The organism is Nostoc sp. MG11 (assembly GCF_014904695.1).
Classification (GTDB): Bacteria; Cyanobacteriota; Cyanobacteriia; order Cyanobacteriales; family Nostocaceae; genus Komarekiella.
On the sequence record NZ_JACXXN010000012.1, the window covers coordinates 57672 to 115342 of the forward strand.

Here is a 57671-nt window from a genome sequence, read left to right on the forward strand (position 1 = left end):
TGCTTCTAAAGCTGGTTGTAATATAATTGTGGGCAATGAATGCAGTAAGGTGGCAATGCGGTTAATGATAGCTTCCCGTTCAGCTTTCTGGCGGGCTTGAGTCAGGAGGGTACTTTGAGCGATCGCAACCGACAATTGATCAACTACCATTTGTACTGCTTCGAGTTCATATTCTGAAATAAATCGAGTTTCAGAATTATGAGATACCAGCAGTCCCCAGAGTTCATTTTGATAAAGAATAGGCGCTACTACACTGGACTTTACCCCCATAGCTGTCAAATATTCAATATGGCAGGCATCTACAGGGCGGTAATGTATGTCCTCTAATATAGTTTCTCCATTTTCCAAGTCACGCAGGTGACTTTGACCAATCTCCCCAGTATCCACATTCACAACAGAACGTACCCATGACTTGATAAACAGTTCACGAGCGGATAGTGGAATGTCATCAGCGGGAAAATTTAGCCCTAGTAGCGACGGTAATCGATTATTGTAAATTGACTCAGCAATGACCTGACCACTACCATCTGCATGAAACTTGTAAATCATCACTCGGTCAGTTCCAAGAAGCGATCGCACCTCCGCCGTTGTCACCGTAATAATGTCTTCTAACTCTAAGGTTCGTCGGATACGGTTTGTAATACGGTTTAGTAAACTTTCTTCATAACGACTTACTTGTAAGTCTTTTTCATCGTTTAAGGTCATTGTTTATAGTAAAATAAATTAACAATTTGCCAATAAACATAATTAAATCTAAAGACATTTTTAAATTTAATTAATCAACTTGTCTTCAGTAAAACTACTGGCAATACACCATCACATAATTTATTTACTCAAAATTCATAAAAACAGTAATTTTCTTAGTGAATTACGTAGGTCTATAGCAGATAAAATTAACTATTTACACCAAATCTCTGCGTTGATGTTGATTTTATTTAGACTAATCAATTTACTGCATTTTTACGCCAAGTGTTACTGAATAATTACTAAATAAATAAGATGCTTACCCTCAACTAATTTTAAAATTTGGATAATATCTACTTAAGGTCATCAATTTAAAAAAACACAATACAAATAATTGAAAGTAAAGAGTACAGACACAATATTCATTGCATCTGTACAAGTTAAAATAAGAACTTTTTGCTTTTTAGTGTTGGCTTTTTGTCCAGACGCTACCGCGTAAGCAGAATTAAACTCTTACATTGTCAGTAAAGCGAATTTTCAGATAGTCTTCTTCCATCTTTGCTCCTGATGGTTGGAGTGCTGCTAAGGCTTGCGGTAATACTAAGTTACGCCGATGGTTGCCAATAGTAATGTTTAATTCATCTCCAGTTTTATTCAGTTGAATCTGGTCTTTGGGAATACCAGGTAAGTAGAGTTCCAAACTGTATTGGTTTTGCTCTTGCACGACTCTAATAGTCGTTTCTTTGTAATAAACCTGAGTTGGATCTTCATCCTTATACAGAGTTTCCTTTAACCGTTCTAATGCTGGCAATCCACACAATTCCTCAGAGAATAGCGGAACTTCTTTTACAGGCAAAGGATGAAAATTATCATGGATTTCCTGACGGTATTGCTGTTGATTCTCTTTCCAACGTTGGAAAAAAGGGTCTTGTACTTCGCTAGGAATGATGCGATTAGCTACTACTAAATCTGTAGCAACGTTGTACAAACTTAAATAAGCATGAGCGCGGAGAGACTCTTTAATCACCATCTTTTCTGGATTCGTGATGAGACGCACTGAAGTTTGAGTATTGTCTGTTAATACTTTTTCTAGAGCTTCAATTTGTTCATAAAACTCGTAAGGTGCATCCATCACCTCTTTGTCTGGAAGAGAAAAACCAGCGATTGGCCTAAAAAAAGGTTCAACTAGAGGTCTAAGTGCTACTGAAATGTTTTGAAATGGTTTGTAAAAACGACGCATATACCAGCCACCAATTTCTGGTAAACTTAGTAGTCGTAATGCTGTACCAGTAGGGGCTGAGTCAATAATCAAGACATCAAACTCGCCTTCATCGTAATGACGTTTCATTCTTACCAAGCCAAAAATCTCATCCATGCCTGGTAAAATTGCCAATTCTTCCGCCTGCACCCCTTCTAAACCCCTTGCCTGTAAAACTTGGGTGATATAGCGCTTCACAGAACCCCAGTTTCCTTCTAGTTCTAGCAACGCATCCAATTCCGCACCCCACAAATTTGGGCGAATCTCTCGCGGCGCATGGCCCATTTCCAGGTCAAAACTGTCTGCCAAAGAGTGAGCGGGGTCTGTACTCAGAACTAGGGTGCGATAACCTAGTTCCGCGCAACGGAGTCCAGTCGCAGCAGCAACGGAGGTTTTACCCACGCCGCCTTTGCCAGTCATCAAAATTACACGCATGGATGATTCTGTCCTGACTGAGAATTTTTTACATTTATTTACATTATCAACTGTTTAAGAAAAATAAATGCCTCTTTCTTACGTCTAGGCGTAAATAGTTCCAATAATTAAACCTTGTTGCTATACTGACCGCTATTGATATAATTGCGATCGCACGTTGAGATTAAGATTATTAGGCATCATAATTTATGGGTTGAATTGAGCGATCGCAAAACCCAGTATTTATAAGTTGAGTTCAACCATATTTCAATTATCGACTGTTTAAGGAAAAGAAATGCTGTTTTACTACGTCTAAGCGCGAACAATTCCAATAATCAATATGAGAAACAATTAAACTAGCAGAATTAAGACGTAATTCACTCCAGCCAGGGATAGAAATTCGTGGTTTCCAAGGGAGGGGAGTATTCCAGCTAAGTGTCCAGTCAGTTTTTATTATGTCTCCATCTTTTTTTATATCGTCTAAGTCCATTTTGGGATTTAAAAAAAACGTCTCGATGAATTTAATCATCCATTTGTAACGTTTAACACCATGAAATTTATTCAGCGGGTCTTGGAAATAAACGTCTTGAGCGTAAATACTGTAAGTTTGATTAACTGGAAATCTTTGATAGTCTTCTTTGAGGATTTCAATGATATCCATAATGAATAGACTTATTTTTAAATTGATGTAAATTATTTAAACAGGGTTTGATATAAATTAATATGATGAATTCAAATCAACCCTCATTCCATAAGCGTTCTAGCTGACGCCGCCAAGCACCTAAGACTTCTGCTTGCGCCTCTGGGGTTTGCTCTACTTCACCCAGTAAACCTTCTGCGTAAAAGCGTTCCAGGTTTTGCATAGTAGCTTGAAGAGATTGTCCTTGCTGTTTTGCTGCTTGGACAATTTGCCGGATGCGGCTTTCGACAAGTCGATTAAAGACATCATTTAACCCAGTCTGATGCAAAGACATAAGTCTGTTAATTGCATTAAAAAAATCTGCACTTACTAAGGTTTCATTGTTGTGATGAAATACTCCCCAAACTACGCCCTCATACAAAGCGTAGCGTACTTCTTGAGTGGCATCAAAGTTAGCTTCTAGTAACTGTCCTAAAAAAGGTTGGGCTTCTTGTGCAGGCACAATCGGTAGTAAAACTCGCAGCCAAGTATTATCTTCGGAAAGCAACACCAACAGCCGAAAATTAGGAGTATCTACTTGCCATGATCCTAGTGCGATCGCAGCAACCGCTTCTGTGCTAAATAATTCTGTTAAGGTAGACGCAATTTCTTCATGTGTCATAGTTTTTCCGTGGCTTCAGCCTCTAGCGTACTGCTCTGAGGTTCATTAGGTACATCAGTTTATCTATTAGATACCTAAAATGGGATTGCACTTAACCCTTCAATTATTGTGTTTTTTTATAAATCAAAAAAACTGATCCAATTGGTCCAGAGTTTTCTACATATATTTTCTGATTGTAATACAATCCTGGAGACATACCTCCATCAAATAATATCCCTTCTTGAATCTTACCTAAACAGTTATTGCGGGCAATTCCTTCTAGAACATCATCAAATCTATCTGGTAGCAACTCTTGATTAACTTGAGATATCTCAATAGCTGAATTAGCTTTTGCGTCATTCACCAATAGAATTACATACCCTTTATTAGTGATAGCTGCCATAGAGCGATTAGTCGCATTTTTACAAGCAAATTCTCCCAAGTCCTGACAAATATCTTTAAACTTACCCTGACGGTAGAATCTGCCATTACCTCCCACCAAATTATAATTAAGAATATTATTTTTTCTTCTGCCAGCCTGGATGGTAGCCTGTCGCTGCTTAGGTGTACCTCCTGATATACCAAAGGAAGAACGCTTATTTTTAAAAGCTCCCGAATACTCAATACCGCGAGAAATATTTAAACCTTGTGGCCGATCATCAGTATCTATATAGTCAGCATTAATCGCGGCAATAGGTAGCTGTCTGTTTAATTTGGCATTTGTCTCAGCGATGAGTTCACGAAACTGTTTTGGTATATATTCTTGACGCAGTTTTCCCTTGGCATCTTTAGCATATATCTGATGAGATAGGCCAACATTAACTTTGAAATCTAATTTCTCTGATTTAGGATTAAAAATAATTACATGGTTGATGCCTCTTTCATATTTTTCACCCCGATTATTAGTTTTGAAAAATTCAATACTGAATTTGTTATCTTTACCAAGACAAGTTTTAGATGCTTTGGGTATTGAATTTGCTGAAATCTCTGTACAACCTGAGAATAAGCTTGCTGCAATTATCGAGATAAGTAACAAAATTAATTTTTTCGTAGACATATAATGTAAAAACCCGCTATAGGATTACTATAGCGGGGAAAATTTTAGATTTCAGCTTGGTCTTCATTTAAGAAGTAATTAAGGGAGCCATTCTAGAACAGCTTCTTCTTTGGTGTTGGTATTCCGAGATGGTGTCTCACGATTAAACTTCATGTGAATTGATCGGGTTTGTTCACCATCAGCAGCCACAGCCAAAATCGGATAGTCAATTAAACCATCTTGGAAGGACATCTGGAAGCGGAATGTACCATCTGGATTCAGCTTAATCGGACGACCGCCAATCGTTACGGTAGCATCAGGTTCAGTTGCACCATAGACAATCAGTTCAGCATCGGCAATTAGCCAAAACTGGCGCGGACGTACTGGCACAGCGGAAGCCGAGAAGCCAACACCCGACATTCCTACGCCAGACATGGTTAAACCAGACACGGTAGGAACTGCCCACATACCCACACCAGATGGGAAAACGTAGGAACTGATAGCTTGTTCGGGACGCGCGGAACCTGGTACTTGCTGCATGGAACCGAATATAGAACCAGCAACTCGTTGTGCTTCGGCGGACTCAGCCAAGCCAAAGATTTGGTCATAGATAGGATTGCCATTGGCATTTGCATTGCCATTAGCGCTTGTTGCCGCTATCTTCTTGGCAGGGGGAACTAGTTCGTACTGAGTCTGTCCACGCAAATCTTCTTCAAAGTTCACAGTGATAAAGACATCCTCAATCCAATCGGAAGGATAGACGGGAGGAATGTGTACTTTTGTAGAACGGGCTAATACTAACCAGCGACCATCGGCAGCACGGTAGCCGACATCGATTACATAATCGCGATCGCTCACTGGAACAGGTAGATACCATTCTCTTGCTAATTCATCAGCAGGATATTCTTGAATGCTGTGAGGGCTTTGGTACTCGATATTGATGTCGGTGACATCATAAATCCGTAGTGCCAGTTGTTGCCCTCCTTGGCGGCGCAGCTCCTCTTTATGTTCATTAGGAACATCCCAGTAAGTGTAAGCCCACTGAGGATCGCGGGGTAAAAGCACAATGCGGCTGTCACCGTAACCTGCTGGCAGATCCGCAATTCCTTCGTCAACATCAGCGAGGGAGCCACCAGTACGATCTTCTTGACCTAATTCAAATTTTGCTGCTTCCACGGTTTCCTGTGCCTCCAGTGAGCGAGATGGGGTAAGCGAAATTTTGCTGCGCTGGACTTCTTGAATTGATGCCAGCAGTTGTGATTTCCGCATTCGGCTATAGCGAGAGATGCTATATTCGCTGGCAACTCTACGTAGTTGCCGTAATGTCATTTCTTCTAACGGTGGGCGTTCTTTTGCCATTTGTTTGGCCTCCAGTAGTTTAAGCGGTAAATGATTTCCCCTGGTTAAAGAATGCTGTATAAAATGTCATCCACTCCAGATGAATTTCTTATTCCTGACTCCTGGTTTTGCCCAGTTTTTAAGTTTTTTAGTCTGTTTTTAAATTGAGAGTGACTCACTTTCAATTCCTAATTTATGCCATAGTCAGCATTTCTTTGGGATCGGAGGAGTTGTTTCTATAAGTATATATAACCAGTAACCCTCTGTAGGGATCAAGGGGTCTCAAGACGTTTTTTTGTTCGTTTCACGAATTTATCAGTTCTTTCGGGATCAAAATGTTATGGTTTTATGACATTTTGATCATTGACGCTGGTTCAGATCTCGGATAATGTCAAGCTTTCATAACATCTTTGTGGAGTTTTTGGAGATGGGGGATGAAATGCCCGCCAGTTATACTAAAGGCGAACATTCAATGACAGGTAACAGAGATGAGAGGTGCGATCGCGCAATTAGCTGAGTAAGGTTCTTCTATTACTGTTCTATTACTGTACTGTTCTATTACTGTATTGATGTTCGTCTATGCAAAGTCGGAGGGTCGGTTTCTAAGCATCTGAACTTTCCAAGACAGTGTTTAGATTTTTGTAAAAGGTTTATTTAAGAAAGTACGACTTAACTTCTTGCTCTATTTGCTCACTAATAATCTCAGTTCCTATACCAGGTTTATCCAGATTAACTCTAATAAAATTTGTCTTGTCTGCCTCTGTAAATTTTTTATTGTTATCAGAATCTTTGAGAGTTTTTAAAATAATTGCGTTTTGGCTGGGAATAACAACCCAATTGATGATTTGGGTGTTATTTGGAGTAATTTGCTGGAGATTCTTACCTGACAAATCAGAAAGATAGCCAATAATGCCATCTTCGTTGTTTAGTTTATTATCTGCGTTTGTATCTTGGTCAAGGATTTTATACAACCACAATCTGGTGGGTGGTCTGCCTGTTGCTTTTACTTCCAATAAATCGAAGGAAGTTATGATTGCTTTTTTATTTAACAGAAGATGAGTTTCAGCATCTTGTTTATGATAGAAGATGATATTAAACAAATTGCTATTTCTTTCAGAGTAACCTGAAGAATTCAAATAATTATCCCTTTCTTTATTTATATCTTTTAGACTAACTGGAATCATCAAATAATCTGATTGTTCTTTAATAATTAATTCGCCATAGACAATATTTTGTTGTGGTTTAGATTTGTCAGTGGCCTTCGCTTGCTCTGTTTTTCTGCTAACAGTTGGTTCACAGGCAAAAGAAAGGATAGCTATGATAGTAGCTGTAGTAATTCTCTTGAAAAAGCTATAATTTTTCATTAAACTCTCCACCAGGAAATGTTGCTGTCCTATTGTATTCCCTGCTGGAAAATTGCCCAAGAGTTTTATTTAGATTTAGAACGTAAAAAATAATAAAAAACATCCTAAAAAGCCAAAAACCTAGTCAGGATTGACCAGGTTTTCTCGGATTTAGAATTTTCAAGTGATTAAACTTTGTAAGCAATCGAGAGTTAACAACTAAGGTGGACATTAAACTCACAAATCCAGCATTCTTGCGTTTTTCCGCTTTGGGATTTGGCTTTGCCTTTTAAATTAGGCTTTTGGCCACTTGCACATCATTGATATGCTGAGATTTGCTTGGGTTGCTGACGGGAGACACCAGGTCATTTACCCATTTAGTTTGGTTTTTCCTTGTTTGGTGTCCTACTATTTAAGTTATCACTTAGTTGGTGAGTTGCAACCCTAAGTTTACTAAAGTTGACGTTTTGTTGGATTTTGCAATATGGATGTCACATACTGTGCAAAACAACAAGTCAATTTACCAATTCCACATGATTGGACTATCATCAAAATGGTCTGTAACGATGCGTCCAATGGCATCAATTTCTGTCAGTTCAGCAGTAGAAAGTTTAACCTCAGCGGCTAGTGCGTTTGCTGTTGCTTGTTCGGGATAACGCGCCCCAGCGATGGCATTTGCTTGAGGTTGGGCAATTAACCACGCTAATGCCAACTGGGCCAAGGTACAATTATGACGGTCAGCTATAGGACGCAGTTTTTCTAAAGCTTGTTGGGCACGTTCAAAGTTTTCGCCTTGAAATAGCTTATTTTTAGCACGGTTATCTGCTGGGTCAAATTTGTGACCAGACTCAAATTTGCCTGTCAGCAATCCCTGGGCTAAAGGCGAATAAGCCAGGATAGAAATATTGTTTTCTATACAATAAGGCATTGCATCCTTTTCTATCTGTCTCCAAAACAAAGAATAGGGTGGTTGTAAACTATCAATACGTCGATACTTTGAGGCTTCTGCCAATTGGACGCGAGAAAAATTAGAAACACCAATTGCTCGAATTTTACCTTGATCTTTGAGTAGAGTTAGAGCGCCCATAGTTTCCTCAATAGGTACTATTTCACTATTGAAAGCGCCGGAGGGCCAATGAATTTGGTAAAGGTCGATGTAATCGGTTTTGAGGTTTGTTAGGGAGCGCTCACAAGCTGCAATTACTTGATCATACTTTAGATGGTTAGCGAAAACTTTTGTGGCATATTCCACGCGATCGCGCACATCAGATCATCAGATAAAGCTTCGGCTATAATGCGCTCAGAATGCCCTTCACCATAAACTTCAGCAGTATCAATTGTGGTGATCCCAGCCTCATAAGCTGCTCGGATAGTTTTAATTGAGTCAGCATCCTCAATTCCCACCCACATTTTTTTACCAGCTTGCCAAGTTCCCATCAGAATGGGTGTGATTTGCACATCTGATTTACCTAGCGATCGCTTTTCCATGCTTAAATTCTGAGTTGATAATTCCTTCTTCATCTTACGCAGCTCAAGTAGACAGATGTAAATGAAGACATTACCTCAGCTATGGTTCTACAGTCACGGGTGTTCCTAAATCCACCTGATGGAATAATTCCTGAATATCCTGGTTGTACATCCGAATACAACCATGTGAGACGGCTTTGCCCACTGAATCAGGATTAGGAGTACCATGAAAGCCAACCCAATTGTTACCATCTGTCCAAAATCCAATCCAGTAGTTACCAAGAGGATTTTGAGCGTGTCCTCCAGGTATGGCTTTTTCGGTGAAAGGGTTTATCCAAGCAGGTTTTTTCAACATATTAAGTACTTGGAAATTACCTGTTGGAGTTTCCCAGCCTTGGCGTCCTACTGCTATTGGATAACTTTTCATTTGGGTTTTTCCTCGATAGAGGGTTACTTGGCGATCGCTAAGACTAATCTTGAGATGAAGAGGTAAATTATTTGAATTATTAGCAATTAATTTTTTGGATGAAGTGTAGGAAGTAACTGTTAGTTCAGAAACTAATGGTATTGCTGGATAAGAATTTAATACAAATATACAAGTGAAAGTAACTAATTTGAATGATTGCTTTAACATTTGGATATGGCTGTATTTCAGTGGTAGAAACATTTGTGAGTTTCTCCTCATCGATATTTCCTGAGTTAAAAGCTTGAAGACTCTTAAATTGATCAGCAATTTATTGTTAGCCCAACTATTGTTCTACTTCTGAACACAATTAACGATGTGAATCAGAAGTTTAAAACTTGCATATAGACATTTATCTTAAAATTTAACTTTGTTGATTTTTCGTTTCGTCTGTCTAGAGTATAGTTGATTTCATAATTTTGTAATGTTTAATACAGCTTTCATCTAGACTAATTTATTTTTTAAAATACTTACATATTTTTTTAATAAAATTGTTATAGTATGAATTTAATCATTTTATTTTTGATTAAATAATAGAAAAGTAGCAGAATTATTTATAGAGATAATTAAACTAAGAATATTGCTAATTTCCTATCATTAAGTAGCAATAGTGTGGGCGATAGTCAACACACCAGATGTTAACCTATGATTAAAACACTGCTAAGTGAATACCTATGCAAGCAACCACTATCCACGCTCTCAAAGAATGGGCAGTTGCCGTAAATGCCCTAGAAAGTGGCAAAACAATTATGTTGCTCCGTAAAGGTGGTATCCATGAACGGAGTGGACGTTTCCAAGTTGCTCATGAGCAGATTTTGCTTTACCCTACTTATGAACATCAACAAGCTTTCATGCTCAAAGCTGAGTATGCTAATTTTGTCTATCCAGTAACATCAGGTTGGCATCCAGAAACAATTCGCATCGGTAGTTGGGCTGAAATTACTGATATTTTGCCAGTCAGTAACGAGTCTATTGTTGACGCTTTACTCCCTTTCCATATTTGGAACGAGCATTTTATTAGCGATCGCCTCAAATGGAAACCACGTCAACCTCTATATATTCTCCTCCTGCGGGCTTACAAACTACCCCAAGAGCAAGAAATTCCTTATCGCTCTGAGTACGGTGGCTGCAAATCATGGATTGATTTAGAGCAATCGATTCAGATAGAAGGTGCAAAACCTGTCTTGTCTGACTTTGCATACACCCAATTAGTAGAGACAATTCGCGGGATTGTCGGCGACAAGTTGTATGCTCCATCCCTCTAACGCCAAGTGCAGATTTTGGATTTGACGCAACTGCATAAGTAACTTCTAGAATCTGCACTAATGTAACCAGAACAACAAATATTTGGATTGCAAACCTCAGCTTAAATAGTAGTTGTTGATACATACAATTGCAAAAACCGCGGATAACATTAGAGGAATCTTGACCTAGGTAAAAGGTAAAGACTGTTTATCTTTGTGTCCTACTATCAACTGCCTTTATGGGGTTGACATGTTAAGTAATTATCCTTATTTAGATAGTGCTTAATCTTGCTTACCTAAGACTTCAGGTAAAAAAGTCCCCCACAAGGGTGAGGTTAGCCTTGACAAAAGTCTGGCATTATGCCTTATCAGAGAAAAGCAAAGGAGTTTGCAATGCATCGACAAATGTGCTGGTTATCTAAGTTTGGCAGCGATGGAGAGAAAATCTTGCATTTGCAGATAGCACCCAATCAACCTTGGCGTCCCTACACAGCTTTTGGGCAATTTGCAGTACCAGATTATCAAATACCAGGCGGTTCTAAAGGCTGGGCAACTTACCAAAAACTTCTCAAAGCTGGCTGGACATTAGTACATAGCGCACGGGCAAATGAATTTGGTAGCAGCTTCGCAGAGTCAACAGTTCAAAATCAGTAGTTAGGAGTTAAGGGGTCAAAGGTCAAAAGTCAGTATTTATTCCCCTTGTGCTCCTCTGCCCCTCTGCTCCCCTCCTCCTCACCACCCTCTGGGGGAGCCTTCACCACGGGGATCAGCCGCTCCTTCTAAAGTTCCATCTGTTGTTACAGCGATCGCATTAACATTACCCCAAGGAGGAGTTTCCTTGATATTATGTCCTCGACGGCGTAAGTCTTGCAGAGTTAGAGCATCCAAACTCCAGGATTCTGAGCGCAACCCATCTGGAAGCCATTGATGATGTATGCGTGGGACAGAAATCGCAGCACCGACATTCATATTGTATTCCAGCACATTCAGGATAACTTGCAAGACTTGGGTGATGATGGTGCTACCTCCAGGTGTACCGACTGCCATGCGGAGGCGTCCATTTTCTGTGACAATTGTGGGAGTCATGCTGGATAAGGGAGTTTTGCGAGGTGCAATGCTGTTGGCATCGTTGCCAACCAAACCAAAAGCGTTAGGCACTCCTGGTGCAGCTGCAAAATCATCCATCTCGTTGTTGAGAACAATCCCGGTTCCTGGTGTCACCACACCAGCTCCAAATCCCAAGTTAATCGTGAAAGTCAAACTCACGGCATTACGTTGTTCGTCCACAACGGTAAGGTGACTGGTTTGAGTAGATTCAGAAGATTTTGAATTGGGAATTGTATTGAGTCCTGGCTTGATCTCGGTCGAGGGTCTAGCCAGTTTCATATTAATTTCTTGACGGCGTTTTTTGGCGTATGCTGGACTGAGCAGTTCTTGTACAGGGATTTTGACAAAATCTGGATCGCCTAAATATTGCGAGCGATCGCTGTAAGCAATTTTCATCGCTTCTACCATCAAATGTAGAGCATCGGGATGATGCCAACCTAAAGATTTTAAATCAGTGTCACCAATAATATTTAATATCTGCAATAGGTGAATGCCTCCTGATGATGGTGGTGGCATTGAACAAATTTTAGCTTTGCGGAAATTCCCACAAACGGGAGTCCGCCAGATTGGTTTATAGGCTTTAAGGTCTTCTAGAGTAATTAAACCACCGTTTTTTGCCATATCGGAAGCGATCGCCTGAGCAATATTTCCGGTATAAAAGCTTTGGGGATTTTGGGCAATTGTTACTAATGTGCGTCCTAAGTCACGCTGCACTAGCTTCTCCCCTGGTTGATATAATTCGTCGTTGCGAGTGAAAATTTCTCGCGCCGCTGGATTGTTGAGAATTGCCTGCTTGCGATTGTTATATTCTGGGATCGAACGCCAAGTAACTTCAGGACTGAGGATAAAGCCATCCTTAGCCAGAGCGATCGCAGGTTTTACTACCTCTTGCCAAGACAGTTTACCATAGCGACGATGGACTTCATAAAGTCCGGCTACGGTTCCCGGTGTCGCCACCGCTAAATAACCATTTACACTTGCATTCGGACGCACCTTACCTTGTGCATCCAGATACATATTTCTTGTAGCTTTCAGGGGTGCGCGTTCCCGAAAATCTAAGGCTTTCATTTCGCCAGTTTTCTCTGAATGCATCAACAAAAAGCCACCGCCGCCGATTCCCGCCGAAAAAGGCTCAACTACAGAAATAGCAAAGGTTGTGGCTACAGCCGCATCAATTGCATTTCCACCCTTACGTAACATCGAAATTCCTGCTTCACTGGCTAAGGGATGAGCCGAAACCACCATTCCTTTTTTGGTGCGTAGGGGTAAAGTCAAGCCTGCTGATGCGACTTGACTATAAATAAGAACGCTAAAAGAAAAAAAAGCGATCGCCCCTTGTATGGAGTTAGTAACTAAGGCGATCGTAGATGGATGTAAACGTCTAATTTGAGCAGACGTAAAATTTTTCGACAATTCTAATTACCTTCAGCCAAATTTAGCTAACTCAGGTTAAACAATTGACAGCGCACCTAAATTACCGCTGTAACCAGTAATTTCAATGATGGCGTCAGTTTTAGCGTCAAATCCATTGGTAGAATCATTAATAGCTAAGAACGTCCGCAGACTAGAATAATAACCCGCAGGTTCACCCACACTGAATGTCGCTGCTTTATTAGCCACAAAAGTAGTTGTGTTCAAGAAGTCTTGGATTCTAGCCTCAGTCAGACTACTAATAGCACCAAATTGTTCAACATCTAAGGCATTTACGGCACGAGGTGCATCGATGATATCTACACCAATCTTGAGGTCTTTAATTACATCAAAATTAGACAGCAATGAATCACTCAAAGACTCAAACACAAAGGTATCACTACGATTACCGCCAGTTAATATGTCTCCACCAGCACCGCCGATGAGGGTATCACTACCGTAACCGCCATTGAGTTGGTCATTGCCGTCGAATCCTAAGAGTTGATCATCACCTTTGCCACCAAAAAGTTGGTCATAGCCATCAAATCCCACTAAATCATCATTACCGTCGCCACCATAAATTGTGTCATTGCCAGCTAATCCCAAGAGTTCATCTTTACCGTCGCCACCAGAGATTTTATCATTGCCAGCATCACCAATTACTTCATCGTTACCACTGCCACTGTTAAGGGTCAAACCCTCTACTGCATTATCATCAATGGTTTTGGATACGAGTTTACCTTTGTCACCATAGATATAACTAACAAGCGTATCAGTGACACCATCATTATTATCGTCAATCTCCTCAGATATCAGCTTGCCACTAGTATCGTAGTTGTAGGTAGTAACTGAGACAAGAATACCGTCTACAATTCCAGCGTCAACAGTCTTAGTTGCCAGATTACCCAAGGCATTGTAACTGTACGTGGTGAGGGTGTCACTGAGTCCATCAATTCTGCTGTCGAACTCTTCAGATATTAGCTTATCGCTGGAATTGTAGCTGTAGGTAGTTAGTGTATCGATGATGCCGTCATTACCTGCGTCAAAGTTCTTGGTTGTCAGTTTACCGCTGGTATTGTAACTGTAGGTAGTGACTGCATCAATAATCCCATCTTGATTGTTGTCAGTCTGATCAGATATTCGCTTGCCTTCGGCATTGTAGCTGTAGGTAGTCAATGCATCAGCTGTGCCGTCGCCGTCAGTATCTTCAGTTGTAGTTATGCGATCGTAGATAGTGTTAACAACATAATCAATTTTGCCGTCACTATTAGAGTCTCTGCTTTCAGATGTCAGGTTGCCCTCAGCATCGTAAGTATAGGTGGTTAGAGAGTCAATTTTGCCGTCGCCATTAGAATCAGTGCTTTCGGATGTGCGATCGCCTTCTGTATTGTAGGTATAGGTGGTTAGAGAGTCAGTTTTGCCGTCGCCATTTTCGTCTCTGCTTTCAGATGTCAGGTTGCTATCGGCATTGTAGGTAGAAGTAAAGACAGAATCAAATTTGCCGTCGCCATTAGAGTCAGTGCTAGAAGATGTCAGGTTGCCTTTAGCATCGTAAGTATAAGTGCTAACATAGTCAACTTTGCCGTCACCATCGTTGTCTTGACTATAGCTTTCAGATGTGCGGTTGCCTTCTGCATCGTAAGTATAGGTACTAACATTTTTACCAATAGCAGCAGAGAAGTTGCGTGAAACGTATTCACTGCTAGAGGATATCAAATTGCCGTCAGCATCATAGCTATAAGTAGAGACAGTCTCAGTTGTAAAGCTGCCATTGTCTACATCGACTATGGAGTTGATAGATGTCAGATTGCCTTCGGTATCATAGCTATAGTTAGACACAGTTACGTCAAAGCCATACCTGTAAGTTTCTTCGGATTTTCGGGTTGCCAATCTGCCGTTGACATCGTAGGCATAGGTGAAGAAAGTAAGACCCCCGGCGTCGGTAAAGGAGCTAGATGTTAGACTACCGTTGGCATCGTAGGTGGCAGTAGAGGCAGCACCAGGGTTGGGGCTATCGAGCAATCTACTGTTTGCATCGTAGGTATAGGAAATTATAGAATCAACCGCGCCCTCGCGATCGTAGTCCTCGCTTACAGATGTTAGGTTGCTTTTAACATCATAGGTATAAGTGGTGACTTGTTTGCCGCTAAAAATTGAGTCGGAGCTTACATTTATCAGATTGCCCTTGGCATCATAAGTATAATTTGACACGTAGTCAACTGTGCCGTCACTATTAGAGTTCTTATATAACGTCAAGTTGCCTTTGGCATCATAGGTGTAAGTGTAGATTTTGTCAGCAATACCATCACCATCATTATCTTCGTTTACGGATATCGGCTTGCCTTTGGCATCATAAGAACGAGTAGTGACATTGTTAGCCGTACCGTCACTATCATAATCGCTACTGCTGAGTATGAGGTCATAGGTGATAACTGAGTCTGCTATTCCATCACTATTGCTATCAATCCTTTCAGAGATGAGGTTGCCAAAGGCATCGTAAGTATAAGTTGTAGTAGAAGCCATTAATTTATCTCCGTAGTATAGATACCACTACTGATTCTAACGAGTGATAAATTACTCTGTTGACGAATTAATATATGGCAATAAATTGAGCCGTTGATGTAACTAATTATGCTCTACAAGGCATTGAGAAAATAAAATTTTTAATCACATCTATCTTAAGAAATATATTTTGTAATGAGACAAACTAATTTTATTACTGCCAATAGATGTATAAAATATAGGATTATTATATGTGACCGCAGAGATATAGATCATGAAAGCGATCGCTTCTCTACCCAACTTCTATAAAAACAATTTATAAACTTTAACAATGCATATCAATTTCAAAATTGCAAATAGGATTTAATGCTTATTAATTATTAGTTTGCCTGTATTTAACTATATGTAAACATATAATAGCCTGCTTTTAACAGGCTTTTTTGTAAATTACAGAATCTAATTCCGTGTTTTTTCAATTAGATGACATAGACGTTTAACAAGTCTAATGACCTTCAGTCGAACTAACTTAACTCAGTTTAAACAATTGACAGCACACCTAAATTACCATCTAAAGAAGTCTCTACATTACTTGTCCAACCAGTAATTTCAATGATGGCATCAGTGGTAGCGTTAAATCCATTTGTTGAATCGTTGAGAGCCAAGAACCTCCGCTGACTAGTACTTGTACTCATACTCACACTAAATGTTGCCGCCTGATTGGCTACAAAAGTAGTTGTGTTCAATAAACCTTGAATTTTCGCTTCAGTCAGAGCATTAATAGTACCAAATTGGATAATATTCGCAGCGCTTACAGCTAATGGTGCATCGATAGTATCTACACCAATCTTGAAGTCTTTAATCACATCAAAATTGGACAGCAACGAATCACTCAGTGACTCAAACACAAACGTATCACGACCATTACCACCAATTAGGATATCTGCACCAGCACCGCTAATGAGTGTATCATTACCACTGTCACCCGATAGTTTATCATTACCGTCAAATCCTGAGAGTTGGTCATCACCGTTGCCACCGTAAAGTATGTCATCACCATCAAATCCCACCACATCATCACTACCGTTACCACCAGAGATGTAGTCAGATCCCGCTAATCCTAAAAGTTCATCGTTACCGTTGCCACCAGAAATTTTGTCATTGCCAGCATCCCCAATCAGTTCATCATTACCATTGCCACCGTTGAGAAGCAAATCCGGCACTGGATTGTCATTATTAACAATCTTCGCGACAAGTTGACTCTTGCGAACTTGAGCGTACTCATAACGCGCAGTTATTACGGGGTATACATCTATATCATAGATATAACTGACAACAGTATCAGTAACGCCATCATTATTGTTGTCTGTCTGCTCAGATATCAGCTTGCCGTCAGCATCGTAGTTGTAGGTAGTGAATGCGTCAATGATGCCGTCGTTACCATTATCAAAGTTTTTGGTTGTCAGATTACCTTTAGCATCGTAGCTGTAAGTGGTAAGTGCGTCAGTGACGCCATCATTATTATTGTCAGTCTGCTCAGATATCAGCTTGTCACTGGTATTGTAGTTGTAGATAGTGAGTACATCAACAATGCCATCGTTGCTGGCGTCAAAGTTCTTGGTTATTAGCTTGCCAGTAGCATCATAGCTGTAAGTGGTGAGTGCATCAGTGATGCCATCATTATTATTGTCAGTTTGCTCAGATATCAGCCTGCCGTTAGCGCCATAACTGTAAGTGGTAAATCCATCAGTAAAGCTATCATTATTGTTGTCATCACTTTTGCTTATTCGACCATAGATAGCGGTATTTTCAGGCACGCCGAAGACACCAATAGCGGATGTTAAATTACCGTAGGCATCGTAGGTATAAGTGGCGCTATAAGTATCGCTACCATTAAAAGTATTGTTGACATCGTAGTTAGAGATTAGAGATATTAATCGACCGTAGGCATCATAGGCATAGGTGTAAATAACGTCAGGTTTGCCATCGCCATTGTTGTCAAAGCCTGCGTATGTCCGGTTGCCGTTGGCATCATAGGTGTAGTTGGCAAAAACTTCAGTTTTGCCGTCGTTATCGTCGTCATAGCTTTCGGATAATCGGTTGCCGTAAGCATCATAGGTAAAAGTATGAACTAGATCAAGCTTGCCGTCGCCATTATAGTCTTCGGTATATAATGTCTGGTTCCCGTTGACATCATAAGTATAAGTGGTTACACTGTCAGCTTTGCCGTCGCCATTGGTGTCAACTCTTGCGGATGTGCGGTTGCCGTCGGCGTCATAAGTATAAGTAGTGAAGCTTCCTTGATCAAGATTACCCGCGGCATCGTAGTATTTAGTATTTTTGGAGGTTTGATTACCGTCGGCATCGTAGGTATAGATGGTGATATTATCACCTCTGCCATCTTCATAGTCATTAAATTCAGATATCAAATTGCCGTTGACATCGTAAGTATAAGAAGTAGTATTTTCCTCAAAATTGCTACCGTCTTTGTAAACATTACTTCTGGATATCAGTCTACCATTAGCATCATAAGCACAAGTGGTCTTATAATCACCATTGCCACTGAGCCTTGATGTTAGTTGGCTATTAGCATTGTAAATAGCTGTGTAGACTAAATCATCAGCTACGCCGTCGTCATCGTTGTCTGTACTTTCGGATGTGCGATTGCCGTTGGCATCGTAAGTATAAATAGTAGTGGCATACCCACTCTTACTTTCTGATGTGAGGTTGCCGTCGGTATCATAAGTATAAGTGATTCGTTCAGGCGTGCTGTTGCGATCATAAACGGATGTTAGATTGTTGTTGGCATCGTAGATAGCAGTATAAAATACATCATCAGCTATACCGTCGTTATCATTGTCATAGCCTGCGGATATCCGGTTTTCTTTAGCATCGTAGGTATAAACATTAATAGGGTAAAGGTCAAAGGTACTATATATGACGTTATAGTTGATAACAGAATCGGTTATCCCATCACTATTGTCGTCAATCTTCTCGGAGATGAGGTTGCCGAAGTCATCGTAAGTATAAGTTGTAGTTGATGCCATTAGTTGTATTAAGTGTATTAGAGATAGTTGTTGATTGTACCAAGTGTTAAATTACTCTGTTTAACAATTAATCTATTGCAACAAATTAAAGTGATTAATATAACCAAGTGTCATGAAGTAAAGTCATTTTCATACTCAGGTTAAATTGATTTGCTCTACCTTGAGGATAGTTTTGTGAGCAATACAAAAATATCAAATTCACCCTAAAGATAGATGCACAAGATGTGGTAATATATTCTACTGTGGGGTTTAAATGATGAAAGCGATCGCTTCTCTACCCAACTTCAGGTAATTTATAATTTTATTTCTAGATAGAAAATACAGATATGAAAGCGATCGCTTCCCTACACAACTTCCATGCAGCGATGAATAAGCTCTAAGTAAGTTATATCCATTCCCACCTTTATACTTTTATAGGTGAGGTTTAATCACCTTAAAACTTACCTGCCATTTGGCGTTTATTTTCTCGAAAAGCCTTAAATGTAATAGGACAATCTGGAGTATGAAAAACTTTGTTTTCGCTCAAAGCTACCCAGAGAACCCATTTCTTAGGATTTATGCCTAAACATACATAAGAGTATTTTCTATTTTCAATACACCAATGATAATTAATATCTTGAAGAAATTCAGTTTTTAATTGCTCAAACATCACTTCCCAATCTGGGCAAGTATTTTGAAGCTTATATTTAACCCAATCTTTCACTTCAGAAGAATTTAACCACTCAGACAATTCATCAACTGTTGGGTGGAGGTTGCCATAGTGAGAATCTAAAAAATTTCTGATTTTTGATTTCAGCATTGGTTTTTAATAAATAATTCAATTCGCTAACAGTGAAGAAATCAATACAAGAGAATTTCTAATTAGCGTATAAGTGGTTACATAACCAAGAAATAATAGAGCTAACAATACTTGAAACTGCTTCTATGATTAAAGCAGGAACAATCTAACTTTTGCAGATTTCGTGTGACACTATTTTGTTGTTTGTATAAATTTTCTGTGTAAATTTCTAATTTTCATTTTATTTGTAACCGTCCATCTTCCATGTGAACAATGCGATCGGCAATATCTAAAATACGAACATCGTGAGTTACAAGTAGAACTGAACAACCTTCTTCTTTTGCAAGACGTTGAATAATGTCAACGACATCACGGCCAGTTTTACTGTCTAGTGATGAGGTAGGTTCGTCTGCTAGCACCAATTTGGGTTGAGCAACCAACGCCCTAGCGATCGCCACTCGTTGCTTTTGTCCACCTGATAATTTGTCTGGGTAATTATCCACAAGTTCGCCTAATCCTACAGCTGCTAACATGGCTACAGCGCGGTGTCGATACTCCTGTTTGGGAATTTCTGGATGCAGCTTTAGAGACATGCGGACGTTACCATAGGCAGAAAGGCACTTAAGTAAGTTGTGATGCTGAAAGATAAACCCGATTTGGTTCCGCACTTGAGTTAACTGCTTTTTGCTAGAACCCCGTAGTTCTTGACCAAGGATTTTCAGACTTCCATCCTGCACCGATCGCAATCCGCCAATTAGTGTCAATAATGTTGTCTTACCACCACCAGAAGGGCCTGTGAGGATGACAATTTCTCCTGGATAAATGACCAAATCCACATCACTAAGCACAGGCTTACGCAAAACCCCTTGACCGAAAGCATGATTGAGGTTGCTAACAGCGACAGTTGGTTCCATAATACTAATTCGTAATTCGTAATGACGCTCGTTCGCGTAGCGTTAGCCTTAAAATACATCGGCTGGATCGGCAGAACGGAGTTTAGTGGTGGCGATCGCACCGGAAACGCCACACATTACAATAGTTAGGATGAACACTTGAATAGCAACACTCGCCTTCATCGCCAAGGGAATTCGCGTGAGTGTTACGAGTAATTCATAGATACCAACTGAGGCGATAAAGCCGGGGATGAATCCCATTACACCCAAAATAACAGCTTCTTGTAGTACTACTAATAATAGAGAGCGATCGCCATAACCCATAGCTTTGAGAGTGGCATACTCTGACAGGTGATCGCTAACATCAGAGTAGAGGACTTGATAAAGAATAATCACCCCAACAACAAAGCCGACAATCGTACCAAACTTGAGGATGATCCCCTCTGGCTGTGAACTGTAGAATTGCTGTTCGCGTTGAATTAATTCTTGATGAGTAAATACCTCCACCTCTGGCGGAAGACGTTGACGCAATTTTGCTTGGACTGCGGTTAGATTTGCACCTTTTTCCAGGGTAACTACTCCCAACCGCGCTTGGTCGAGGCTATCTTGACCATTGCGCTGAGCGTAATTCCAGTCACTCATGATCACGTTCCCTTTATCATTCATGGTGCTACCCATGCTGAAAAGTCCAACTACATAAGTGCGGCGATTTTCCATAATAGTTGCTAACTCTGATTTCTTAGCAAGCGATTGCGGAATTTCGCCTAAAGAAGATTGGGATAAACGGTCAAATAATACCGCGTCTGGTGCAGTTAATTTTGCTAGTTGCTGATTTACTTCTGGTAATTTAAACACAGAAGAATGAGCAGGATTGAAAGCAATAATCCTAACTTCGTTACCAAAGAAACCGCGCCTGCGAGGTCTTTTTTGATTAGAGTTACTCGGCTTAGATAACTGATTGGGATTTACCCAATTTGCCCTATTAATATAGACAGGGCTAACAGCAGAAACACCATCTACCGCAGTTGCTTGATAAAGGTAAGCACGTGGAAAAGATATTCTAAACTGTAAACTAGGACTATATGAGGATACTAATAATAAATCTCCTCCTAAGCTTTCATGAAGTCTAGTTGTTCCTTCTGTTAGCATTGCTAGGAGTCCTAGCTGAGTGAACATGAGAATATTTGCAAAGCACACGCCTGTGGTTGCTACAGCTAAGCGCATCTTTTGATGAGACAACTGTGACCAAGCTAGGGGAGTCTCTAACGAAAATTTTAGCGGGGGAAATTTCATGATTGCAGGTTTGTGATTTGGGTAACAAATTACCTTTTAACGAACCGCCAAGGACGCCAAGAGTAGAAAGAGAAGATTTGAGATATTGTTGAATAAGTATCAAAGCCCAAAATTCATTTTCTCAAACTTTTACTCTCTGCGACTCTGTCTTGAAAAGTTTCCTAGGTTGGGAAACTCCGAAGTTCTGATCGCCGGACGCCGGCGCTCAGACTTCTCTCCGCCTACAGAACTTTTCGCTGCGCCTCTGCGTGAAACAAAATTCATATTTCCACTCAACAACGCCACATTTTACTAATCGTTAAGAAGCCGCAACGTCAATCTTGACTCGCACTTGCATCCCAGTTAAAGCGGCTACTTTTGAACTATCTTCTGGGTCAATGCGGATTTTAACTTCCACTACACGAGCATTAACATCGTTAGTTGGGTTATTTTGGTCTTGATTGAGGCGGGTTTTACCAATTTGCAAACCAATTTGATCGACCTTACCCTGAATGTCGCCACTAAAGCCGCCGTACTCGCTATTAATTATTGCTTGCTGTCCTAGACGTACTTTGACGATATCAGTTTCGTAGACTTCTGCGATCGCATACATCTGTTTTGTTTGTCCTAATTCTGCAATTCCCTCTTGGGTGTTTACCTGTTCTCCAACACGGGTATTGAGCCGCAAAATCTGTCCAGCGACGGGAACTCGCACTTGTGAATCTTCTAATTGAGCTTTTTGCTGTTCTACCTGGATTTGGGCTTGCTCTAATTCAGCTTTCGCAATCTCAATATCAACTGGGCGTACCTCCTGCAATCGCTTGAGATTCGCCTTTTCTTTAGCAAGTTGTGCCTGTACGGTGGATGTGGTGTTGTCTAACTCGGCTTTATTTTGCGAAAGGACTGCTTTTGCTCGATCAAATTTCTCTTGGGCGTCGTCTAACTCAGAGCGCTTGATAGCTCCTTCCTGAGTTAAAGTCACATAGCGTTGATATTGCAGTTGAGTATTGCGGATAGTTGCTTGGGCTTGGGCGATGGTTGCTTGTCGTTGTTTGGTTTCAGTTCGCAGGCGGGCCTCTAATTCAGTAATAGCAGCACGTTGAGCAGCAATTTCTCCCTGTTTAAAATCTCCTTGTTGAATTTTAAGCAATTGCGATCGCTTAATTGTCACATTTGCTTGAGCATCCCTAAGTTGTTGTTCAGCTTTATTTTGCCCTTGGAGAATGGCAATTACCTGATTTGCCTTGACAAAATCACCTTCTTTTACCAGGATTTGATTAACACGGCTATCTTGAGCATTGACCACAGAAATCTTAATCACGTCTCCTTCTGGTACTAACTTTCCTAAAGCTACTACCCGATTGGAGGTAGCAACTTCAGTTTGTACCGGAGCATCACGAGGATTATTTTGTGCCTGTATGGAACCACAGGCGACAGATAATGTGGAAAGACTGATGATAGTTGTGTAACTCACACACTGCCGAAGTACGACAGATACACCCTGCTGAAACTGAACCATAGCTAATGGGAGCATCATAGCTTTTGGTAGATGTTTTTATTTTTACGTCAAGTCACAAACATGCTAAAAGGCAACGTCTACAGGGAAATACAGACTCCAGGTGTATTTATAAGGTTCCCACGAATAAAATTGCTGACTATCAGCAATGATAATATCGATTCTCAAGTAAAAGAGATTGGGAGCAGGGGAGCAAAAGAATATAGGACTTACGCACTGAAGCCTGAAACCTAGATCCCCCCTAGCCCCCCTTTTTAAGGGCTACGGTGTACACACAAGTCTTTTAGAGTTGCCCCACAGGCTTTTGATCCCCCCAACCCCCCTTCAAAAGCAGGGCAAAAACCTCTCAAAGTCCCCCTTTTGAAGGGGGATTTAGGAGGATCTACAACGATTTTGGTTTTGTACAGAGATGTGTGTACACCGTAGCTTTTTAAGGGGGGAACTTCTAAAGCCCCCTTTTTAAGGGGATTGGGGGATCTGAGTGCGTAAGTCTTGGAATAATTCCTTTCTCAATACCCAGTCCCCAATCCCCAATCCCCAGTCCCAATCCCCAGTCAGGATTATGCTGAAATTTGATAATCAACTAGAAACCCTTTATGCCACAAATCGCCAAGTATGGCGGGAATGGTTGGAGAAAAACCATCACACCTCGATTGGTATATGGCTCATTTACTACAAGGTGAAAAGTGGTAAGCCAAGCGTTCAATATAGCGAAGCTGTAAAAGAAGCCTTATGCTTTGGTTGGATTGACAGTAAAGTCAAATCCTTAGATGAAGAACGTTATATGCAAATATTTACACCTCGAAAACCAAAAAGCGTATGGTCAAAACTAAACAAGAAATATATTGAAGAACTTATCGAACAAAATTTAATGACGGATGCTGGTTTGAAAAAAATTGAAGTTGCTAAACAAGATAGCTCCTGGAGCAAATTAGACGCCATAGAAGAGTTAATCATTCCAGTAGATTTAAAGCAAGCATTAGAAGCAAACGAAATTGCTAACAAATATTTTCAGGCATTTAGTAACTCATCCAAAAAGAATATACTCTTTTGGATTGAAAGTGCCAAACGTCCAGAAACAAGGTTGAAAAGAATTGAGCAAACTATCAGCTCAGCCACGCAGGATAAGAATCCATTAGTACGATGACAACGTAAATAAGCAAAAAGGCTGGTAAAAGCATAAATGCTTGGATAGATGAAATCTTAACTGTTGCTGCGGATAAAGTAGTCAAAACCTAGAGTAAAAGATTCTAAATATCTCTTTTTCTAAAATGCGAAGATAAAGCGATACCTAACGCACCACTCTCTTACAACAAGCTATGTCTAATGGTGTTTACGCTCTACTCTTCCATAATAGGCGATCGCCTCAATGAAATCTGATTTCTTTCCCACTAAAAGCTCGTTCCTAGTTTAAGATGCTCACTACTTAATTTCGGGGAACGCATTTGCTATGTCTGGCTCAGCTTAAATCCATTCATGAGCATCTAGATTTAGGGCATGGATTAACCATTGAAGCTTACGCCCGCCTAATTGATACTACCCGTGCCATACTAGAAACTCATAATACGCTTTTGTCTAATCTTGAGGAATCTCGTAAGACAATCAGGCAGATGGACAAAGCACTCTCGGAAATGTCTGAGAGGATGCTTAGTGGAATCGCTACTATATACCAATACAGTTCAGTTAAGCCCAAAAAATTAAATTATGTAGGTTGGGTTGAGGAACGAAACCCAACGTTTGCAGGCCTTTGTTGGGTTTCACTGCGTTCAACCCAACCTACAATTATTCTTAACTGAACCGTATTGTACTATATACGGCAGAAACAGCATGGAGTATTCAAAAGCAGGCGGCTCTAATCGAAAGCGGGGTAAACAATCTAGTTCACAAGTTCCTTCAGTTGTAGTGCTTCCCGTCACTCAACCCGCCCAAACTATGAATTGCAAACAAGTCAACTAACGGCAATCGCGGTTAACGCTTTCATTACGGCTAAAAAAGAGTGTTTATCTACCTCAACACAACCTTATCTTCAAACTATTGCATTGCTGAAATAGAACCGGGAATTTCTGATGATATAGTGCTGGACTTGGGTAATCAGGAAGGAGCGCTATTATTGACTTCTGATAAAGATTTTGGTGAGTTAGTGTTCCGTCTACGCCGTATCGCTTCAGGTGTTGTGCTAATTCGATTATCAGGATTATCTACAATCAGCAAAGCGGAAATTGTTACCCGTGCGGTAAATGAACATGCTGACGAGTTGCTGGGAGCTTTTACTGTCATCACACCGACAAATATTCGTATTCGCAAAATTGAGAATTGAATGCTTACATAAAGCGAGACCTCCGGTAAGCTTTACTAACGCTCCACTCTTCTGCAATAGGCGATGTCTACAGTTGGCTACGCCTACGTATTTATCTTCGCATAACAATTTTTTCAAGAAATATGAGACGATAGAAATATTAGAACAGTCAAAAAAACGTGAGTCAACAAGACAAACTCTTAGCCAAAATCCAATCGGGTACTTCTGATACAGATATTCCTTTTGCTCAGTTGTGGCAACTCTTATATAGTTTAGGCTTTGATGAAAGGATTCGTGGTAATCACCGCATCTTTGTCAAACAAGGTGTTGAGGAGATATTAAACCTACAACACAAAATAGGAAAAGCCAAAAGCTATCAAGTTAAGCAAGTTCGTGCAGTGATTCTCAAGTATCAGCTAGGAATTAAAAATGATGCCTCACTATGAAATTATTCTCTATTGGAGTGAAGAAGATGCAGCATTTATTGCCGAAGTACCAGAATTACCAGGCTGTGCTGCTGATGGCGAAACTTATCAAAAAGCACTGCAAAATGTAGAAATTGTTATGCAGGAATGGATAGAAGTAGCTAAGGATTTAGGGCGTCAAATTCCTCAACCGCGACGGCGCTTAATATCTATAGTAGAGAATAAAGAATTGGGGATTGGGAATTAGGAATAGGGAATTATTAACAGGCTTGAAAAGTATAAATTTGGAGCTTAATAGATATCAAACAAATGATATAAGTATTTGAGTAATTACAATTAAATAATAGATTTATTAATTCGCAGTCCCATGATCACTAAGTCCCGTTCAACCTCATCAAGTTCTGCGATTTTAGGTAAATGCCCCCAATGTTGAAAGCCAAATGTCTCAAACAGCTTTAAGCTGGGTTGATTATGGGCAAAAATAAAGCCTACGAGGGTCTTTATACGTAAGTTAGGACTTTCACTAATTGCTTTTGCTAAAAGTTGCCGTCCTAAACCACGTCGATGAAAAGCAGAGGCGATGTAAATACTAATTTCGGCAGTTGTATTATAGGCTGGTCGCCCATAAAATGATTGAAAACTGAGCCACCCAGCAATTACTCCTTCTACTTCGATTACCCAGAGTGGGCGTTGTGAAGGCGATCGCCCTTTAAACCAAGCCAAGCGGTTTTCTACAGATACAGGCTCTAAATCAGCGGTTGCCATACGGCTAGGAATTGCAGCATTATAAATTGCCACAATTGCAGGCAAGTCAGTTTCAGTGGCGTGGCGAATAGTCATTGCTACTGTCTCAAAGAAAATCTGGAAAAAATATTTAAAAATAATACAGCGTTAACAATAGCAATTTTACGGCTCCCACCTTAAAATAAGACTTTAACCATTAACTCAGAAATTCATTCCTGAGCGATTGTTGGGAGAAGTGCAAGATTTCAGTTTATGGAAGCTGAGGTAGTTCTAAAAGGCTGGCAACTAAAGCAATCAACTCTGTGGGGTCAATTGGCTTAGATAGATGCTTCTGAAACCCTGCTGAAAGGGCTTTTAATCGGTCTTCTTCTCGCGTGTATGCTGTTAGAGCGATCGCCGGGATGCATCCGCCTTTTTCTGTTTCTAAAGAGCGCAGTTGACGAATCAACGTGTAACCATCTTGATCCGACATCCCAATGTCGCTAATTAAGACATCTGGTTTTGATTGTTCTAGGATTTTTAGCGCTTCATCAACTGATGCTACCGCAGTGGCGATCGCTCCATACTCTTCAAACATGAAACTGAGAAAGTTACGGGTATCCGCTTCATCATCTACAACTAGAACTCTTAATCCAGCAAGGGGAGTAGAGCCAGCAGGCAAGGAAGTTTCTCCCTGTGTTTGTTTATCCCTACTACCTCTATTTTCGCGTAGCAGTGGCAGTCTGACGGTAAAGGTTGCTCCCTGTCCTGTACCTGGACTTTCAGCCGAGATTGTGCCTTTGTGCAGTTCTACCAGATGGCGGACGATCGCTAATCCCAATCCTAGTCCATTGTGCGATCGTGTTGTCGTGCTATCTGCCTGTCGGAACCGCTCAAATACTTTGGGTAAAAATTCTGGGCTGATGCCAACACCCGTATCAACAACTTGAATTTGGGCAGATTTGATAGTTGTTAATTCTTCCTGACTACTGACCATTGATAAAGTAACTTCTACCTTGCCACCTTTAGGAGTGAACTTAATGGCGTTAGTTAGGAGATTCCAGACAACTTGTTGTAAACGGGCTGAATCGCCAAAGACTGATCCTATGGAAGTATCCAGGATAGTGTTTAATTGAATACCTTTTGTCTCTGCTAAGGGACGTACTGCCTCTAAGGCTGCTTCGGTTACAGTTACCAAATTCACAGCACAAATATTTAACCGCAGTTGACCGCGGATAATCCGTGATACATCCAAAATATCCTCAATCAATTGCACCTGAGACGTAGCGTTGCGTTCAATCGCCTCCAGGGCGCGAGCAGTTGCTTTTTCGTCAAGTTTCTTGGAGCGGAGGATTTTTGACCAACCCAGCATTGAGGTTAGGGGTGTGCGAAGTTCATGGGAGAGAACGGCAAGAAACTCATCTTTCATCCGATTTGCCGCTTCTGCTTCCGCCCTTGCTGTTTGTTCTCGAATTACTTGAGCGCGGACTTCTTCGGCTTGTTTGCGTTCGGTAACATCTTCGAGCGTACCTACATACCCCAGCAATTCGCCTTGACTCGAAAGCATCGGTGATGACCGAACCTGAACCCAACGGATATGGCCATGAGCATTTTTAAACCGAAATTCTTCAGAGTAGTCGCGACCATAACTAATGTAGTTAGACCAGCTGGCGATCGCTTTCTCGCGGTCATCTGGATGAACAGATTCCAGCCACCTCTTGACTAGACTCTCTGCTGGCCTGAGTCCACAAATTGCCTGATAACGGGGATTAGTATATTTACAGCGCCCTTCAGTGTCAGTCTCAAAAATCCCAATAGGTGAACAGGTACTCAGTGAACGGAAGCGTTCTTCACTTTGCCTAAGTTCAGCATTGACGGCTACTAGTTCAGCAGCTTGTCGCTTAACTGCTTCTGTTTTCTTAAATAATTCTACAAATACTGTGACTTTAGAAGTCAAGATATTCGGGTCTATTGGTTTGAGCAGATAATCGACTGCACCTAGGGCATAGCCTTTAAACAACATTTGGTCGCTGGTGCTAAAGGCGGTGAGAAAGATGATTGGAGTGTGACGCGATCGCCCCCGATTGCGAATCAAGGTAGCAGTTTCAAAACCATCAATCCCTGGCATTTGCACATCCAGCAAAATCACCGCAAAGTCCTGATGTAACAGACACCTCAAAGCTTCTTCCCCAGAAGTTGCTCTCACCAGATTCTCCCCCAATTTTTCCAGGATTGCCTCTAGTGCCAGCAAATTTTCCAGTTTATCATCAACTAGGAGGATGTTTACTTTGGGTTCCATCTGCATGGTTTCATTTCCGTATAGAGTGACAAAGCTTAACTATCTTGGAAGCAATGTCTGAGAGTGACAAAATATAGTCTACTGCAACAGCAGAAATTGCTGCTTCTGGCATAATGCAACTCTCAGCAGTGGCAGGTTCTTGAACAATAGTGAGTCCTCCCCGCGCTTTCACTTTTTTCAGACCTTGAACACCATCTTGGTTCGCTCCTGTCAATATTACACCGATGACTTGCTGAGCGTATATATCAGCTGCCGACTCAAACAGCACATCAATCGATGGTCGCGCATAAGAAACAGGCTCATCAGTAGAAAGAGCAAAGTGATTTGGTTCAATTAGTAAGTGATAATCTGCTGGAGCTAGGTAGACATGCCCTGACTTTATTTCGTCTTTGTCTTCCACTTCTCGAATCGGCAACAAAGTGTGCTCTTGTAATAATTTATTCAGTGTCTCGTCAGACTCTTTGTGGCGGTGTTGCACGATCGCGATCGGCACTGAAAAGTCTGCTGGTAAGTTTCCCAGAATAATCTTTAGTGCAGATAATCCGCCCAAAGAAGTCCCAATAACCACTATTTTAAACGACACTTGTTTAGCCCTCATACCTGCGGAATCAGGATTGCAATCTTGATGCAACTCGATGGTTATAGAATACTTTTAGCATTCTCCAGTCCCTCCAATGCTTATCGCTTAAAGGGTAAAGGATGAATTCAAACCTTTACCCTTTAACCCTTAACCTTTTGCCAGACTATAAGGGATATTTTTAGGCTCAACCGAAAAGTCTTGCCAGCCCTTCGACAATTACTAACTTACCTTGATTTAGCATTTATACCATCTATTTCAAAGTATATATTTTTGTTATTGGCATTACAAATATATATTTTATAAATGTGAACTAGTTTACATAAACACAGATCCTTGGCATTTAATAATATTTTAAGAATGCAAAGACAGATACATTATAAAACCTAGCTTTTGCTAAATAAATAACTTTTAATTTTTAATTTTTAATTTTTTGACAATTCACAAAAATTTACCTAAGCTAAAAGATAGGTTAAGCAAATCAAACAAGTGACAGCGATTTAGTTTAGCTACATCAATAATTGCTGTTGCAAAGTATCGACGCAGGAAAATGAATCGCAACCACAATCATTAGACCGCTTGCAAAAGTCAGAAAACTATTAATTTCATTCTGACCAGAACGTAGTGAAGGAAAGAATCTCACTCCTATGTTTCGCTCCGCTCAACATGACACTTTAAGCATTTATGCAACAGGTCTATTTACTTTAAAAGCAAATTCAGCAGATTGCACCAGGTAGATATTAAACAAATTCTGGTCATCTAGGAATAGATGCTGATGGTGATGTTAGTGAGTATTCATCAATCAATAAAATTTGACCCAGGTGCAGTATATATTTCCAGGAGAACCCATGTTTGAGTATCTTACGTCTTTGAACGATCATAATTTACCCTACCCAGATACGATTCATCCCATCGTTGTCCACTTCGTAATTGCGATGGTATTGTTTTCCTTCTTCTGTGATGTAGTTGGTTATTTTACTGGTAAAACCCATCTTTTTGAGGTGAGTTGGTGGAATATGTTTGTCGCTACAATCGCCATCTTCGTCGCCGTCATTTTTGGTCAGTTTGAAGCTGGCTTAGCCCAACCTTACGACCTAGCTAAATCAGTGCTAAATATGCACACACTCATTGGTTGGTCGCTTTCTGGAATCATCGCTGCAATTACAGCATGGCGCTATGTAATTCGTACCCGCAACCCACACAAATTACCGATTTATTATCTGGCAGCAGGGCTACTTTTGACCCTAATAGTTGGCTTCCAGGTATATCTCGGTGATGAACTTGTTTGGGTATATGGATTGCACACAGTGCCAGTTGTGGAAGCAGTAAAGAATGGTATGTCATGAACTCAGAACTAATTGATCAATTGAGCGCACAACTGGGTGCAAATGGATTGCCTTACACCATTCCCATTCATCCCAACTTAGTGCATCTTACCCTAGGTCTATTCATTATTGGAGTGACCTTTGATATCGTCGGTGTTTTGTTTCCCTTCCAAAAATGGGTTTTCAAATTTTTAGCAATTACCGTTGAACGTGACAACTTCTTTAATGTTGGCTGGTACAACATGTTAGCTTCCAGCATCATTACATTTTTCACGGTAGCAGCAGGCTTTTACGAAATGCTGCTAGCAGCACCACCCGCTGATATCAAAAGTGCCTGGGGATTGCAGGCAATGGAAACCATGCTTTGGCACGGTGTTGGTGGTGTGTTTTTATTAGCGCTGATTGTTGGCATGACCGTCTGGAGAGGATGGCAGCGCTTCGTTTGGGGCAAAAACGCAGATAAACAAGTGCAGTGGAGTTATTTGCTCACAGGGATCACAGTCATGTTGATTATGTTCGTCCACGGCACACTAGGGGCGCAAATGGCTACCGAATTTGGCATACACAATACCGCAGATAACTTACTGCGATTAGGCCAAGACCTCAATACAACACTCAAATAATTGTCATTTGTCATTTGTCATTTGTTCAATGCCCAACGCCCAATAACCCTTAACCATGAAAATCCAGAAGATTTTAAACATTTTGACATTGATTACGGGTGCGATCGCAGTGACTACTACTAGTCTCTGGATTGGAAAACAGGCTTATTCCTGGCTTCCACCACAAGCAGCAGCCGAATCTCGACTAATTGATGATTTGATTAGTTTTTTGGTAACGCTGGGTGCATTCATCTTCCTGGGAGTGACTAGCACTCTCATGTATTCGGTGATTTTCCATCGCGCCAAAAAAGATGACTACAGCGATGGCCCCCCAATTGAAGGCAATATCACACTGGAAGTTGTCTGGACAGCCATCCCAATTCTGCTAGTGTTTTGGATTGCGGGTTACAGCTACCAAGTATATGAGCAAATGGGAATTCAAGGCCCGATGGAGCATGTACATTTCCATCTGCCGATGGCTATGCAATCTGCATCCGCAGCGCCAAAAGACCCAGCAAGCGACGCCTTAACTGAACCAGTAGAAAAAATTGATGTACTAGCTAAACAGTGGGCTTGGGTTTTTCACTATCCCCAAAAAGATATTACCAGTACCGAATTGCATTTACCTAGCGATCGCCGGGTGCGTTTAGCGCTGCAATCAGCAGACGTTCTGCACGGCTTCTACATTCCAGCATTTCGCCTCAAACAGGACGTAATTCCTAACCACACTATCGACTTTGAATTTACTCCCACCCGCACAGGCGAATATCGATTGACCGATTCCCAATACAGCGGCACATACTTTGCGACCATGCAAGCCAATGTAGTCGTCGAATCTCCTGAAGATTATCACCAATGGCTAGCCCAAGCTGCAACCCAAAAACCATCTGTGGCAAATAATCAAGCAGCTTCCGAATATGCTCAAGCATCCAATCAGTCAGTCAAAACTGGTTGGACTACTGTTGCACCTGCGGTAGCTCCTCTAGTCAATGCCCATTAGGGGAGTCAACAGTTCAAAGTAAATCATTTGTCGCTCCTTTAAAAAGTTAAGAGTCCTCCAGTCCAAATTTTGACCCTTGACTGTTGACCCTGGACTCTTTGAGTAGCACCCGGTTAAAAGGAAAATAACCAATGACTAATATTCCTATTGACAGTATCAGTATCGCCAGCCAGCAGCCCAACCACGAATCTCCGGGTAATTGGAAAGAATACTTTAGCTTTAGTACAGATCATAAAGTAATTGGTATCCAGTACCTCGTTACTTCTTTCTTCTTCTTTCTTGTTGGCGGTATCTTTGCGATGGTGATTCGGGGAGAACTAATTACACCCGAATCAGATTTAGTTGACCGCACCGTCTACAACGGTATGTTCACCATGCACGGCACTGTAATGCTGTTTTTGTGGACATTTCCGTCGCTAGTTGGTTTTGCCAACTATTTAGTGCCCCTGATGATTGGGGCGCGAGACATGGCATTTCCCCGCCTCAACGCCGTTGCCTTTTGGATGGTTCCAGTAGTCGGGATTCTAATGATGGGCAGTTTTTTCATCCCTGGTGGCCCAGCCCAAGCCGGCTGGTGGTCTTACCCGCCAGTTAGTCTACAAAACCCCACAGGTAACTTGATTAATGGTCAAGTTCTCTGGTTGCTAGCAGTGGCAATATCAGGCGTGTCCTCAATTATGGGGGCAGTCAACTTTGTTACCACAATCGTCAAAATGCGAGCACCAGGCATGGGCTTCTTCCGAATGCCCCTATTTGTTTGGGCAGTATTTAGCGCCCAGATTATCCAACTATTTGGACTACCTGCACTAACAGCAGGTGCGGTGATGCTGCTACTTGACCTCACAGTTGGTACCGCCTTTTTTGACCCAGCTAAGGGCGGGAATCCAGTTATGTTTCAGCATTACTTCTGGTTCTACTCCCACCCTGCCGTTTATGTGATTATTCTGCCTGTATTTGGGATTTTCTCAGAAATCTTCCCAGTTTATTCACGTAAACCCCTGTTTGGCTATAAGGTAGTCGCCGTTTCATCCATCTTGATTGCCGTAGTCAGCGGTATTGTTTGGGTACATCACATGTACGTTAGCGGTACACCTGGTTGGATGCGGTTAATTTTCATGCTGACAACAATGTGTGTATCTGTACCCACTGGCATTAAAGTCTTTGCTTGGGTGGCGACCATCTGGGGCGGTAAGCTGCGGTTGAATACAGCAATGCTATTTGCTCTAGGTGCATTGGTCATGTTTGTCTTCGCCGGTATTACAGGCATCATGCTTTCCTCTGTGCCTGTTGATGTACACGTTAACAACACCTATTTTGTAGTAGGTCACTTCCACTACGTCCTTTACGGCACGGTGACGATGGGCTTATATGCCGCCATCTACCACTGGTTCCCCAAAATGACCGGGCGGATGTACTCCGAAGGCTGGGGTAAATTGCATTTTTGGTTAGCATTCATTGGCACTAACCTCAACTTTTTACCCATGCACCCTTTAGGACTACAAGGGATGTTACGTCGAGTCTCTTCCTACGCCCCAGAGTATGCATTCTGGAATATCATCGCTAGTCTCGGCGGATTTCTATTGGGAATGTCCACCTTACCATTCATTTTCAACATGGTGATTTCTTGGATGCAAGGTGAGAAAGCACCTGATAACCCTTGGCGAGCAATTGGACTAGAGTGGATGGTTTCTTCACCACCCCCAGTCGAGAACTTTGAAGAAATTCCCATCGTTATTTCTGAACCTTATGGCTACGGCAAGTCAGAACCATTGACAGCTAACTTACAAAGCCATAACTCTTTGTCTACCAACGCAACATTAACAGACCTAGAGTAACGCAGAGAATTAGAGGTACGCACAAACCCTCTGCGTACCTCTGCGCTTCCCTCAGCGTTCCTACCCTGCGGGAAGACGTTCGCGTAGCGTCTCGTAGAGAAGCGCCTATGCGTTTCAAATTCAACCTCAAGTTAAAAGAGAATTCCCCCAATGGACAGTTATATCATTTCCGACGAATTGCACCAGACAGCGGCAGAACACAGCCACGACGAAGAAGGCAACAAAATGTTTGGCTTCATTGTGTTTCTCCTGTCTGAAAGCGTTATTTTTTTAAGTTTTTTCGCAGGATATATTGTCTACAAAACAACGACCCCTAACTGGCTACCATCTGGTGTTTCTGGACTAGAAATTAAAGAACCAACCATCAACACAGTAATTCTTGTAGCCAGTAGCTTTGTTATTTATTTAGCAGAACGTGCTCTTCAACGCCATGACTTAGTAAAATTTCGCCTGTTTCTCTTAACAACAATGGCGATGGGAACTTACTTTCTATTAGGACAGGCGATTGAATGGAACAGCCTCGCTTTTGGCTTCACTTCCGGGGTATTTGGTGGGACTTTCTACCTGCTAACTGGCTTCCACGGTTTACACGTTTTGACCGGCATTTTGTTGCAGTTAATTATTTTTGTACGCTCCTTCATTCCCGGAAACTACGACTCAAGTCACTTCGGCGTCAATGCGACCTCGTTGTTCTGGCACTTTGTTGATATTATTTGGATTATTTTGTTTATCCTCATCTACATCTGGCAGTAAACATTAAATCTGCTTTCATTCTGTGTTGCGATCACAGTTAAAGTCTATTACTGAGCAATGAATCAAAATAATGCTGCTCGTTTTCACTTCTAAACTCAGCATTCATTGCTCAGTACTGCTTCACTGAATCAATCCGCTCGTAAGTAATAGGTTTTATTATAAAGTCTAAATCTAGTAGCTTTTACGCCCCCGCAATTTTCTTATAGAGCTTCTCGCCCTTGGCTATTTCTTCATAGTACTGTTCATAAGGAGTGAATCTGATCGATTCTTGTCGTCCTAAACCCAAAAGACCAAAGTTGCAAAGACTATTATAAAAAAGTTCATGTACCCGCTTTTGAAGGACTTGATTGAAATATATTAAAACGTTACGACAAATAATAATATTAAATTCATTAAAAGAACCATCGGTTGCCAAATTATGCTGAGCGAATACTACGTTTTCTCTTAAAGATGTCCGAAAAATGGCATTGTCATAAGCCGCTGTATAATATTCTGAAAAAGACCGTTTACCACCTGCTTTCAGGTAAAGCTGAGTATATTCCTGCATCAGTTTCAGGGAGAAAATACCGCTCCTGGCAGTTTGTAGTACCTTCTCGTTAGTATCAGTAGCATATATCCGACAACGATGGTAAAGCCCTTCTTCTTGCAGCAAAATTGCCATTGAGTATACTTCCTCCCCAGTGGAGCAGCCAGCGTGCCAAATCCGAATAAAAGGATACGTTTGCAAGAACGGAATAACTTGATTTCTCAAGGCTTTATAAAAACTGGGGTCACGAAACATTGATGTTACATTCACCGTTAAACCCAGCAAAAACCGTTCGAGATAGGAGCGATTGTGGAGTAACTGCTCTTGCAATGCAGAAATATTGGCTAACCCTTCTAGCTGTATAAAGCTCAGAATGCGGCGCTTGAGTGAGGAGAGAGCATAATTACGGAAGTCATAACCGTAATATTGGTACACTCCCTCTAATAGCAACTGGATTTCAATATCCTCCAAAGTAGGTTTGGGCAAAGTCATAGTAGGAATTAGCATATCTATCTGCTGAGCCAATTACTGAAATACGCTAGCTATTCAACAAATTCAACTGCTTGCAGCTAGCAAAGCAACTATAGTGGTTTGCACTTGAATGCAATAAACTCACCTCTCCTACCAGAAAGGGAAATCTTTGCTCCTCTTCCCTAAATTAGATTTACTTTTCTCAATTGAAAACGACTATTTTTCTTAAAATACCTTATTTATCACCAACTTTTAACACAATATGCTGATAGTATTTTAATAATTCCAGACAATAATCATAGAGTTTCGCCTGAGATTATCCAGTTTGCCGATTGAATTTGCCATTTAAACTGTAATACTGCTACCTCTGAGCTTCAGTTTAAATAAGTCAATGTTATGCCCAAACAGGCGATCGCTACTATTGAAATCCCAGTTAGCCATCTAACCTGGTAGCGCAGATGTTTAATCTCTAGGCTAAGACTTTCCGTTTGTGATAAAGAATATGGCTGAAGTTGTTCAGCTTCAATAGCTATCTCTTGAGCTATTTCTTGAGGTATATTTTGTAATCCTTTAAAAGTTATCTGTAAGTGTAGCCAATCAGTAATTAGTTTGGGACAGTTCTTCTTAAACCAATCAAAGGCTAAGACTCTAAAAACTGGTTTAGACATTCGGGCAATTAATTTCATCACCCTGTTTAAAGGTCGCAAGCGAATCTTTTGGTTAATCAGGTTGACTGAGCCAACATCATAGAGACAATCCAGAATTAGTTTGACAGTGGCTTCTTCACTGTTAATTAAATTTTGTATTAAAAGCAGAACATCACGCATACGCTCTGCTTCATTCTGTGTTTCTGGCAACGTTTCTGAAGGCTGTACTAAGGTCTTTAGGGGTTTTTGTCTAACTATTGTCATACTGGTAAAATAACAGCCACATTATTTTAAGTACACCTATCTATTGAAAGAAATATATTTTATCTAGAGGGAGAACATAAAAAGTGAATATTTCTTTGATCTTTATTAGACCTCTTGCATAAATGCTTAAATTGTCATGTTGAGCGTTCGCCCTGGTCTCGCAGAGAAGCGAAACATAGGAGTAAGATTCTTTCCTGCGGAACCAAGGCTAACTTGCTTCCCGGTAGGGGTACAGTCTACTACGTTCTGGTCAGAATGACACTTATAATTTTCGGACTTTTGCAAGAGGTCTATTACAGGACTTACGCACTGAAGCCTGAAACCTAGATCCCCCCTAGCTCACGCCAGTCGCTCCACTTGGGGAGACCCCATCGCATGATTGCGTCTCCCCTTGGGAGAAGACCGCGCTGGCTCCCCTTAAGAAGGCTACGGTGTACACACAAGTCTTTTAGAGTTGCCCCACAGGCTTTTGATCCCCCCAACCCCCCTTCAAAAGGGGGGCAAAAACCTCTCAAAGTCCCCCTTTTTAAGGGGGATTTAGGAGGATCTACAACGATTTTGGTTTTGTACAGAGATGTGTGTACACCGTAGCTTTTTAAGGGGGGAACTTCTAAAGCCCCCTTTTTAAGGGGGTTGGGGGATCTGAGTGCGTAAGTCCTGTATTATTCCGAGGCTGAACAGATACACTGTGCCAGGATTTGTATGTACACCATAGCCTCCTACAGCAGAGAAGGCTGAACCCTCCGTCTTTAGAATTCTGATACCTTCTGCTCTGCCCTGGCGACTAGAAGTCGCGGCTATACAAACAAAACCCGCCTGCGCGGGTTAAAGACTGAGACTTTCGCAATTGTGCTTATACCTAAGTCGGTGAACCAGATGCTGATTACAGGCAATGCAGCTAAGAAGAAGTGCAAGCTGCGGCTGTTTTTGAAAGAAGCGTATTGAAAAATTAACTGACCGAAGTAGTCGTGACCCGCAACGATGTTGTAGGTTTCTTCTCACGAATCAACATTCTCTTTAATCGAACGGTGGAGCAGGCGGCAAGGCCAGCAGAAAGCTCCACAAATACTTACCGAGGCAATAGCAGCGGCAACTCGCCAAGTCAAACTAGGTGGAGTGGCATCTGAGGGTTGGTTTTGTGCGCCTTTAGCTAGTTCTGGAGCGGAATTACATAGCTGACTGGCTGTACTCACCCCTTCAATCGCCGCTCCAATTAGATAAGCTACCAGGGCAATTCCTAGCCAGTGATTTATCATGTTGTACTATTGGAATTCTGATGAGGATGCTCGACAATAAGCAATTATTTGGTTTCTCGTGCTAATGATTGCTTTGCCCAACAGATAGTCTGCCTTCAGCGGTGTCGCGAATGAGGGGCAGTTTAGATTTGATGTAAGTATTGAGGCTACCATCTGCCTGAGCGTCAAGCCCTTGCTTGGCTTTCAACTGCTGGAGGAGTAATTGCACTAGAGCAGCATCGTCAAAGTGGAGCAGGATACTGACCTGAGTAGACTCGATTACAGCCCACAGTTGTTGCATCATTTTGGCAGTGATCATGAGTCTCAAACCTCTTAAGCTTTTCTTTATATTTACACACTTTTGCAATCCACGGTAAGTTTTTGTCTCAGGTTTAATCAATCAACACAATTAGACAGGCGTGAAATAGCAAGATTTACACAAATCCTTATTTCATCTTATTTTCATTGATTTTGAGGTCAGAGTCGCCACCAGTGATTGTTTGGAATAAGTTTCCTAGGAAGAGGAAAAAAGCCGCGATCAACAATATGAGCATTAAACTAGCAAGAGCAGCAAAGGGAGAGATGATCAGCGAGACTAACAAAGCAAACACCAAAATCGTTATTAGTGTTTTATTCATTATCTTTTTACCTGAAATAATTACTAATATCCAACTTACTAACTAAGTCAGGAACTCGTCTACATCCAATAGACGGAATCAGTCATATTTCTTTGGTAGTTTTTTGAAACGAAATTGACTGAGAAGATTTAGTTAGGTTAACTAACGAAGATGCTCAACTCCAGTCAATTAAATTCAGGTTTTGACGTATGCGCGATCGCGGAATGCGAAAATGTATAAAGTCTTGGGAAAGATAACTAAAAAACCATATATGGCATTTTGAGCTACCAAAGTATTCCTTAAGGTTATAGTCATTAGTTCTGATGATAGATGCAATACCTAAATTTAAATTGCTATTGTATAGCTGTGAGTAAAAAATACTTTCTAAATTAACAACAATGAACATTCTCGCTTGGATTGTTTTAGGTCTAATTGCTGGTGCCATCGCTAAAGCTATCTATCCTGGTCATCAAGGCGGCGGAATTCTCGGAACAATCTTGTTAGGAATTATTGGTGCTTTTGTTGGTGGTAGTTTAGGTGTATTCTTTAGTACGGGAACTTTATCCCTAGCCGCACCAAGTCTTAGCATTCCCGGTATCGCAGTTGCGGTTTTGGGTGCAATTGTAGCCGTTTTCCTCTGGAATTTACTAACCCGCAGAAGTGCTGCATAAAAGATTAAATCAGTCTCAACTCATAATTAATATCAGGGAATTAATTTTAACTGTTTATATCCCTGAATTAAATCGAAAGAATAGCGCCTACCTATACCTAGGGGGCGCTATTCTTTTTTTAATAAATACAAAATAAAGATTAGCAAAAACTTGAATGTAGTGCGTGAACGTAAAGATGTTTGTAGTCAGACATCGCCGTCTGTTAGAAGATGTTAGAAAAGTTCACGGTTGTATAGAGATCCCCCCTTGCTCCCCTTTTTAAGGGGGAATAACCTTCTCAAAGTCCTCCTTTTTAAAGAGATTTAGGAGGATCTAAAGTTTTTGATACATCAGCCACCACTTTTAAAACATCCTCTTAAATAGACCTCTTGCAAAAGTCAGAAAACTATTAGTGTCATTCTGACCAGAACGTAGTGGAGGGTTCGCGTAGCATTCCGCAGGAAAGAATCTCACTCCTATGTTTCGCTCCGCTCAACATAGCAATTTAAGCATTTATGCAAGAGGTTTAATGTTGCTGATGTTGAGCGCCAGATTTGTGGGATACTAGTGCAGCAAGGTATAAGGCAGCACGCTGTACTAAAACAATGGAAACGCAGAGATACACTACCATTTCATTCCAATTCAAATATGAAACAGCTTTCAAAACTGACTTAGCACAGGTTGATATTGCTGTGTGAGTTCGCATCTAACACAGCTTCATCCCTTTATTAAAAACTATTATGCTAATTGCATTCAAAAAACAGCTAAATAACCTGTTAGCTAACTCTCTGATGGCGACAAGTTTCAGTCATGTCCGAGTTAACTTGATCGCAAAATAAGACCTGCTATGTGTCATTGCATAAAAAGTTCCCAAAAAGTAATTTTAGAAAGATTTTTTGACACTTACTACTTGATTATTTAGGCGAACAATTTATCTAAGCTTACTCACATGTCCCAAGCCACTACCAAAATGTATTTGTCCCTGCCACAGCCAAGTTTAGCTTTGTTTTGACTTAAAAGGTTACAAACTTACACTATTAAATTTAAGTAAATAAGTAAAAAAAGTATGAAAAAGTCCGTTAAAGTCATATCTAAAATAAACTTTATTACTTTTTTTACAAATGAATATCGAAGAAGCATTAGTAATTTTAGACACATTTCTTGAACAAAGCTTAAATGACGTTCAGGAGCTAGTGTTTCGCCAAGCTTGGGAAGGACAAACTTATCCAGAAATAGCAGAAAGTTCTGGTTACGATGCCAATTACATAAAAGATGTTGGTTCTAAGTTATGGAAGTTACTGTCACAGGCTTTGGATGAGGAGGTTACGAAAAGTAATTTTCGGTCAGTTTTAAGACGGCGATCGCGTAGCATTGACTTTCGTGAAGCATCCCGTACCCCTGTAGAAACGCAAGCTACACGCAGCATTAGAGAAGAAAACATTATTCAAAACAGATCGCAGAATGTACAAGCAGCCTTAAAACACAGAGAAGAACTTGAGATTATCTCTAAGGATGATGAAATCTCAGAGTTACTTGTGGGAATAGAGGCACAAGAGAGGAGAAAATCCCTCAGTTCCAATTCTGAGTTCTTAGAAATTCCTAGTGGTTCAGTACCGCTCAATTCCTTTTTTTATATCGAGCGTCCGCCAATTGAAGAACGCACATATACCGAAATCAATAAACCTGGAAGCCTGATCCGAATTAAAGCCCCCAGCCAAATGGGGAAAACCTCCCTGCTGCAAAGAATTCTTGCTCATGCTAGACAGACTGGGCTACACACAGTACAAATCAGTTTGCAGCGGGCAGATAGTCAAGTTTTCACTAGCTTGGAAAAATTCTTACGGTGGTTTTGTGCCAACATCAGTCGGCAGTTGAACATAGAACCAAAGCTAGATGATTATTGGGATGAAGATATTGGTAGCAAAGTTAGCTGTACATTGTATTTACAAGGGTATTTGCTGCAAAAAATCGACTTTCCAGTAGTTTTAGCTTTGGATGAAGTGAATCGGATTTTCGAGTATCCAGAAATCTGTCGGGACTTTCTACCCTTACTACGCTCCTGGTATGAGGACGCTTCCGAACTAGAAATTTGGCAGAAACTCCGATTAGTGGTAGTTCATGCCACTGAGGCTTATATCCCGTTAGATATCAATCAATCGCCTTTCAATGTTGGGCTACCGATTAAGTTACCAGAATTTAATTTAGAGCAAGTGCAGGAATTAGCCATACGTCATGGGTTGGATTGGGTTAAATGTGAGGCGGGAGTGCATAAACTTACTCTGCTAAGAGCGATGATTGGCGGTCATCCCCATCTAGTACGTCTGGCTCTTTATCAGTTGGGACGTCACGAGGTAACTCTAGAGCAGTTATTACAAGATGCTCCCACAATTGCTGGAATTTATAGCAACTATTTACGGCATCACCTTGCGAATATCCAAGGGCATCCCGACCTGATAGCAGCACTCAAATCTGTAGTTACTTCGCCAACAAGCGTACAATTAGAAGCGATCGCTGCCTATAAATTAGAAAGTATGGGTCTGGTAAAACTTGAGGGAAACCAGGCAATGCCCAGCTGTGAGCTGTATCGACTGTATTTCCGCGAGCAATTGGGCTAAAAGCATGAATAAGTACGAATATCAAATCGGCGGTAGTCTGAAAGTAGAGGCTCCTAGCTATGTAGAACGACAAGCTGATTTTGAACTCTATAATTCTTTGCTACAGGGAGAGTTTTGTTATGTATTCAGCTCCCGACAGATGGGCAAATCTAGCTTGCGCTTACGAACAAGGCATCGATTAGAACAAGCAGGTTTTAGTTGTGCCTCTATCGACATGACCCGGATCGGTAGCGCAAATATTACCCCTGCTCAGTGGTATAAGGGCATAGTAGTTGACTTATTGAGAGGTTTTAATCTCTTTGAAAAAGTAAATTTAAAAGTTTGGTGGGCGGAGCGAGAAGATTTACCTGCACTACAGCGATTGAGCCAGTTTGTTGAAGATATTTTGTTAGTTCAGATCAAAAGCGAAAAAATATTTATTTTTATTGATGAGATTGATAGTGTTTTAGGTCTGAATTTTCCAGTTGTTGATTTTTTTGCGCTGATTCGGTCTTGCTACAATCAGCGAGCCGAAAATCCAGAATATAACCGCCTAACTTGGGCGCTGTTCGGAGTAGCAACGCCCTCAGATTTGATTGCCGATCGCAACTCTACCCCATTTAATATAGGCAAATCTATTGACCTGCACGGCTTTGCGTTGTCGGAAGTTCAGCCATTAGCAGCAGGTTTAGAGGGTAAGGTAGCTAATCCTATGGCGGTTCTCAAAGAGATTTTGGCTTGGACAGATGGTCAACCCTTTCTCACCCAAAAGCTATGTGAGATTGTGGTGCAAGAAAGAAATAGCGGGAGCAAGGATGTTCAAGAGCATAGAAGCCTAGAAGCCGATGACCGTTACAAGTTAGATGACCATTTGCCCATCATTAATTATCATCTCATCAGTTTTTATTACCAATTTCCATCGTTAATTTTAGAAAAGCTCGTGCAAACCCACATCCTTGAGAATTGGGAAGCCAATGACGAGCCAGAGCATTTGAAAACTATCCGCGATCGCCTCCTCACAGATGAGCAACGTGCAGGAGGTTTACTGGGACTGTACCAGCAAATTTTACAAGGGATTCAAGTATCTTCTGATGACGGAGAAGAACAAATCGATCTGCTGTTATCGGGGTTGGTGACTAAAGAGCAAGGACAATTGATAGTGAAAAACCGCATTTATCATGAGGTTTTCAGTCAAGCTTGGGTAGAGAAACAACTAGCAAAACTGCGACCCTATTCCCAAACATTAAATGCTTGGGTAGCTTCAGATTACCGTGACTATTCGCGGCTATTACGCGGACAAGCCTTGCTTGAGGCTCTAGCTTGGTCACAGGGCAAAAGCTTAAGCGATTTAGATTATCGGTTTTTAGCAGCTAGCCAAGAATTTGATCGGCGAGAAGTTGAGACATGGTTAGAGGCAGAACGTGCTAAAGAAGTTAAAGCCAGATTAGTTCAAGAACAAAAAGCTGCTAGATTTCAAAGATTGTTTTTTCTGGGTGCATTCAGTTGGGTATTATTGATTACTTTAGGATTAGGAATGGGAACTTTATTCGAGTATGGAAAGAACTGTTCAGTCAGATTTAAGCAATTGCTTCATTATCGGTAAGCAGCAAGAAATGCTGTCTCAGAAGATATTTTCAATGGTGATGTTTTACTCAAAGTTTCTTTCCAACTAAACTTGAGAAAAATCAAGCTATATGACTTTTTCTGACTAAATAATACAAAAAGATTTCAAACCTATTTCTATATTCCTAACTATTTCGGACTTTTTCAGGCTGTGTTTACCTAACCAAAAGCTTAATTTAGATTCAGGATTAAACAAAAACCATCCCAACTATACAAATTAAATAAATTTACAGGTGTCGAGTAAAAAATTGTTGGTAAATTATCAAAATAATGTAGTTTAGGAAATAAAGATTATGGCTTTTAATGCAACTCTAGAAACAAATAATAATATTGCCACCATCAAGTTGTCTGGCGAATTAGATGGGTTGACGGCATCGGTTTTCAAAATAGAAGTAGATAAAGCAGCATCTCAGAAAGTGAAATGTCTTGTTTTACTAATGCAGGATCTAGAATATATGTCTAGCGCTGGTCTACGGGTGCTGATTTTTGCTAAGCAAAAGATGGGTGCAAACGTTGATATTTACGTCGTTGGCGCTCAGGAGACGGTGATCAGTACATTGCAAAAGACTGGATTCGATCAAAGTGTGATTTTGCTAGATGATGATAATATCTCTGAACTCGAAAACGTTTAGAAGAAAGCATATTAATTAGTTTCTACAAGGCAATTGGTATGCAACCTTCTTTAACAGTGCCGGCAACCTTAGATTCACTTTCAACAATCGCTAAATATGTACTCGCAGCTACCGCAGCAGCCGATTTAGATAAAAAAGCTGCCTATCGATGCCGCTTAGCAATAGACGAAATAGCTACCAACATCATTACTTATGGCTATGGTCAAGCAGGTTACGAAGGGGTGTTGGACTTGCAAGCAGAGATTGACGAGCAAGCTCTAACCATTTCTATTGAGGATACAGGTGTAGCCTACAACCCTTCCCAAGCCCAGCTTCCAGACGAAGATCAGTTAAAGCTGCCCCTACAAGAGCGGTCAATTGGTGGTCTAGGCATATATCTTGCGCTTCATGAGGTCGATAAGTTTTTCTATGAGCGCGTTGGTGACAAAAATCGCAATATCTTCATTATGTATCGCTCAAAACCAACTTAGTATTCCACCACACCAACGTAAATAAGTTCGTAGTCAGGACTTTAGTCCTTGGCTTGAGCGCTGAAGCGCTCACTACGAACCTAGCAAAGTTGCTGTGAAAGAGTACTAGTAGAATTGCTCAGTAACTACCTGTTGCTCTATATACTGATCACCAAGGAGGCTCCTCCATAATGAAAACTGAGCACGAGCTTCTACTTATCTATGAGCGAGACTTACAAATCGCTCACATGATTCAAGCCGACTTCTTGCCAGAAACTTTACCACAGATGCCTGGGTGGGAAATAGCAGCCCGTTTTCATCCAGCGCGTGTAGTAGGTGGAGACTTCTACGATGCTTTTCCTCTTGCAAATCACCGAATTGGCATTGTAATTGCGGATGTTTGCGATAAAGGGGTGGGTGCTGCGTTATTTATGTCCCTTTTCCGAAGCTTGATTCGGGCTTTTGCCCAACAGCATTATAATTTGAGCTGGTTAGGCGCTCTTACTGATGAGGGCAGCAAGTTAGCCAAAGGTGGACAACGAGCACAGGCTCCAAGAATCGGTACTACTGCCCTCAAAAATGCTGTCAGCCTGACAAATAATTACATCGCCAATAATCACAGTCGGATAAATATGTTTGCCACGCTTTTCTTTGGTGTGTTGAACCCAAGCACAGGTCTGCTGCACTACGTTAATGCTGGACATGAGCCTCCAGCTATTTTTGGTGCTGATGGTGTTAAGGCTAGGCTTAAACCCACTGGCCCAGCTGTTGGCATAATGCCTAATAGAGAATTTGGAATTCAGCAAGTCCAGTTGGAACCAGGAGACATTTTAGTAGCTTACTCTGATGGTGTGACTGATGCTCGTGACCCCAAAGGTCAGTTTTTCGGTGAAGAAAAATTCTTATCTTTATTACAGCAGCCTGCGCCCTCTGCTACTGCGGTGCTAGACCGGATCGAAGCAAGTGTGTATGCTTATATTGCTGATGCTGATCAATTTGATGACATTACTATGCTAGCTGTGCATCGTGCCTGATTTAAGGTGCAGACTATCACCTTACTAGGATTGCAAGGACGAAAGCTGCGTGATTTCTAAGTTATCTGAGAAAATTAATTCTGTATTGCCACGTTTGCAGAGACTTTACGCAGCATTATTAGTCTCAGGTACAAGCGTGATTGTCACCAGTGCGATCGCCACAACTATGGTCATTGGAGCACGGCAAGCTGGTTTGTTGCAAACACAAGAACTCTGGGCTTTCGACCAGTTCATCCAATTGCGTGGTGATGAAGGCCCTGATCCGCGGTTGCTGATTGTTGCGATTACAGAGGAAGATCTGCAACTGCAAAAGCGATGGCCATTGCCCGATCGCACATTAGCACAGCTCTTAAGCAAACTAGAGCAGCAACAACCGCGAGCGATCGGGTTAGATATTTATCGAGATTTGCCCGTAGAACCTGGTAATCAAGAGTTAGCTAAACTTTTGCAGCAGAGCGATCGCATCATTACTGTATGCAAAGTCAATGATTCTGCCACCAATCCCGGAATTGCACCTCCTCCTAGTGTTCCAGAAAATCGCATTGGATTTGCTGACTTGTTAGTAGATTCTGGTGGTATCCTACGCCGCAGTCTACTGTTTATGAATCCTCCTCCTGTAAACAAACCAATTGGTGAAAATTCCCATTTTTGCCAAAATTCCGCCGCCGACCTTTTCTCTTTGAGTCTCCGGCTAGCATTAAATTACCTAAAAGTAGAAAAAATTCAACCACAGCTAAATTCATCTAATGAGCTAAAGCTAGGTTCAACAGTATTTAAACGATTAAAAGCAAATTCTGGTGGCTACCAAAATGTTAATTTAGCAGGGTATCAAATCCTACTTAACTATCGCTCTCCCTGGAATGTTGCCCAACAAGTAACGCTCACAGAAGTACTAACAGGCAAGGTGAATCCTAGTTTGATTAAAAACCGTGTAGTCCTTATCGGCACTACAGCAGAAAGTATCAAAGACGGTTTCTATACACCTTACAGTTCTGGACAGCAAAAAGACCAAGAAATGCTGGGGGTGATGATCCATGCACAGGCGGTAAGTCAAATCCTCAGTGCTGTTTTGGATCAGCGTCCCTTATTTTGGTATTGGTCAAACTGGGGTGAGACTTTATGGATAGGACTATGGTCACTCTCAGGAGGAATATTAGCTTGGCAAATTCGCCACCCTCTACGCTTTGGCTTAGCCAGTGGAGTAGCGTTAGGGGGTTTATTGGCGCTATGTTTTGGTTTTTTTTGCCAGGGAGCTTGGATACCACTAGTACCATCTGTACTCACATTCATCGTAACTGCTGGGAGTGTGGTGACAATAGACCGATTTAATAAGGCAGGATACACAAGAGCTATTTACGTTCGCCTCAAAAATCCTCTCAAAGTCAACATTGAAATTGACCAATCTAAGAAAGAGCGTCAAGTAGCCGAAATTACACGCACAGAATACTTTCAAGACTTGCAGAAAAGGGGGAAGGAGCTTAGGACTAAAAGAACTACAGCTACTCCAAAGAGTAACTCTAATGCATCTAGCGAGGTGAATGATACTAATAAAAGCCGTCAAGAAGTTTCTGAGAGTTCAGAAATAGAATATTACCAACAGATGCAAGATAAAGTCAAAAATTTAAAAAATAGAGAAAAGAAAACTGAGGATTAATCTTTGGTAATCCTATTCAAATTGGAAGATTTTTCGTAAAGACTGTCATTTGTAATTTAAATATCAGTAAACGAGGTTGAAGATGAAGAATAATTTTTCTCAAAAATTTGCCCTATTTTCTTTAGCTATGTTGCTAGAGATAGCTATAAATACTGCTTTTGCTGGGAAATTAACAGCTCAGCCATCATCGGCTTTATTGAATCAAGAAATCATTGAACCTGGGGAAGTAGTTGGGGAAAAAGTTAATTTCAAGCCTCCTAAAGTTGGAGCGCCTGAAAATCGAAAAGGAGGAGCATCACGTGGCACTAATTGTAGCCGAAGTCAAAAATCTCTCAAGGCTTTACTGCCAACCAGTAATCTCGGATTAACAGTAGAAAAATACCCAACTTTCTTTGTGTACGTTCCTCCAATTTCTACACAATTAGCAGAGTTTGAGTTACGTGAAGGAAACGATAGCACGGTAGTTTACAAAACGAGATTCATGGTTCCGGCAACTACTGGTGTTGTTAACTTTAGCTTGCCTCCTAACAAAACCTTGCAACCTTTAGAAATTGGTAAGAGTTATAAATGGTCGTTTTCTATAATTTGCGATTCTGAAGATCGCTCTAAAGACCTTTTTGTAGAAGGTTGGGTGCAAAGAATCGAACCAAGCTCAACTCTTGCTAGTCAAATAGAAAAGGCAAAACCACGCGATCGCCCAGCTTTATATGCAGAATCCGGCATCTGGTACGAAACTCTAATGACATTAGCCGAGTTACGCTACTCTTATCCTCAAGATTCATCTTTAGTAGCTGAATGGACAGAGCTATTAGAGTCAGTTGGACTGAATAATATTGCTCAAGAGCCGTTAGTTCCAAGTTCCAAAAAAGATCAGGCAAATAGGTAATTTAATTCTTACTTCTCAAGAACACAGCATTGAACAAAGGGTTCTGAGGCGACTTGTTCCAAGCCCATAGATTGTAACAAACTTGACCAGTCCTGACGAGTTTTGAACTTTGTACTGGGCTTTCGTCTTCATCGTTGGGCTAGGCGGCGAGAGAACATTGGCGATAGGTAAAATTTACCATTTTCCCTTTTCATGCAACAACGCCAACCCAAAGTAAAAAAGTTTGTGGACTTTTACCTGGCAAACGCTCCAACATTTGTTAGTCAGGTTGGTTACATCCCTCTATCAACGGAAGTTTATCATCTAGACTCTGTTCAATTCCATCAAGGTTAACTGGGGACAGTCTTTAATGGGGAAACTCACTTAAACCTAACTCTTGCTGAAATGTTAAACAAACGAGCAAACTTATTTTAGATAGGCACACATCTACCAAGGGCTACCAATCATTGTAAAGGCTGCCCAATAGTACGGATGAGATAAATTAAAATCTCCAAGTTTTGCTATTTCTGGGGGTAAAGGCGTTCCTACTCTCAACCCTGCTTGACGCAATTGCCCTTGTTTAATTTGAATTTGCTCGTTGAGCATTCCTATCTGTGTCTGCCTCAGAGCTTCTGCTTTAATGGGTGATGCTCTCAGGTGTTGGTAAAATTCTGTCATCAGGGCTAAAGTCCCTGCATCACTAACAGACCAGAGACTACCCATTGCAGACTTGACTCCTGCTTCCAGCGCCAACCCAGAAAAGCCTAGCTCTGCTTGCCGATCCCCTAAAGCAGTTCTACAAGCGCTTAGCACTAATAACTCTACAACAGGAGTATTCAATTGCAGCTGTCGCAACTGGTTTAATTGCACTTTGGTATTCCAAAATTGAATGTAGGAGTTACTGGCTGACCCTGGTTGAAAGACTCCGTGGGTTGCTAAATGAATAATTTTGTAAAGTTTCTGTTGGCGTTGCGATCGCAAATTATCTAAAGTAAATTTATCATTCAGGAAGCGGCTTCCCCCTTTACTCTGAACAATTGCAGATAACTCTATCGGTACAGCAGGTAGAGGTTCAAGATTTTTGAACTGGGAAGCTCCCATAGCTAAAACTGAAAAGTTGCGAATATCGCTGTAACGAGTGTCAGTCAGACTGAAAGCAGGAATCAGACTGATACTATATTTCTCCACAAGAAATTGCTGGCCGTCATGCAATGCCGAAAATGGTACGGAGCGCAAGCCAACACCTACACAAAAAACTAAAGTATCTATATTTTCAGCTTTCAAGTCTTTTTCAATAGGAGCAATAAACCATTGATAAAGCTGCTTTGCAGAAGCCAAATAGTTAGTATTGTTAACTTCTCTAGGATCACTAAGCTCAGTTTGAAACTGTTTAGTTATTTTGAGCAAAGCCTCTCTATTAGCTGCTGGTATACTCTTAATGATCGGATTACTTTTAGGCGTTACTAAGAGAATTTTTAGTTGTTTCTCAGTTGGTATTAAATAGACAACAGCAGAATTTTTACCAGTTTGTGCTTTAATTCTTCGCAAGGTATAGCTAATAGCTTTAGCCGTCATTAATTCGTTAGAAAAAGTTGAGCCTATGTAATTTTCATAGTCTTTTTTCCAGGTCTTTTCTTGTTCAGCTACAACATCTTTTTGTGCTGGGACATTTGGAGCTTGTAAGCTGATATTGCTAATACCTTGAGGCGAGGTAATAGCCTCAGCCGAAACAGGGGTGGGATTAATTAGTCCTGTAATTAGAAACGTTAAGGTGAGAAAATTAATTTTATTCATGATTGCGATCGCGGTTGGTAATATATGTAAATTTTTCAGCCCATAATTTGTTTTGCGATCGCTTCTACTACCAGGCTAAAGGGATGATAGGGGTTGCGTAGGCAAAAAATATCACTACTAGCTAGCTCCATTAGTTCTTCGGCGAGAGGGAAGATGCCCGCTACTGATGCGTTATAGGCTATCTCTACCCGTTCTTGTAAAGCTTTGAAATCCATATTTGGCAGCGCCTTATTGACCACCAGTAGTAACTCAGGTACTTCTAATTGACGGGCTACATCCACAGTCACAGCAGTACCTTGAAAGTCTTGACGATCTGGACGCAAGATGATGATCAAAGCATCAGAAATGGTAATCGAGAGTAGTGTCTCTTCATTCAGACCAGGGTGGGTATCAATAAATAAATATTCTAAATTTAGTCTTTCAAGCAGTTCTTGGAAGCCATCATGTAGTAAGCCTACGTCATATCCCTCACGTAGAACTCTGGTAATTTCACCAAGATTTAGAGAGGAAGGAATCAAGTAAATAGCGCTATTTTTCTGGGCTGTCTCCTTCAAAGCCGAAGTGACATTATATGCAGTATCCTCTATATCACAGCGGCCCCATAAGTAATCATTCAGGGAACGATCCATCGTTTCCTCATCGAAACCGAAAACGACATGAATCCCTGGTGATTGGATGTCAGTATCAACAATACCAACCCGATGTCCATAACGAGCAACGGTAGCAGCCAGATTAGCAGTTATATTTGATTTCCCGGTTCCTCCGCGGAATGAGTGGACAGAGATAATTTTGGACATGAGTAATTGAAGTATGAAGTATGAAGTATGAACTGAAGTCCGAGTTTCATCCTTCAGCCTTTTTCTACTTTCCCACTAATATGACCACTGACCTACCTCCGATGAGCAATCCAAACTGATTTTCCAGTACTGGTTCTGTCCCAGGATACCAGCTTTCCTCTGGTGGCGTAGCACCAGTGTTAACAAAGACGTGCCATTGCATTCCCTGGGGAAGTCCTGGTATTTCAAACCAGTTAGCTTCCCAATGCATATTCATCGCTACGTAGATGTAATTGTCTGTTAGCGTTCCTTGTTTGGCGTGTCTCCCACAGAGCATAAAAGCCAAAATGCGACTAGAGTCAGACCAATCAGCTTCCCATGCTCTAGTTCCATGCCAAGTAATATCGGCATAGCCACTAGCGGCGTAATCTGTATTCTGGAAGTGGAATTTATTTCTGAGTACGGGGTGGGCATTACGAAAGGCAATACAGTGTTTAAAAAACTTAAACAAGTCTGCATTTGATTCCAATAGTTTCCAGTCCAGCCAGTTAAGTTCGTTGTCGTGACAGTAAGTATTGTTATTACCCAGTTGAGTGCGTCCCATCTCATCACCCATGAGGATCATCGGCACTCCTTGGCTTACCATTAACATGGCGATCGCATTTTTGATCTGTTGGCGACGTAGAGCGTTGATATCTGGGTTATCAGTCGGGCCTTCCCAGCCACAATTCCAACTCTCGTTATCGTTAGTCCCATCGTTATTATTTTCGCCGTTGGCTTCGTTGTGCTTCCCATCATAGGAAACCAGATCCATCAGCGTAAAACCATCATGGCAAGTGATAAAGTTAATCGAAGCCGTCGGCCCCCGACCCGCCCAAGCATAAAGATCCGGCGAACCCTGTAGACGCTGTGCCATATCCCCAACCTTTCCCGGCTCCCCTTTGAGGAATTGGCGAATCGTATCCCGATACTTACCGTTCCACTCTACCCATCGCCCGAACGCCGGAAAAGAGCCAACTTGATACAGACCACCTGCATCCCAAGCTTCGGCAATTAGTTTGCAATTAGCGAGAATTGGGTCAAAAGCAAGACTTTCTAACAGTGGTGGGTTTGAGAGTGGAGCACCCCAAGGGTCACGCCCCAAAATTGCCGCTAAATCAAAGCGGAAACCATCAATGTGGTACTCAGCAGCCCAATAGCGCAGACAGTCAAGCACCATATTACGAACAATGGGATTGTTGCAGTTGAGCGTATTGCCAGTACCACTAAAGTTAAAGTAGTAGCCCTCCGGCGTCAGCATATAGTAAGTTTTGTTGTCAATCCCGCGAAAGGAAATGGTAAGGCCATACTCGTTACCTTCTGCTGTATGGTTGAAGACAACATCCAGAATTACTTCAATATCATTTTGATGCAGGATTTTGATCAGCGTTTTTAGTTCATCAACTTGCATCCCATATTTACCTGTAGCTGCGTAGCCAGCTTTCGGTGCAAAGAAGCCAACAGTGCTGTAACCCCAATAATTGAGCAATAATTCCCCTGTTTGAGGATTAGGGCGACTGTTTTCAAACTCGTCAAACTCATATATGGGCATCAGTTCAATACAGTTGACGCCTAGCTCTTTAAGATAGGGGATTTTATCGCGGATAGCCGCAAAGGTTCCTGGATGCTTAACTCCAGAGGAGAGATGACGAGTAAAGCTACGGACGTGCATCTCATAAATGATCAAATCTTCAGTAGGGATTTGTAAGGGACGCTCACCTTCCCAATCAAAGTCATCGAATGCCAGACGAGCTCGATGGTGATACATATTGTACCAGTCAGGCTTTTCTCCCCAAATATCTCTACCACCAATAATTTTGGCGTAAGGATCTAAGAGAATTTTCGTCGGGTCAAACCAGTGACCTTCTTTGGGTTTGAAAGGCCCATCCATCCGGTAGCCGTATTCGAGGTTTTCGTAATCCAATTCAAATACGACCATACTAAAGACATTGCCAATGCGGAACTCCTCTGGAAATGGAATTTCCGCCATTGGTTCTGGAGAGTGCTTATTGAACAGCACTAAAGTACAGGATTTAGCATGACGCGAAAATATGGAAAAATTAACGCCCCCCGGTACTAAGGTTGCTCCAAAAGGGATAGCAGTACCAGGACGTAGCTTAAAGTTCTCGTAACTATGGGTGGGATGAATGTCAATTCTTTGCATTTGTTGCTTCTTCCTATAAGACACTAATATGCTAAGTTCATAGTGAGCGCTTAAGCGTTCAATTCAGCACTAAAGTGCTAACTACAAACCCTGCAATACTAGGTGCTTGTTACCTGAACTTTGACTTTAAGAGCTTCCAAGGCTTGGTCACGGGTGTCACGAGTCTGAAAAAAGTCTAGAAATCCAGTGATAGACATTGTGTCCTGAATTTCTTCAGAAAGTCCTACCAAAACGATCTGTCCACCTTGTGCGGATATTTGGCGGTAGAGTGATAGCAGTACCCTTAAACCAGCACTGGACATATAAGGTACTTTGGTCATTTCTATAATCATCCTCGTTCCAGCTTGGGCTAGTGGTAGAATCTGCTCTTGAACGAGGGGGGCCGTATTGGTGTCTATATCTCCAACCACTTCTACTAAAGTTACTTTGGGGAGTTCATTTAAAGCAGTTTCAGCAGATGTTTCTACCGATGTTACTTGCAGCGATTCAATGTTGATTTTCATAGGTGGTACGACGGAAACTAAGTACAGAATTTTATTAGTTGCTAATAGCTCAATTCCACGCAAGCGTGGACTAAAATCCGTTATCAGTTGGGAGGTAGAGACGTTGCAATGCAACGTCTCTACATGGTCTATCTGTCACTTAAAACCCTTTATTCAGTTGTCTTTAGACGACTTTAGCTATTAGCCTTGGAATTCATTCCTAGGCGGTTGTTGGGAGAAGTGCAAGATCTAATTTGAAGAATTCGGGATGATTTGCACCCGGATTTTTACTTGTTCTTGGGTGTCGGGTAGCTTGACTGTTAAAGCATCGGCGTCAAAATCTGTATACTCTTCTTCATTTGCCCATACTTTACCAATCCGTACGCTACCAGGCGGTAGGATATCTGGCTGTACTCGCAGGATGTTGTCTTTAAATGCTCCTGGCTGCGGCTTAAAGTAAAAGTCCATTGGTTGTTTGGTAATCAGCAGGTTGGTGTAAACTGCTGACAAATAGCTCAATTCCGTTGAGTGATAACCGCTCATGGAGTGGCTGCCTTTGAATCGCTCGTTACCCATAAGGTATGGCAAACCGTTTGCTAGGACGTTGAAGTAAATGCCACCATCATCATGGTCGAGGAAGAAGGCGTTGTAGAAAGCTGAGGCTTCTCTAGCATGACGCAAGTATTCTGGCTCTTGAGTTATGCCGTGCAGAATTAGGTAGGCTAGGATTGCTTGCTCTTGCTGCCACCAAGCTTTTCGGTCATGCCAGACATAGCGGTATTGTTCTTCGCTTTCGCCCAGTGTGCGCTCTACGACATCATACCAGCCACCGCGCTGGCGATCGCTACCCGCATCGGGCATGAGTGCGGCAATTTTTTCTGCCAAATCTGCGTATTCTTTCTTGGGTTTGAGGCTTTGCATCCGCATCAAGTTCCAAGCAATTTTGAGATTATGACCAATGACGGCGCGGTTTTGCTGCCATCCCCAAGTGGTATCATGGCTCCAATCTTCGTAGAATCGCTCTTGGACAAATGGGCTGTTGTCGTAGTCTGGGAAATATTTGGCGATCGCATCAAAGGTATACTCCAGCATATCGGCGTATTTCTGTTCGCCAGTTGCTAGCCATAAGTTAATCAAGTAAGCTGGGGCGTGATCCCCGACTGAGTTCCAGTTTTTGCGAGCGCGGTTTGCACCTAGCGATTCTGCACGCGGGTCTAAGGTGATAGGGTCAATATGGGAGAAATAACCAACGCCATCCTTATCCAAGAAAAAGCGGTCAAACAAATCGATGGTCATTTCAGCATCTCGGAGGATGCGGCGATCGCCAGTTATCCGATAAGTTTGAATAGGGCCAGCTAAAGCATAAATCTGCTCATAAGCTGGAATAGCATCATAGTCATCGCCAAACTCAGATGTCAGTAACTTTTGCTCCCGGTTGCCTGTGACTTGAATACCGTGATACCAGTAAATCAGGTCTTCATCATGGTCATAAAACCGCATGTGTTGACGCAGATATTCTGTACCTTTTTCTGCACCTTCTAGAAAGCGGTCTTCTCCGGTTAACAAATAAGCTGAAGCAAAACCATAAACTAGGCGAGATACCGTATCTGTTTCTTGGAGGAAGTCGTCACGCTTTTTAGTACCAGCCAAGTTGAGATAAGTCCGATATTCCCGATAATCAATCGCCTGTTCGGGATAGCCAAACTGCCATTTCAGGTATGAATCAGCAATTGAACGTATTTGCTTAACCCACCAATCTGGTTCTTCATGCCGATATTTGTTGGGTGCATCACCAGGAAAGACAAGATATTTAACTTCAAACTTGTAATCCTGTCCATGAGGATAGAAAACGCCATAGGCAAACACATGCTGACCGGCAGTCAGCATTTCGCCAAACCGAGCAGTACAGTCAAGATAAGGTTCTTCTAAATTTTGACTAATCCGACCATAGGCGCTGGGGGTGAGGTATGCTTGGTATTCTCGTCCATCTGATGTCTTAATACCAAAGGATTTTTCGCTACGATTAAATTCAGTGACATAACCTGCGATCGTGTCTGAAAATGAAAAACTCATGTGATCCATGAAGCTACCTCCCGGATTATTACGTTTATTTTTAAATGCTTATTGCAAGGTTGTGTTTTAGGCGACTATTAGGATTGCCAAAAAGATAGCAATTTTATGCATTCGCTCCAACTTTTTGCCTTTCTTCCTGCTTTTGGATCTCTTCTATAAATACTTCCATAAATTGATCTACAACACCTGGATGTTTTCCCGTAATCAAATTACCATCAATAACTAAATCAGCAGTTGCGTCATCTTCATAAATAACTTCACCACCTGCATTTTCTACATCACAGATAATGTTGTGGGCGCAGGTAACTTGGCGACCTTTGATTAAATCTGTATCAGCACATAAAAGCCACAATGAATGACAGATTGTTCCTACTTTCACACCGTCTGTATTCATCGTTTTTCTGAGAAATACGACTGCTGGCGCTTGATTTTTCTGTCCTTTTTTTACCGAAACCTGATATCTCAGACGATCCATAGCATAAGCACCAATACAAATAATGCCTTTGTAATCTGATGGATCGATATCATTAACTTCCGTAGTCACAATTACATGGTCTTCAACTTCACCATTATCGGGATTTGAACCGAATGTTAATTGTGAATTCCCCCATAAGTGAGAAATATACTCTACTTCATAGCCTTGTTGAGGAAAATACTCATTGAATCTTCGATATTCAGTTTGATCAAAATGTTCTTCAATTAATACACCAATTTTTCCTTTAAATTCGGATTTCATGGTATTAAACTCCTGATGTGATTTTAGATGGCGCAAGTATTCAAGATAGGGGCGATAAAAACCGATTATTTCGTAGAGACGTTGCATTGCAACGTCTCTACAGTCAATGAGAATTGGTCGTTTTACTGAAAATAAATCGGGTTTTTGCAATTACTGAATCGATGCTCTAGACCTCTTGCACTAATATTTGAAAATAAGAATTTTAAGGTTCACGCAGAGAGAAGTTTGAGCGGCGGCTTCCGCCGATCAAAACTTCGGTGGGCGCAGAGGCGCAGAGAGTAATGAGAGATTTCTCTATTTGGAATTCATAATCTGATTCATGCAAGAGGTCTACTCTTTACTCACCAATTACTATGAGCCTCTAGTGAATAATCACTACGCCTCCATTGTGACGACGACCTGGTAAAAGTTGAAATCGTGAGGCGCAAAATTTCCAACCTTCTCCTTCATAGCTATAAAATCCTGGTCTTTCATAGCTACTTCCATATCTTTCTGGCTGTGCCACTGAACATAATTGATAACCCGCTTGCCGTCCAAGCTTGTGTGTACGCTGGCTGATATAAAGCCAGGCTGCCTCATGGGTATATCTTGATTCTCCACCAGGAAATCTACTATACGCTGCTGCTGTTCGGGAATTTCAACTGTGAAGATGTTGATTGCGGTGACTTGACCAGCTTTGTCGCTAATTGTAATCATTTTTGCTCCTATTTACGGGTTAGGGCTGAGTTTGGTATTTTAAGCAATTCAAGAAAATCGGAAGATTAATTAATACCGACTTGTATTCAGAAACGTGACCATTGAGAATTGATAATCGGTAATTAGTAACTGGCTTTCCACGGTTTTCTCAATTATTTGAACTCACTTAGACGAAAACGAAGTCTCCAGCCGATAATTCGTTGAACACAACACCGGACAAATTTGCAAAGGAGATATCCTTACCGTCCAAGCTAGCGAGGATGCTAGTACTGCGAAGATCGCCAAAAGCGGGCAGGAACTTCAAGTCCTCAAACTTAGAGATGCCGCTGATGCCGCTAATGTAAATCTTGTCAACGCCTAGCTCAAAGTCTGCGATGATGTTCCGAGTATCCTCTAACGGCCGTAAGTCGGGAAAGGGAAATGGCTGATCAATTACTTGCCTGGGGTCAGAAACAGTATTGGGGATTCTGCCGTTGGCAATCCAGAACTGGTCAGATCCAGCATTACCATAGAGGACGTTTTCGCCACCACTGACAATGATGAGTGTATCATCTCCGTCACCCCCAACCAGTTGATCCTGATTGCCAGCTATCAGGAAGTCATTCCCCTCACCGCCATCAAGCAAGTTGCGTCCTGAGCCACTAGAGGCGTCAAGCAGGTCTTCTCCTTTTTCGCCGAACAGGCGAGTATCTTGAGTGGCGTAAAGTTCATCATTACCCTCACCACCATAAACCCGAATATTTTTGCGATTGGGCTGATAGAATAT

At 41.4% G+C, this 57671-nt stretch carries 53 protein-coding genes and 2 pseudogenes (2 of these 55 cut by a window edge); 21 read left to right on the forward strand and 34 right to left on the reverse strand.

The annotated features are described in order from the left end of the window. From HCR01_RS18110 to HCR01_RS18135, 6 genes are all read right to left on the reverse strand, one after another. Positions 1-705: the 5' end (the start) of a GAF domain-containing protein gene (locus tag HCR01_RS18110; RefSeq protein WP_193197520.1), read on the reverse strand. Its footprint begins 3156 nt before the window's first position; only the first 705 of its 3861 coding nucleotides appear in the window; it begins with the start codon at positions 703-705; the stop codon falls past the left edge of the window. A gap of 484 nt (positions 706-1189) precedes the next feature. Next, positions 1190-2377, reverse strand: a complete 1188-nt coding sequence (locus HCR01_RS18115; protein ID WP_193197521.1) for a TRC40/GET3/ArsA family transport-energizing ATPase — start codon at positions 2375-2377, stop codon at positions 1190-1192. 250 nt (positions 2378-2627) lie between these two features. Beyond that, complete coding sequence (locus HCR01_RS18120) at positions 2628-3017, reverse strand: DUF2358 domain-containing protein (RefSeq protein ID WP_193197522.1); 390 nt, start codon at positions 3015-3017, stop codon at positions 2628-2630. A gap of 76 nt (positions 3018-3093) precedes the next feature. Continuing rightward, entirely contained in the window at positions 3094-3657 is a 564-nt protein-coding gene (locus HCR01_RS18125) for a hypothetical protein (protein ID WP_193197523.1), read from the reverse strand. Positions 3658-3760: 103 nt separating this feature from the next. After that, entirely contained in the window at positions 3761-4693 is a 933-nt protein-coding gene (locus HCR01_RS18130) for a phosphodiester glycosidase family protein (protein WP_193197524.1), read from the reverse strand. A 78-nt stretch (positions 4694-4771) separates the two neighbouring features. Continuing rightward, positions 4772-6031 carry a DUF4912 domain-containing protein gene (locus HCR01_RS18135; protein ID WP_193197525.1) on the reverse strand — a complete coding sequence of 420 codons (1260 nt, stop codon included), beginning with the start codon at positions 6029-6031 and terminating at the stop codon, positions 4772-4774. 367 nt (positions 6032-6398) lie between these two features. Here HCR01_RS18135 and HCR01_RS40040 point away from each other — a divergent pair, with 367 nt between their 5' ends. Continuing rightward, positions 6399-6527: a hypothetical protein gene (locus HCR01_RS40040; RefSeq protein WP_264299919.1), complete on the forward strand. Its 129-nt coding sequence runs from the start codon at positions 6399-6401 to the stop codon at positions 6525-6527. A gap of 133 nt (positions 6528-6660) precedes the next feature. Here the strand turns inward: HCR01_RS40040 and HCR01_RS18140 are convergent, their stop codons facing one another. From HCR01_RS18140 to HCR01_RS18150, 3 genes and pseudogenes are all read right to left on the reverse strand, one after another. Continuing rightward, positions 6661-7374 carry a hypothetical protein gene (locus HCR01_RS18140; protein WP_193197621.1) on the reverse strand — a complete coding sequence of 238 codons (714 nt, stop codon included), beginning with the start codon at positions 7372-7374 and terminating at the stop codon, positions 6661-6663. 499 nt (positions 7375-7873) lie between these two features. After that, positions 7874-8841: pseudogene (locus HCR01_RS18145) on the reverse strand (aldo/keto reductase). A gap of 79 nt (positions 8842-8920) precedes the next feature. Next, positions 8921-9487, reverse strand: a complete 567-nt coding sequence (locus HCR01_RS18150) for a L,D-transpeptidase (RefSeq protein ID WP_226889418.1) — start codon at positions 9485-9487, stop codon at positions 8921-8923. 470 nt (positions 9488-9957) lie between these two features. On the opposite strand from HCR01_RS18150, the gene HCR01_RS18155 reads away from it, so the two are divergent. After that, entirely contained in the window at positions 9958-10548 is a 591-nt protein-coding gene (locus HCR01_RS18155; protein WP_193197526.1) for a DUF1802 family protein, read from the forward strand. Between the two features lie 372 nt (positions 10549-10920). Continuing rightward, the gene (locus HCR01_RS18160; RefSeq protein ID WP_193197527.1) at positions 10921-11181 is read left to right on the forward strand and encodes a hypothetical protein; all 261 of its coding nucleotides are present in this window, start codon (positions 10921-10923) and stop codon (positions 11179-11181) included. A 78-nt stretch (positions 11182-11259) separates the two neighbouring features. On the opposite strand, the gene ggt is transcribed toward HCR01_RS18160, so the two are convergent. The 7 genes from ggt to HCR01_RS18195 form a co-directional block, all read right to left on the reverse strand. Continuing rightward, a complete protein-coding gene (gene ggt / locus HCR01_RS18165; RefSeq protein ID WP_320073135.1) occupies positions 11260-12975 on the reverse strand; it encodes a gamma-glutamyltransferase in 1716 nt (571 codons plus the stop codon). Between the two features lie 108 nt (positions 12976-13083). Further along, positions 13084-15567 carry a bluetail domain-containing putative surface protein gene (locus tag HCR01_RS18170; protein WP_193197528.1) on the reverse strand — a complete coding sequence of 828 codons (2484 nt, stop codon included), beginning with the start codon at positions 15565-15567 and terminating at the stop codon, positions 13084-13086. A 515-nt stretch (positions 15568-16082) separates the two neighbouring features. Continuing rightward, the gene (locus HCR01_RS18175; protein WP_193197529.1) at positions 16083-18590 is read right to left on the reverse strand and encodes a bluetail domain-containing putative surface protein; all 2508 of its coding nucleotides are present in this window, start codon (positions 18588-18590) and stop codon (positions 16083-16085) included. 433 nt (positions 18591-19023) lie between these two features. Continuing rightward, positions 19024-19389, reverse strand: coding sequence for a hypothetical protein (locus tag HCR01_RS18180; RefSeq protein WP_193197530.1), 366 nt, complete (start codon positions 19387-19389; stop codon positions 19024-19026). A gap of 215 nt (positions 19390-19604) precedes the next feature. After that, a complete protein-coding gene (locus HCR01_RS18185; protein WP_193197531.1) occupies positions 19605-20282 on the reverse strand; it encodes a DevA family ABC transporter ATP-binding protein in 678 nt (225 codons plus the stop codon). 48 nt (positions 20283-20330) lie between these two features. Beyond that, a complete protein-coding gene (devC, locus tag HCR01_RS18190; RefSeq protein WP_193197532.1) occupies positions 20331-21554 on the reverse strand; it encodes an ABC transporter permease DevC in 1224 nt (407 codons plus the stop codon). 298 nt (positions 21555-21852) lie between these two features. Then, a complete protein-coding gene (locus HCR01_RS18195) occupies positions 21853-23070 on the reverse strand; it encodes an efflux RND transporter periplasmic adaptor subunit (RefSeq protein WP_226889420.1) in 1218 nt (405 codons plus the stop codon). 541 nt (positions 23071-23611) lie between these two features. Between HCR01_RS18195 and HCR01_RS18200 the strand changes: the two genes are divergently transcribed. The 5 genes from HCR01_RS18200 (at position 23612) to HCR01_RS18220 (ending at position 26017) form a co-directional block, all read left to right on the forward strand. Next, positions 23612-24196: a YdeI/OmpD-associated family protein gene (locus HCR01_RS18200; protein ID WP_193197533.1), complete on the forward strand. Its 585-nt coding sequence runs from the start codon at positions 23612-23614 to the stop codon at positions 24194-24196. 298 nt (positions 24197-24494) lie between these two features. Then, positions 24495-24845: a hypothetical protein gene (locus tag HCR01_RS18205; RefSeq protein WP_226889421.1), complete on the forward strand. Its 351-nt coding sequence runs from the start codon at positions 24495-24497 to the stop codon at positions 24843-24845. A gap of 200 nt (positions 24846-25045) precedes the next feature. Then, the gene (locus HCR01_RS18210; RefSeq protein ID WP_193197534.1) at positions 25046-25366 is read left to right on the forward strand and encodes a DUF5615 family PIN-like protein; all 321 of its coding nucleotides are present in this window, start codon (positions 25046-25048) and stop codon (positions 25364-25366) included. 158 nt (positions 25367-25524) lie between these two features. After that, a complete protein-coding gene (locus HCR01_RS18215; RefSeq protein WP_193197535.1) occupies positions 25525-25791 on the forward strand; it encodes a type II toxin-antitoxin system HicA family toxin in 267 nt (88 codons plus the stop codon). Continuing rightward, a complete protein-coding gene (locus HCR01_RS18220; RefSeq protein ID WP_193197536.1) occupies positions 25775-26017 on the forward strand; it encodes a type II toxin-antitoxin system HicB family antitoxin in 243 nt (80 codons plus the stop codon). The genes HCR01_RS18215 and HCR01_RS18220 overlap by 17 nt, the downstream gene beginning before the upstream one ends. A gap of 89 nt (positions 26018-26106) precedes the next feature. Here HCR01_RS18220 and HCR01_RS18225 read toward each other — a convergent pair whose 3' ends face one another. The 3 genes from HCR01_RS18225 to HCR01_RS18235 all read right to left on the reverse strand — a co-directional run bounded on the left by HCR01_RS18225 (position 26107) and on the right by HCR01_RS18235 (position 29375). After that, positions 26107-26610, reverse strand: coding sequence for a GNAT family N-acetyltransferase (locus HCR01_RS18225; protein ID WP_193197537.1), 504 nt, complete (start codon positions 26608-26610; stop codon positions 26107-26109). Between the two features lie 154 nt (positions 26611-26764). Then, positions 26765-28798 carry a response regulator gene (locus HCR01_RS18230; RefSeq protein ID WP_193197538.1) on the reverse strand — a complete coding sequence of 678 codons (2034 nt, stop codon included), beginning with the start codon at positions 28796-28798 and terminating at the stop codon, positions 26765-26767. 4 nt (positions 28799-28802) lie between these two features. After that, positions 28803-29375, reverse strand: a complete 573-nt coding sequence (locus HCR01_RS18235) for a chemotaxis protein CheB (protein WP_193197539.1) — start codon at positions 29373-29375, stop codon at positions 28803-28805. Positions 29376-30217: 842 nt separating this feature from the next. On the opposite strand from HCR01_RS18235, the gene HCR01_RS18240 reads away from it, so the two are divergent. The 5 genes from HCR01_RS18240 to HCR01_RS18260 all read left to right on the forward strand — a co-directional run bounded on the left by HCR01_RS18240 (position 30218) and on the right by HCR01_RS18260 (position 34884). Continuing rightward, positions 30218-30715: a DUF2231 domain-containing protein gene (locus HCR01_RS18240; protein WP_193197540.1), complete on the forward strand. Its 498-nt coding sequence runs from the start codon at positions 30218-30220 to the stop codon at positions 30713-30715. After that, complete coding sequence (locus HCR01_RS18245) at positions 30712-31317, forward strand: DUF2231 domain-containing protein (protein ID WP_193197541.1); 606 nt, start codon at positions 30712-30714, stop codon at positions 31315-31317. Before HCR01_RS18240 ends, HCR01_RS18245 begins: the two co-directional genes overlap by 4 nt. 55 nt (positions 31318-31372) lie before the next feature. Next, positions 31373-32296 (forward strand): cytochrome c oxidase subunit II, encoded by a 924-nt coding sequence (locus HCR01_RS18250; protein ID WP_193197542.1) that lies wholly within the window; start codon positions 31373-31375, stop codon positions 32294-32296. A gap of 131 nt (positions 32297-32427) precedes the next feature. After that, positions 32428-34131, forward strand: a complete 1704-nt coding sequence (gene ctaD / locus HCR01_RS18255) for a cytochrome c oxidase subunit I (protein WP_193197543.1) — start codon at positions 32428-32430, stop codon at positions 34129-34131. A 150-nt stretch (positions 34132-34281) separates the two neighbouring features. Further along, positions 34282-34884, forward strand: a complete 603-nt coding sequence (locus HCR01_RS18260; protein WP_193197544.1) for a heme-copper oxidase subunit III — start codon at positions 34282-34284, stop codon at positions 34882-34884. Between the two features lie 181 nt (positions 34885-35065). Here the strand turns inward: HCR01_RS18260 and HCR01_RS18265 are convergent, their stop codons facing one another. From HCR01_RS18265 to HCR01_RS18290, 6 genes and pseudogenes are all read right to left on the reverse strand, one after another. Beyond that, positions 35066-35902 carry a CheR family methyltransferase gene (locus HCR01_RS18265; RefSeq protein ID WP_193197625.1) on the reverse strand — a complete coding sequence of 279 codons (837 nt, stop codon included), beginning with the start codon at positions 35900-35902 and terminating at the stop codon, positions 35066-35068. Positions 35903-36255: 353 nt separating this feature from the next. Continuing rightward, on the reverse strand, positions 36256-36792 hold the full coding sequence (locus HCR01_RS18270; RefSeq protein WP_193197545.1) for a hypothetical protein: 537 nt from the start codon (positions 36790-36792) through the stop codon (positions 36256-36258). 806 nt (positions 36793-37598) lie between these two features. Then, positions 37599-37790 (reverse strand): annotated as a pseudogene (locus tag HCR01_RS18275) (photosystem II q(b) protein); the annotation flags it as partial. After that, complete coding sequence (locus tag HCR01_RS18280; RefSeq protein ID WP_193197546.1) at positions 37791-38048, reverse strand: hypothetical protein; 258 nt, start codon at positions 38046-38048, stop codon at positions 37791-37793. Between the two features lie 61 nt (positions 38049-38109). Beyond that, on the reverse strand, positions 38110-38346 hold the full coding sequence (locus HCR01_RS18285) for a hypothetical protein (RefSeq protein ID WP_193197547.1): 237 nt from the start codon (positions 38344-38346) through the stop codon (positions 38110-38112). Between the two features lie 127 nt (positions 38347-38473). Further along, on the reverse strand, positions 38474-38665 hold the full coding sequence (locus tag HCR01_RS18290; RefSeq protein ID WP_193197548.1) for a hypothetical protein: 192 nt from the start codon (positions 38663-38665) through the stop codon (positions 38474-38476). A gap of 377 nt (positions 38666-39042) precedes the next feature. Here HCR01_RS18290 and HCR01_RS18295 point away from each other — a divergent pair, with 377 nt between their 5' ends. Then, the gene (locus HCR01_RS18295; protein WP_193197549.1) at positions 39043-39315 is read left to right on the forward strand and encodes a GlsB/YeaQ/YmgE family stress response membrane protein; all 273 of its coding nucleotides are present in this window, start codon (positions 39043-39045) and stop codon (positions 39313-39315) included. 505 nt (positions 39316-39820) lie between these two features. Here the strand turns inward: HCR01_RS18295 and HCR01_RS18300 are convergent. Next, the gene (locus HCR01_RS18300; RefSeq protein ID WP_193197550.1) at positions 39821-40000 is read right to left on the reverse strand and encodes a hypothetical protein; all 180 of its coding nucleotides are present in this window, start codon (positions 39998-40000) and stop codon (positions 39821-39823) included. A gap of 415 nt (positions 40001-40415) precedes the next feature. On the opposite strand from HCR01_RS18300, the gene HCR01_RS18305 reads away from it, so the two are divergent. From HCR01_RS18305 to HCR01_RS18335, 7 genes are all read left to right on the forward strand, one after another. Next, positions 40416-41909: an AAA-like domain-containing protein gene (locus HCR01_RS18305; protein WP_193197551.1), complete on the forward strand. Its 1494-nt coding sequence runs from the start codon at positions 40416-40418 to the stop codon at positions 41907-41909. 4 nt (positions 41910-41913) lie between these two features. Further along, positions 41914-43491 (forward strand): AAA-like domain-containing protein, encoded by a 1578-nt coding sequence (locus HCR01_RS18310; RefSeq protein ID WP_193197552.1) that lies wholly within the window; start codon positions 41914-41916, stop codon positions 43489-43491. Between the two features lie 313 nt (positions 43492-43804). Further along, complete coding sequence (locus HCR01_RS18315; RefSeq protein WP_193197553.1) at positions 43805-44143, forward strand: anti-sigma factor antagonist; 339 nt, start codon at positions 43805-43807, stop codon at positions 44141-44143. Between the two features lie 38 nt (positions 44144-44181). Beyond that, entirely contained in the window at positions 44182-44613 is a 432-nt protein-coding gene (locus HCR01_RS18320; RefSeq protein WP_193197554.1) for an ATP-binding protein, read from the forward strand. 170 nt (positions 44614-44783) lie between these two features. Beyond that, a complete protein-coding gene (locus HCR01_RS18325) occupies positions 44784-45626 on the forward strand; it encodes a PP2C family protein-serine/threonine phosphatase (protein ID WP_193197555.1) in 843 nt (280 codons plus the stop codon). 49 nt (positions 45627-45675) lie between these two features. Further along, the gene (locus HCR01_RS18330) at positions 45676-47280 is read left to right on the forward strand and encodes a CHASE2 domain-containing protein (protein ID WP_193197556.1); all 1605 of its coding nucleotides are present in this window, start codon (positions 45676-45678) and stop codon (positions 47278-47280) included. An 82-nt stretch (positions 47281-47362) separates the two neighbouring features. Further along, positions 47363-48166 carry a DUF928 domain-containing protein gene (locus HCR01_RS18335; protein ID WP_193197557.1) on the forward strand — a complete coding sequence of 268 codons (804 nt, stop codon included), beginning with the start codon at positions 47363-47365 and terminating at the stop codon, positions 48164-48166. A gap of 426 nt (positions 48167-48592) precedes the next feature. Here HCR01_RS18335 and HCR01_RS18340 read toward each other — a convergent pair whose 3' ends face one another. From HCR01_RS18340 to HCR01_RS18375, 8 genes are all read right to left on the reverse strand, one after another. Beyond that, positions 48593-49939, reverse strand: coding sequence for a CHAT domain-containing protein (locus HCR01_RS18340; RefSeq protein ID WP_193197558.1), 1347 nt, complete (start codon positions 49937-49939; stop codon positions 48593-48595). A 35-nt stretch (positions 49940-49974) separates the two neighbouring features. Continuing rightward, the gene (locus tag HCR01_RS18345) at positions 49975-50736 is read right to left on the reverse strand and encodes a MinD/ParA family protein (protein WP_193197559.1); all 762 of its coding nucleotides are present in this window, start codon (positions 50734-50736) and stop codon (positions 49975-49977) included. 64 nt (positions 50737-50800) lie between these two features. Then, the gene (gene glgX / locus HCR01_RS18350) at positions 50801-52918 is read right to left on the reverse strand and encodes a glycogen debranching protein GlgX (RefSeq protein WP_193197560.1); all 2118 of its coding nucleotides are present in this window, start codon (positions 52916-52918) and stop codon (positions 50801-50803) included. 98 nt (positions 52919-53016) lie between these two features. Continuing rightward, positions 53017-53421: an anti-sigma factor antagonist gene (locus HCR01_RS18355; RefSeq protein ID WP_193197561.1), complete on the reverse strand. Its 405-nt coding sequence runs from the start codon at positions 53419-53421 to the stop codon at positions 53017-53019. A gap of 228 nt (positions 53422-53649) precedes the next feature. Beyond that, the gene (locus HCR01_RS18360; protein WP_193197562.1) at positions 53650-55482 is read right to left on the reverse strand and encodes an AGE family epimerase/isomerase; all 1833 of its coding nucleotides are present in this window, start codon (positions 55480-55482) and stop codon (positions 53650-53652) included. 94 nt (positions 55483-55576) lie between these two features. Beyond that, on the reverse strand, positions 55577-56209 hold the full coding sequence (locus HCR01_RS18365) for a DJ-1/PfpI family protein (protein WP_193197563.1): 633 nt from the start codon (positions 56207-56209) through the stop codon (positions 55577-55579). A gap of 375 nt (positions 56210-56584) precedes the next feature. Then, positions 56585-56905 (reverse strand): antibiotic biosynthesis monooxygenase family protein, encoded by a 321-nt coding sequence (locus tag HCR01_RS18370; protein ID WP_193197564.1) that lies wholly within the window; start codon positions 56903-56905, stop codon positions 56585-56587. 166 nt (positions 56906-57071) lie between these two features. Next, positions 57072-57671, reverse strand: partial view of a CHRD domain-containing protein gene (locus tag HCR01_RS18375; protein WP_193197565.1) — the 3' portion only. Its footprint extends 1614 nt past the window's final position; only the last 600 of its 2214 coding nucleotides appear in the window; its start codon lies off the right edge, out of view; the stop codon is at positions 57072-57074.

What these genes read in the sequence shown, in the direction of transcription:
- HCR01_RS18125 (WP_193197523.1), bottom strand. Translation starts at nt 3,657, where the DNA reads ATGACACATGAAGAAATTGCGTCTACCTTAACAGAATTATTTAGCACA.
- HCR01_RS18155 (WP_193197526.1), top strand. Translation starts at nt 9,958, where the DNA reads ATGCAAGCAACCACTATCCACGCTCTCAAAGAATGGGCAGTTGCCGTA.
- HCR01_RS18260 (WP_193197544.1), top strand. Translation starts at nt 34,282, where the DNA reads ATGGACAGTTATATCATTTCCGACGAATTGCACCAGACAGCGGCAGAA.
- HCR01_RS18310 (WP_193197552.1), top strand. Translation starts at nt 41,914, where the DNA reads ATGAATAAGTACGAATATCAAATCGGCGGTAGTCTGAAAGTAGAGGCT.
- HCR01_RS18195 (WP_226889420.1), bottom strand. Translation starts at nt 23,070, where the DNA reads ATGATGCTCCCATTAGCTATGGTTCAGTTTCAGCAGGGTGTATCTGTC.
- HCR01_RS18230 (WP_193197538.1), bottom strand. Translation starts at nt 28,798, where the DNA reads ATGCAGATGGAACCCAAAGTAAACATCCTCCTAGTTGATGATAAACTG.
- HCR01_RS18200 (WP_193197533.1), top strand. Translation starts at nt 23,612, where the DNA reads ATGCTGAAATTTGATAATCAACTAGAAACCCTTTATGCCACAAATCGC.
- HCR01_RS18220 (WP_193197536.1), top strand. Translation starts at nt 25,775, where the DNA reads ATGATGCCTCACTATGAAATTATTCTCTATTGGAGTGAAGAAGATGCA.
- HCR01_RS18135 (WP_193197525.1), bottom strand. Translation starts at nt 6,031, where the DNA reads ATGGCAAAAGAACGCCCACCGTTAGAAGAAATGACATTACGGCAACTA.
- glgX (WP_193197560.1), bottom strand. Translation starts at nt 52,918, where the DNA reads ATGCAAAGAATTGACATTCATCCCACCCATAGTTACGAGAACTTTAAG.
- HCR01_RS18130 (WP_193197524.1), bottom strand. Translation starts at nt 4,693, where the DNA reads ATGTCTACGAAAAAATTAATTTTGTTACTTATCTCGATAATTGCAGCA.
- HCR01_RS18120 (WP_193197522.1), bottom strand. Translation starts at nt 3,017, where the DNA reads ATGGATATCATTGAAATCCTCAAAGAAGACTATCAAAGATTTCCAGTT.
- HCR01_RS18365 (WP_193197563.1), bottom strand. Translation starts at nt 56,209, where the DNA reads ATGAAATCCGAATTTAAAGGAAAAATTGGTGTATTAATTGAAGAACAT.
- HCR01_RS18280 (WP_193197546.1), bottom strand. Translation starts at nt 38,048, where the DNA reads ATGATAAATCACTGGCTAGGAATTGCCCTGGTAGCTTATCTAATTGGA.
- HCR01_RS18185 (WP_193197531.1), bottom strand. Translation starts at nt 20,282, where the DNA reads ATGGAACCAACTGTCGCTGTTAGCAACCTCAATCATGCTTTCGGTCAA.
- HCR01_RS18285 (WP_193197547.1), bottom strand. Translation starts at nt 38,346, where the DNA reads ATGATCACTGCCAAAATGATGCAACAACTGTGGGCTGTAATCGAGTCT.
- HCR01_RS18170 (WP_193197528.1), bottom strand. Translation starts at nt 15,567, where the DNA reads ATGGCTTCTACTACAACTTATACTTACGATGCCTTTGGCAACCTCATC.
- HCR01_RS40040 (WP_264299919.1), top strand. Translation starts at nt 6,399, where the DNA reads ATGTCAAGCTTTCATAACATCTTTGTGGAGTTTTTGGAGATGGGGGAT.
- HCR01_RS18320 (WP_193197554.1), top strand. Translation starts at nt 44,182, where the DNA reads ATGCAACCTTCTTTAACAGTGCCGGCAACCTTAGATTCACTTTCAACA.
- HCR01_RS18245 (WP_193197541.1), top strand. Translation starts at nt 30,712, where the DNA reads ATGAACTCAGAACTAATTGATCAATTGAGCGCACAACTGGGTGCAAAT.
- HCR01_RS18305 (WP_193197551.1), top strand. Translation starts at nt 40,416, where the DNA reads ATGAATATCGAAGAAGCATTAGTAATTTTAGACACATTTCTTGAACAA.
- HCR01_RS18325 (WP_193197555.1), top strand. Translation starts at nt 44,784, where the DNA reads ATGAAAACTGAGCACGAGCTTCTACTTATCTATGAGCGAGACTTACAA.
- HCR01_RS18115 (WP_193197521.1), bottom strand. Translation starts at nt 2,377, where the DNA reads ATGCGTGTAATTTTGATGACTGGCAAAGGCGGCGTGGGTAAAACCTCC.
- HCR01_RS18225 (WP_193197537.1), bottom strand. Translation starts at nt 26,610, where the DNA reads ATGACTATTCGCCACGCCACTGAAACTGACTTGCCTGCAATTGTGGCA.
- HCR01_RS18290 (WP_193197548.1), bottom strand. Translation starts at nt 38,665, where the DNA reads ATGAATAAAACACTAATAACGATTTTGGTGTTTGCTTTGTTAGTCTCG.
- ctaD (WP_193197543.1), top strand. Translation starts at nt 32,428, where the DNA reads ATGACTAATATTCCTATTGACAGTATCAGTATCGCCAGCCAGCAGCCC.
- HCR01_RS18175 (WP_193197529.1), bottom strand. Translation starts at nt 18,590, where the DNA reads ATGGCATCAACTACAACTTATACTTACGATGACTTCGGCAACCTCATC.
- HCR01_RS18270 (WP_193197545.1), bottom strand. Translation starts at nt 36,792, where the DNA reads ATGACAATAGTTAGACAAAAACCCCTAAAGACCTTAGTACAGCCTTCA.
- HCR01_RS18240 (WP_193197540.1), top strand. Translation starts at nt 30,218, where the DNA reads ATGTTTGAGTATCTTACGTCTTTGAACGATCATAATTTACCCTACCCA.
- HCR01_RS18335 (WP_193197557.1), top strand. Translation starts at nt 47,363, where the DNA reads ATGAAGAATAATTTTTCTCAAAAATTTGCCCTATTTTCTTTAGCTATG.
- HCR01_RS18295 (WP_193197549.1), top strand. Translation starts at nt 39,043, where the DNA reads ATGAACATTCTCGCTTGGATTGTTTTAGGTCTAATTGCTGGTGCCATC.
- HCR01_RS18140 (WP_193197621.1), bottom strand. Translation starts at nt 7,374, where the DNA reads ATGAAAAATTATAGCTTTTTCAAGAGAATTACTACAGCTACTATCATA.
- HCR01_RS18265 (WP_193197625.1), bottom strand. Translation starts at nt 35,902, where the DNA reads ATGACTTTGCCCAAACCTACTTTGGAGGATATTGAAATCCAGTTGCTA.
- HCR01_RS18360 (WP_193197562.1), bottom strand. Translation starts at nt 55,482, where the DNA reads ATGGATCACATGAGTTTTTCATTTTCAGACACGATCGCAGGTTATGTC.
- HCR01_RS18250 (WP_193197542.1), top strand. Translation starts at nt 31,373, where the DNA reads ATGAAAATCCAGAAGATTTTAAACATTTTGACATTGATTACGGGTGCG.
- HCR01_RS18150 (WP_226889418.1), bottom strand. Translation starts at nt 9,487, where the DNA reads ATGTTTCTACCACTGAAATACAGCCATATCCAAATGTTAAAGCAATCA.
- HCR01_RS18355 (WP_193197561.1), bottom strand. Translation starts at nt 53,421, where the DNA reads ATGAAAATCAACATTGAATCGCTGCAAGTAACATCGGTAGAAACATCT.
- HCR01_RS18315 (WP_193197553.1), top strand. Translation starts at nt 43,805, where the DNA reads ATGGCTTTTAATGCAACTCTAGAAACAAATAATAATATTGCCACCATC.
- HCR01_RS18370 (WP_193197564.1), bottom strand. Translation starts at nt 56,905, where the DNA reads ATGATTACAATTAGCGACAAAGCTGGTCAAGTCACCGCAATCAACATC.
- HCR01_RS18300 (WP_193197550.1), bottom strand. Translation starts at nt 40,000, where the DNA reads ATGCGAACTCACACAGCAATATCAACCTGTGCTAAGTCAGTTTTGAAA.
- HCR01_RS18180 (WP_193197530.1), bottom strand. Translation starts at nt 19,389, where the DNA reads ATGCTGAAATCAAAAATCAGAAATTTTTTAGATTCTCACTATGGCAAC.
- devC (WP_193197532.1), bottom strand. Translation starts at nt 21,554, where the DNA reads ATGAAATTTCCCCCGCTAAAATTTTCGTTAGAGACTCCCCTAGCTTGG.
- HCR01_RS18345 (WP_193197559.1), bottom strand. Translation starts at nt 50,736, where the DNA reads ATGTCCAAAATTATCTCTGTCCACTCATTCCGCGGAGGAACCGGGAAA.
- HCR01_RS18340 (WP_193197558.1), bottom strand. Translation starts at nt 49,939, where the DNA reads ATGAATAAAATTAATTTTCTCACCTTAACGTTTCTAATTACAGGACTA.
- HCR01_RS18160 (WP_193197527.1), top strand. Translation starts at nt 10,921, where the DNA reads ATGCATCGACAAATGTGCTGGTTATCTAAGTTTGGCAGCGATGGAGAG.